The 41,160-nt window shown below is 73.6% G+C and carries 42 protein-coding genes; 21 read left to right on the forward strand and 21 right to left on the reverse strand.

What is annotated here, in order from left to right:
- Positions 1–90 precede the first annotated feature (90 nt).
- On the reverse strand, positions 91–2,640 hold the full coding sequence (hrpB, locus tag AC07A4_RS34995) for an ATP-dependent helicase HrpB (RefSeq protein WP_478606783.1): 2,550 nt from the start codon (positions 2,638–2,640) through the stop codon (positions 91–93).
- A gap of 52 nt (positions 2,641–2,692) precedes the next feature.
- Positions 2,693–3,442: a class I SAM-dependent methyltransferase gene (locus tag AC07A4_RS35000; protein ID WP_478606786.1), complete on the reverse strand. Its 750-nt coding sequence runs from the start codon at positions 3,440–3,442 to the stop codon at positions 2,693–2,695.
- A 452-nt stretch (positions 3,443–3,894) separates the two neighbouring features.
- Between AC07A4_RS35000 and rpsA the strand changes: the two genes are divergently transcribed.
- Positions 3,895–5,400, forward strand: a complete 1,506-nt coding sequence (gene rpsA / locus AC07A4_RS35005) for a 30S ribosomal protein S1 (RefSeq protein WP_478606788.1) — start codon at positions 3,895–3,897, stop codon at positions 5,398–5,400.
- 125 nt (positions 5,401–5,525) lie between these two features.
- Here rpsA and AC07A4_RS35010 read toward each other — a convergent pair whose 3' ends face one another.
- Positions 5,526–6,491, reverse strand: coding sequence for a right-handed parallel beta-helix repeat-containing protein (locus tag AC07A4_RS35010; RefSeq protein WP_478606791.1), 966 nt, complete (start codon positions 6,489–6,491; stop codon positions 5,526–5,528).
- Positions 6,492–6,807: 316 nt separating this feature from the next.
- Between AC07A4_RS35010 and AC07A4_RS35015 the strand changes: the two genes are divergently transcribed.
- The 4 genes from AC07A4_RS35015 (at position 6,808) to AC07A4_RS35030 (ending at position 9,232) form a co-directional block, all read left to right on the forward strand.
- Positions 6,808–7,746, forward strand: a complete 939-nt coding sequence (locus AC07A4_RS35015) for a PAC2 family protein (RefSeq protein ID WP_478606794.1) — start codon at positions 6,808–6,810, stop codon at positions 7,744–7,746.
- 23 nt (positions 7,747–7,769) lie between these two features.
- Positions 7,770–8,372, forward strand: a complete 603-nt coding sequence (gene coaE / locus AC07A4_RS35020) for a dephospho-CoA kinase (RefSeq protein WP_478606797.1) — start codon at positions 7,770–7,772, stop codon at positions 8,370–8,372.
- A gap of 28 nt (positions 8,373–8,400) precedes the next feature.
- On the forward strand, positions 8,401–8,781 hold the full coding sequence (locus AC07A4_RS35025; RefSeq protein ID WP_478606799.1) for a DUF3592 domain-containing protein: 381 nt from the start codon (positions 8,401–8,403) through the stop codon (positions 8,779–8,781).
- A 70-nt stretch (positions 8,782–8,851) separates the two neighbouring features.
- Positions 8,852–9,232 (forward strand): tetratricopeptide repeat protein, encoded by a 381-nt coding sequence (locus AC07A4_RS35030; RefSeq protein WP_478606802.1) that lies wholly within the window; start codon positions 8,852–8,854, stop codon positions 9,230–9,232.
- 31 nt (positions 9,233–9,263) lie between these two features.
- On the opposite strand, the gene AC07A4_RS35035 is transcribed toward AC07A4_RS35030, so the two are convergent.
- A complete protein-coding gene (locus tag AC07A4_RS35035; RefSeq protein ID WP_478606804.1) occupies positions 9,264–9,521 on the reverse strand; it encodes a DUF6343 family protein in 258 nt (85 codons plus the stop codon).
- 130 nt (positions 9,522–9,651) lie between these two features.
- Between AC07A4_RS35035 and AC07A4_RS35040 the strand changes: the two genes are divergently transcribed.
- The gene (locus AC07A4_RS35040; protein WP_478607321.1) at positions 9,652–10,608 is read left to right on the forward strand and encodes an acyltransferase domain-containing protein; all 957 of its coding nucleotides are present in this window, start codon (positions 9,652–9,654) and stop codon (positions 10,606–10,608) included.
- A gap of 32 nt (positions 10,609–10,640) precedes the next feature.
- Here AC07A4_RS35040 and AC07A4_RS35045 read toward each other — a convergent pair whose 3' ends face one another.
- The gene (locus tag AC07A4_RS35045; RefSeq protein ID WP_478606807.1) at positions 10,641–11,093 is read right to left on the reverse strand and encodes an RNA-binding S4 domain-containing protein; all 453 of its coding nucleotides are present in this window, start codon (positions 11,091–11,093) and stop codon (positions 10,641–10,643) included.
- 126 nt (positions 11,094–11,219) lie between these two features.
- On the opposite strand from AC07A4_RS35045, the gene AC07A4_RS35050 reads away from it, so the two are divergent.
- The 3 genes from AC07A4_RS35050 (at position 11,220) to AC07A4_RS35060 (ending at position 15,206) form a co-directional block, all read left to right on the forward strand.
- On the forward strand, positions 11,220–12,587 hold the full coding sequence (locus AC07A4_RS35050) for a M20/M25/M40 family metallo-hydrolase (protein ID WP_478606809.1): 1,368 nt from the start codon (positions 11,220–11,222) through the stop codon (positions 12,585–12,587).
- On the forward strand, positions 12,584–14,104 hold the full coding sequence (locus AC07A4_RS35055) for a YfcC family protein (protein WP_478606811.1): 1,521 nt from the start codon (positions 12,584–12,586) through the stop codon (positions 14,102–14,104). The genes AC07A4_RS35050 and AC07A4_RS35055 overlap by 4 nt, the downstream gene beginning before the upstream one ends.
- A gap of 136 nt (positions 14,105–14,240) precedes the next feature.
- The gene (locus AC07A4_RS35060; RefSeq protein WP_478607324.1) at positions 14,241–15,206 is read left to right on the forward strand and encodes a glycoside hydrolase family 6 protein; all 966 of its coding nucleotides are present in this window, start codon (positions 14,241–14,243) and stop codon (positions 15,204–15,206) included.
- A gap of 7 nt (positions 15,207–15,213) precedes the next feature.
- Here the strand turns inward: AC07A4_RS35060 and AC07A4_RS35065 are convergent, their stop codons facing one another.
- From AC07A4_RS35065 to AC07A4_RS35085, 5 genes are all read right to left on the reverse strand, one after another.
- Complete coding sequence (locus tag AC07A4_RS35065) at positions 15,214–15,657, reverse strand: N-acetyltransferase family protein (RefSeq protein ID WP_478606813.1); 444 nt, start codon at positions 15,655–15,657, stop codon at positions 15,214–15,216.
- Positions 15,654–16,064 carry a RidA family protein gene (locus AC07A4_RS35070; protein ID WP_478606816.1) on the reverse strand — a complete coding sequence of 137 codons (411 nt, stop codon included), beginning with the start codon at positions 16,062–16,064 and terminating at the stop codon, positions 15,654–15,656. The genes AC07A4_RS35065 and AC07A4_RS35070 overlap by 4 nt, the downstream gene beginning before the upstream one ends.
- A gap of 87 nt (positions 16,065–16,151) precedes the next feature.
- Positions 16,152–17,192 (reverse strand): TolB family protein, encoded by a 1,041-nt coding sequence (locus AC07A4_RS35075; RefSeq protein WP_478606819.1) that lies wholly within the window; start codon positions 17,190–17,192, stop codon positions 16,152–16,154.
- Complete coding sequence (locus AC07A4_RS35080; protein ID WP_478606822.1) at positions 17,189–18,466, reverse strand: MFS transporter; 1,278 nt, start codon at positions 18,464–18,466, stop codon at positions 17,189–17,191. Before AC07A4_RS35080 ends, AC07A4_RS35075 begins: the two co-directional genes overlap by 4 nt.
- A gap of 21 nt (positions 18,467–18,487) precedes the next feature.
- The gene (locus tag AC07A4_RS35085; RefSeq protein ID WP_478606825.1) at positions 18,488–19,450 is read right to left on the reverse strand and encodes a metallophosphoesterase family protein; all 963 of its coding nucleotides are present in this window, start codon (positions 19,448–19,450) and stop codon (positions 18,488–18,490) included.
- Positions 19,451–19,707: 257 nt separating this feature from the next.
- Between AC07A4_RS35085 and AC07A4_RS35090 the strand changes: the two genes are divergently transcribed.
- Complete coding sequence (locus AC07A4_RS35090; RefSeq protein WP_478606828.1) at positions 19,708–20,121, forward strand: hypothetical protein; 414 nt, start codon at positions 19,708–19,710, stop codon at positions 20,119–20,121.
- Between the two features lie 100 nt (positions 20,122–20,221).
- Here AC07A4_RS35090 and AC07A4_RS35095 read toward each other — a convergent pair whose 3' ends face one another.
- Positions 20,222–20,689, reverse strand: a complete 468-nt coding sequence (locus tag AC07A4_RS35095) for a DUF3574 domain-containing protein (RefSeq protein ID WP_478606831.1) — start codon at positions 20,687–20,689, stop codon at positions 20,222–20,224.
- A gap of 293 nt (positions 20,690–20,982) precedes the next feature.
- On the opposite strand from AC07A4_RS35095, the gene AC07A4_RS35100 reads away from it, so the two are divergent.
- Positions 20,983–21,999, forward strand: coding sequence for a phosphatidylinositol-specific phospholipase C domain-containing protein (locus AC07A4_RS35100; protein WP_478607327.1), 1,017 nt, complete (start codon positions 20,983–20,985; stop codon positions 21,997–21,999).
- Between the two features lie 13 nt (positions 22,000–22,012).
- On the opposite strand, the gene AC07A4_RS35105 is transcribed toward AC07A4_RS35100, so the two are convergent.
- A complete protein-coding gene (locus AC07A4_RS35105) occupies positions 22,013–22,978 on the reverse strand; it encodes an endonuclease/exonuclease/phosphatase family protein (protein WP_478606833.1) in 966 nt (321 codons plus the stop codon).
- 121 nt (positions 22,979–23,099) lie between these two features.
- Between AC07A4_RS35105 and AC07A4_RS35110 the strand changes: the two genes are divergently transcribed.
- The 4 genes from AC07A4_RS35110 to AC07A4_RS35125 all read left to right on the forward strand — a co-directional run bounded on the left by AC07A4_RS35110 (position 23,100) and on the right by AC07A4_RS35125 (position 27,039).
- On the forward strand, positions 23,100–24,461 hold the full coding sequence (locus AC07A4_RS35110) for an amidohydrolase (RefSeq protein WP_478606835.1): 1,362 nt from the start codon (positions 23,100–23,102) through the stop codon (positions 24,459–24,461).
- A 63-nt stretch (positions 24,462–24,524) separates the two neighbouring features.
- Positions 24,525–25,760 carry a cytochrome P450 family protein gene (locus AC07A4_RS35115; protein WP_478606837.1) on the forward strand — a complete coding sequence of 412 codons (1,236 nt, stop codon included), beginning with the start codon at positions 24,525–24,527 and terminating at the stop codon, positions 25,758–25,760.
- A 114-nt stretch (positions 25,761–25,874) separates the two neighbouring features.
- Positions 25,875–26,630: a DUF899 domain-containing protein gene (locus AC07A4_RS35120; RefSeq protein WP_478606839.1), complete on the forward strand. Its 756-nt coding sequence runs from the start codon at positions 25,875–25,877 to the stop codon at positions 26,628–26,630.
- A gap of 208 nt (positions 26,631–26,838) precedes the next feature.
- Complete coding sequence (locus AC07A4_RS35125; protein ID WP_478607330.1) at positions 26,839–27,039, forward strand: hypothetical protein; 201 nt, start codon at positions 26,839–26,841, stop codon at positions 27,037–27,039.
- A 12-nt stretch (positions 27,040–27,051) separates the two neighbouring features.
- Here the strand turns inward: AC07A4_RS35125 and AC07A4_RS35130 are convergent, their stop codons facing one another.
- Together AC07A4_RS35130 and AC07A4_RS35135 are read right to left on the reverse strand one after the other, a co-directional pair.
- A complete protein-coding gene (locus AC07A4_RS35130; RefSeq protein ID WP_478606841.1) occupies positions 27,052–27,420 on the reverse strand; it encodes a hypothetical protein in 369 nt (122 codons plus the stop codon).
- Positions 27,421–27,647: 227 nt separating this feature from the next.
- Complete coding sequence (locus tag AC07A4_RS35135; RefSeq protein WP_478606843.1) at positions 27,648–28,229, reverse strand: ATP-binding protein; 582 nt, start codon at positions 28,227–28,229, stop codon at positions 27,648–27,650.
- Positions 28,230–28,436: 207 nt separating this feature from the next.
- On the opposite strand from AC07A4_RS35135, the gene AC07A4_RS35140 reads away from it, so the two are divergent.
- The 3 genes from AC07A4_RS35140 to AC07A4_RS35150 all read left to right on the forward strand — a co-directional run bounded on the left by AC07A4_RS35140 (position 28,437) and on the right by AC07A4_RS35150 (position 30,778).
- Entirely contained in the window at positions 28,437–29,297 is an 861-nt protein-coding gene (locus tag AC07A4_RS35140; protein ID WP_478606846.1) for a helix-turn-helix domain-containing protein, read from the forward strand.
- Positions 29,298–29,396: 99 nt separating this feature from the next.
- Positions 29,397–29,612: a DUF397 domain-containing protein gene (locus AC07A4_RS35145; RefSeq protein ID WP_478607333.1), complete on the forward strand. Its 216-nt coding sequence runs from the start codon at positions 29,397–29,399 to the stop codon at positions 29,610–29,612.
- A gap of 248 nt (positions 29,613–29,860) precedes the next feature.
- Positions 29,861–30,778, forward strand: a complete 918-nt coding sequence (locus AC07A4_RS35150; protein ID WP_478606848.1) for an SAM-dependent methyltransferase — start codon at positions 29,861–29,863, stop codon at positions 30,776–30,778.
- Positions 30,779–30,903: 125 nt separating this feature from the next.
- On the opposite strand, the gene AC07A4_RS35155 is transcribed toward AC07A4_RS35150, so the two are convergent.
- From AC07A4_RS35155 to AC07A4_RS35165, 3 genes are all read right to left on the reverse strand, one after another.
- Positions 30,904–32,391 (reverse strand): glutamate synthase subunit beta, encoded by a 1,488-nt coding sequence (locus AC07A4_RS35155; protein ID WP_478606850.1) that lies wholly within the window; start codon positions 32,389–32,391, stop codon positions 30,904–30,906.
- 204 nt (positions 32,392–32,595) lie between these two features.
- Positions 32,596–33,075 (reverse strand): anthrone oxygenase family protein, encoded by a 480-nt coding sequence (locus AC07A4_RS35160; protein ID WP_478606852.1) that lies wholly within the window; start codon positions 33,073–33,075, stop codon positions 32,596–32,598.
- 591 nt (positions 33,076–33,666) lie between these two features.
- Positions 33,667–34,365, reverse strand: a complete 699-nt coding sequence (locus AC07A4_RS35165; RefSeq protein WP_478606854.1) for a DUF2293 domain-containing protein — start codon at positions 34,363–34,365, stop codon at positions 33,667–33,669.
- Between the two features lie 202 nt (positions 34,366–34,567).
- Between AC07A4_RS35165 and AC07A4_RS35170 the strand changes: the two genes are divergently transcribed.
- Positions 34,568–35,200 (forward strand): nucleoside/nucleotide kinase family protein, encoded by a 633-nt coding sequence (locus AC07A4_RS35170; protein ID WP_478606856.1) that lies wholly within the window; start codon positions 34,568–34,570, stop codon positions 35,198–35,200.
- Between the two features lie 134 nt (positions 35,201–35,334).
- On the forward strand, positions 35,335–35,754 hold the full coding sequence (locus tag AC07A4_RS35175; protein ID WP_478606858.1) for a CBS domain-containing protein: 420 nt from the start codon (positions 35,335–35,337) through the stop codon (positions 35,752–35,754).
- Between the two features lie 37 nt (positions 35,755–35,791).
- Here the strand turns inward: AC07A4_RS35175 and AC07A4_RS35180 are convergent, their stop codons facing one another.
- The 3 genes from AC07A4_RS35180 to AC07A4_RS35190 all read right to left on the reverse strand — a co-directional run bounded on the left by AC07A4_RS35180 (position 35,792) and on the right by AC07A4_RS35190 (position 38,989).
- Positions 35,792–36,928 (reverse strand): magnesium and cobalt transport protein CorA, encoded by a 1,137-nt coding sequence (locus AC07A4_RS35180; RefSeq protein WP_478607336.1) that lies wholly within the window; start codon positions 36,926–36,928, stop codon positions 35,792–35,794.
- Positions 36,929–37,118: 190 nt separating this feature from the next.
- The gene (locus tag AC07A4_RS35185; RefSeq protein ID WP_478606860.1) at positions 37,119–38,072 is read right to left on the reverse strand and encodes a carbohydrate kinase family protein; all 954 of its coding nucleotides are present in this window, start codon (positions 38,070–38,072) and stop codon (positions 37,119–37,121) included.
- Positions 38,057–38,989 (reverse strand): pseudouridine-5'-phosphate glycosidase, encoded by a 933-nt coding sequence (locus tag AC07A4_RS35190; RefSeq protein ID WP_478606862.1) that lies wholly within the window; start codon positions 38,987–38,989, stop codon positions 38,057–38,059. Before AC07A4_RS35190 ends, AC07A4_RS35185 begins: the two co-directional genes overlap by 16 nt.
- Positions 38,990–39,081: 92 nt before the next feature.
- On the opposite strand from AC07A4_RS35190, the gene AC07A4_RS35195 reads away from it, so the two are divergent.
- Entirely contained in the window at positions 39,082–39,450 is a 369-nt protein-coding gene (locus AC07A4_RS35195; protein WP_478606864.1) for a cupin domain-containing protein, read from the forward strand.
- Here the strand turns inward: AC07A4_RS35195 and AC07A4_RS35200 are convergent.
- Positions 39,434–40,714, reverse strand: a complete 1,281-nt coding sequence (locus AC07A4_RS35200; protein WP_478607338.1) for an MFS transporter — start codon at positions 40,712–40,714, stop codon at positions 39,434–39,436. The genes AC07A4_RS35195 and AC07A4_RS35200 overlap by 17 nt on opposite strands.
- Positions 40,715–41,160: the final 446 nt, after the last annotated feature.

Raw genomic sequence — 41,160 nt, forward strand, 5'->3', positions numbered from 1 at the left:
CACCAGGTACGACAAGACCGCCCAGTCCTACACAGCAGCCGTCACCCTCGCATCACTCCTGATGTGGGCGTGACACTTTGACGACAACTCCTAGGCCTCGCGGGCCTGCCGTGCCTTGGTGTGCCGGGTCGGCGCGGCCGTCGCCGGATCCTCGGGCCACGGGTGCTTGGGATAGCGGCCGCGCAGCTCCGCGCGCACCGAGCGGTAGCCGTCGCGCCAGAACGACGCCAGGTCGGCGGTGACGGCCGCCGGGCGTCCCGCGGGCGACAGCAGATGGACGAGCAGCGGCACCCCCGCCACCCGGGGCGTGTCGTCGAGCCCGAACATCTCCTGCACCTTCACGGCCAGAACCGGCCGCTCCGGATCGGTGTAGTCCACCCGGATCCGGGAGCCGCTGGGCACCTCCACGCGCTCCGGCGCGAGCGCGTCCAGGCGGGCCGCCTCGCCGCCCGCCCACGGCAGGAGCCGCGTCAGCGCCTGCCCGGCCTCGATCCGGGCCAGGTCCGCGCGGCGCCGGGCCCGGCCGAGCTCCGGTTCCAGCCAGGCGTCGGGAGCGGCGAGCAGCGCCGCGTCGGACACGTCGGGCCACGGCTCGCCCAGGTGCAGCCGCAGGAACGCGAGCCGGTCCCGCAGCGCGGCGGCGTCCCTGCTCCAGCGCAACAGCGCCACCCCCTCCCGCCTCAGGCCGTCGAGCAGCGCTTCCCGTACGAGCCGGGGGTCGGGGTTCCGCAGCGGGCGCACCGCGAGCTCCACCGCGCCGAGCCGCTCCACGTGCCGGGCGACCACGTCCCCCTCCGCCCAGGCGACCTCGTCGCCCTCCGTGTGCAGGGCGGAGGCGGCGGCGCGCGCGGTGTCCTCGTCGACGACCGCGCCGAGCCGCACGCGCGCGTGCCCCGCGCCGATGGGCCTGTCGGCCACCGCGACGGCCACCCAGGGCGCCCCGCCGAGCCCGGACCCCGGCCCCGCCTCGGCCCGGGTGCCGCCCGCCATCAGATACGTCCCGTCCGCCGCGCGCCGTGCCACCCGCTCGGGGAAGGCGAGGGCGGCCACGAGCCCGACGGCGGCGTCGTCTCCGGTGCCCGCCGCCGGGGCGCCGGGGCCTTCGGAAGCGGCCTGTGCCGCCGAGGTCAGGCGCCGTACCTCCGCCCGCCAGCGCGCCCCGTACCCGTCGTCGCCGCGCCGCGCGCCGCGCAGGGCCGCCGCCAGGTCGTCCCCGTACTCCCGGGGCGGCTCCTCGCTCAGGAGCGCGACGGCCTCCGCGGCCCGCCGCGGGCCGATCCGCGGCGCGGCGTCCAGGAGGGCCCGCGCGAGCCGCGGATGCACGCCCACCCGGGACAGGCGAAGGCCCCGCTCCGTCGCCCGGCCCGTGCCCGCGTCCACCGCCCCGACGGCCGTCAGGACCTCGCGCGCGGCCGCCATGGCGCCGCCGGGCGGCGGGTCGAGCAGCGCGAGCCCACTGGCGCCGGGGTCGCCCCAGCAGGCCGCCTGGAGGGCGAACGCCGTCAGGTCGGCGACCTTGATCTCGGGGGCGGGGAAGCGGGGCAGGCGCGCGTCCTCCGCCTGTGCCCAGCACCGGTACACCGCGCCCGGCGCCTCACGCCCCGCACGTCCCGCCCGCTGCCGCCCCGCCGCCTGCGAGGCCCGTACCGTCGTCAGGGAGCTCAGGCCCCGCGCGTGGTCCACGCGCGGCTCCCGCGCGAGACCGGCGTCGACCACGACCCGCACCCCCGGAACCGTCAGGGACGACTCGGCCACCGCCGTCGCCAGGACCACGCGCCGCCGCTCGCCGCCCGCGAGGACCGCGTCCTGCACCTCGGCCGGGGCGCGCCCGTGCACCTGGAGGACCTCGACGTCCGCCAGGCCGGACAGCTGCCCGGCCACGCGGCCGATCTCGCCGACGCCCGGCAGGAAGCACAGCACGTCGCCCGCGCGCTCCCGCAGCGCCCGCCGCACCACCGCCGCGACGTGGCTGAGCAGCGCGGGGTCCACGCGCAGGCCGTGGGGCGGCCGCACCGGCGCCGTCGGCGGCGCCCACACCACCTCCACGGGGTGCGCGACGCCCGCGGCCTCCACCACCGGGGCGTTCCCGAGGACCCGGGCCCAGCCCTCCGCGTCCGTCGTCGCGGACGCCGCGACCAGCTTCAGCTCCGGGCGCAGCGCTTCGCGCACGTCGATCAGGAAGGCCGCCACGGTGTCCGCGTCCAGGTGCCGCTCGTGGCACTCGTCGAGGATGACGACGTCCACGCCCGCGAGCTCCTGGTCGCGCTGGAGGCGCTGGAGCAGGACGCCGGTCGTGACGACCTCCACGCGCGTGTGCGGGCCCACCACGCGCTCGCCGCGCACCGTGTAGCCGACGGTCCCGCCGGCCTTCTCGCCGAGCAGCCACGCCATCCGCCGTGCGGCGGCGCGGGCCGCGATGCGCCGGGGCTCGGCGACGACCACGCGGCGTACCGGACCGCCACCGCCGGTGAGGCCCGCGAGGGCCAGCGGCACCAGGGTGGTCTTGCCCGTGCCGGGCGGCGCGCACAGCACGGCGGCGCCCGGCCCCTCAAGGGCGGCGCGCAGCGCGGGCAGCGCCTCGCGCACGGGCAGGTTCAGGGCGGCGTCACGGATCGCGCCGCCAGCGTCGTCACGGATCACGCCCCCAGTGTCGTACGGGCGCGGCGGCCGCCCGCCGCGCCCCCGGGAAACGTCAGTCCCGCTCGCACAGGAAGATCGCGGTTCCCGGGATCAGGTTCCCGCGCAGCGGGGACCAGCCGCCCCACTCCTGGGTGTTCCACGCGGGCCACTCCGGCTCCACCAGGTCCACCAGGCGCAGGCCGCTCGCGACGACGTCCCGGACCCGGTCGCCGAGCGTGCGGTGGTGCTCGACGTACACGGCCCGGCCGGTGTCGTCCTGCTCGACGTACGGGGTGCGGTCGAAGTACGAGGCGGCGACCGAGAGGCCCTCGGGGCCCGGCTCGTCGGGGAAGGCCCAGCGGATCGGGTGCGTCACGGAGAACACGAACCGGCCGCCGGGGCGCAGCACCCGGCGCACCTCGCGCAGCACCCGCACCGGGTCTGCCACGAACGGCAGCGCCCCGTAGGCGGAGCAGGCCAGGTCGAAGGAGCCGTCCGCGAAGGGCAGCGCGCCCGCGTCCGCCTCCACCAGCGGCACCCGGCCCCCGTCGATCCGCAGCGCGTGCTGGAGCTGGCGGTGGGACAGGTCGAGGGCCACGGGCCGCGCGCCCTGTCCGGCCAGCCAGCGCGAGCACTGGGCCGCGCCCGCGCCGATCTCCAGGACGTCCTTGCCCTTGAGGTCCTCGGCCGGGCCGAGCAGCTCCGCCTCGACCTCGTCCAGGCCCTCGGGGCCCCACACGAAGCGGTCGTCGCCGAGGAAGGTGCCGTGCTCGACCTGGTAGTCGTCGGCGTTCCTGTCCCACCAGCCACGATTGGCGCGCACACTCTCAGTGACATCGGCGTCACGTCGGGTGGCCTCGGGTTCGGGTGCGTGCGGCTCTTGGATGGTCGGCTCCCTCGTCGGTACTGTGCGAAGCCCTGTCCGGGCCGCCGTCCGAAGGCGTCGCGGCAGAGCGCGCTGCGGCCCTTGTGGCCTCATGTAACTGGTTTTGTGCCGGGTATGCGGCGATCCGCCCCGGGTGTGCGCCTTCGCGCATTGACCCTGTCGGACAGCCCCCGTATGCTACAAGTTGCGCTGCGAGCTTGCGTTCCTCAGACATAGCAGGCTGCGCTCGCGTCTGTTGTATGTCCCCTCGGTTATCGAGGCGCTTCCGTCTCCTTCGGGAACCCCGGAATCCAGCGCCTCCTGAGCTGTCCGGCCTTCGGCAGAGCGAAACGGGCTCCGGCGTAAGCAGTACCTACGACTTCAATGTCCGTACCGGAGCCCTTTCCCACATGACGAGCAGCACCGAGACCACCGCCACCACCCCGCAGGTTGCGGTCAACGACATCGGTAACGAGGAAGCCTTCCTCGCCGCGATCGACGAGACGATCAAGTACTTCAACGACGGCGACATCGTCGACGGCGTCATCGTGAAGGTCGACCGGGACGAGGTCCTGCTCGACATCGGTTACAAGACCGAAGGCGTCATCCCGAGCCGCGAGCTCTCCATCAAGCACGACGTCGACCCGAACGAGGTCGTCGCCGTCGGTGACGAGATCGAGGCCCTTGTTCTCCAGAAGGAGGACAAGGAAGGTCGCCTGATCCTCTCGAAGAAGCGCGCCCAGTACGAGCGTGCCTGGGGCACCATCGAGAAGATCAAGGAAGAAGACGGGATCGTCACCGGTACCGTCATCGAGGTCGTCAAGGGTGGTCTCATCCTCGACATCGGCCTCCGTGGCTTCCTGCCGGCTTCCCTCGTCGAGATGCGCCGCGTCCGCGACCTCCAGCCCTACGTGGGCAAGGAGCTCGAGGCCAAGATCATCGAGCTGGACAAGAACCGCAACAACGTGGTCCTGTCCCGCCGTGCCTGGCTCGAGCAGACCCAGAGCGAGGTCCGCCAGACCTTCCTCACGACCCTGCAGAAGGGCCAGGTCCGCTCCGGCGTCGTTTCCTCGATCGTCAACTTCGGTGCGTTCGTGGACCTCGGCGGCGTCGACGGTCTCGTCCACGTCTCCGAGCTCTCCTGGAAGCACATCGACCACCCCTCCGAGGTCGTCGAGGTCGGCCAGGAGGTCACGGTCGAGGTCCTGGACGTCGACATGGACCGCGAGCGCGTCTCCCTGTCGCTCAAGGCGACCCAGGAAGACCCGTGGCAGCAGTTCGCCCGCACCCACCAGATCGGCCAGGTCGTGCCCGGCAAGGTCACGAAGCTGGTTCCGTTCGGTGCGTTCGTCCGCGTGGACGAGGGCATCGAGGGTCTGGTCCACATCTCCGAGCTGGCCGAGCGCCACGTGGAGATCCCGGAGCAGGTCGTCCAGGTCAACGACGAGATCTTCGTCAAGGTCATCGACATCGACCTCGAGCGTCGCCGGATCTCGCTGTCCCTGAAGCAGGCCAACGAGTCCTTCGGTGCCGACCCGGCGTCGGTCGAGTTCGACCCGACCCTGTACGGCATGGCCGCGTCCTACGACGACCAGGGCAACTACATCTACCCCGAGGGCTTCGACCCGGAGACCAACGACTGGCTGGAGGGCTTCGACGCCCAGCGCGAGGCGTGGGAGACCCAGTACGCCGAGGCGCAGACGCGCTTCGAGCAGCACCAGGCCCAGGTCATCAAGTCCCGCGAGGCCGACGCCCAGGCGGCGGCCGAGGGCGGCGACGCCGCGGCTGCGGCTCCGGCCGCGTCCGGTGGCGGCGGCGGTTCGTACTCCTCCGAGGGTGCGGACACCTCTGGCGCGCTGGCTTCGGACGAGGCGCTCGCCGCGCTTCGCGAGAAGCTCGCGGGTGGCCAGAGCTGAGCTCCTAGCTACCGCTAGCTGAAACGGCGGGCCGCACCCCGACTGGGGTGCGGCCCGCCGTGCGTTTTCCGTCCGCGGGCCGTGGGGGTTGGGCGGGCGGTTCCCCGCGCCCCTTCGGGGCGCTGTTACGGGGTGACCGGAACGTTCGTCAGGCCCTTGCCGCCCCGCACCGTGTTGCTCGCGTGGACCGTCGTCCGACAGGACCCGCTCTGGTTCGTCACGTTGATCGCCAGCTGCTTGTCGCCCGTGGCGCCCGTCAGGTCCGAGGTGTTGCCGCGGAAGACCGTGCCGCAGCCCCAGCCGGACTGCTGGGTGTGCGTCTCGAAGCCGTTGTTCGTGGTGTTCTTGCCGGTGTTGCCCTCGATGACGTAGCCGTTGCCCTTCACGTCGACCCATGAGTCGTCGTAGTTGTTGCCCGTCAGGCCCCTGCCGTCGAAGGTGTTGCCCACGACCCGGCCGCCCTTCGTGCCCTCCTTGAGGTCGATGGCCTCACCGCCGACGTCCGGGCCGATGACGTTGTTCAGGATCTGTACGTTGTCACTCCGGTCGGAGAGGGTGTTCGCGGAGCCCACGTAGATGCCCTCGCCCATGCCCCGGTCGTCGTTGCCGGTGTCGTGGATCCGCGAGTTCTTGATGACGCCGTCGGGGCTCGTCTTGCGGAAGTGCACGCCTTCCATGTCCAGGCCGTGGACTGTCACGCCGTCCACCACCACCCCGCGGGCGGAGTCGATCATGATGCCCTTCTGGCCGCCGGTGACGGTGACGCCCTTGACCGTCCAGTACGAGGCGCCGTTGAGGTGCAGGCCGTAGCCGCCGCCCGCTTTGAGGACGGCCTTCGAGGAGCCGGTGAGGGTGATCCGGGAGCCGGAGCCCGCGGCGATCGTGGTCGTGAAGTTCCCGGAGTACGTGCCGTCGGCGAGGTGGATCGTGTCGCCCGGGGACGCCGAGCCGAGGGCCGCCTTCAGCTCGGCGGCCGTCGAGACCTCGATGGTGTCGGCGGGCGCCGTCGCGGAGGCGGGCGCGGTCAGGGCGAGACCGCCCGCCGTGGTGAGGGCGGCCAGTACGGGGACGAGCAGGGAGCGCGTGCGCATGGGGGGATCCCTTCCGTCGGAGCTAAGGCGGTTCTCGTACATGAATATGAGACGTCATGGTGAACAGCTTGCTGAACCGAGACGGTAGAGGTGGGGCATGTGCGCGTCAAGGTCTGGACCGGGGGTCACGCGAACGCGGCGGTAAGGGCGAGTGGATGGTGTGAACTCGCCGTCGTGCCACGGCAGTTCATGGATGAGAACGCGGTGGCGGGGTGCGCGGGCGGCGGCCCGGCCGGTCCTGTGAATCGGGCGCGGCGGGGAATGCCCGTCCTCCAGGGGGCGTTCTGCTCTATGAACACGAGGAGGAGCGGTCACTGTGCTAGATCCGCAGGGTTTGTACGCGTGGGAGCCGAAGGGGCTCGCGGTCGTCGACATGGCGCTCGCCCAGGAGTCGGCCGGCCTTGTCATGCTCTACCACTTCGACGGCTACATCGACGCGGGCGAGACCGGCGACCAGGTCGTCGAGCGGCTCGTCGACAGCCTCCCCGGGCAGGTCGTGGCCCGCTTCGACCACGACCGGCTCGTCGACTACCGGGCCCGGCGCCCGCTGCTGACCTTCCGCCGCGACCAGTGGAGCTCGTACGAGGAGCCCACCTTGGACGTGCGGCTGCTCCAGGACGCCACCGGCGCGCCCTTCCTTCTGCTCTCCGGGCCCGAGCCGGACATCGAGTGGGAGCGCTTCGCCGCGGCCGTCAAGGAGATCGTCGAACGGCTCGGCGTGCGCCTCTCGGTGAACTTCCACGGCATCCCCATGGGCGTCCCGCACACGCGCCCCGTCGGCCTGACCCCGCACGGCAACCGCACCGACCTGGTGCCCGGCCACGCCAGCCCCTTCGACGAGGCCCAGGTGCCGGGCAGCGCGGAGGCCCTGGTCGAGTACCGCCTCTCGGCGGCCGGGCACGACGTGCTCGGCGTCGCCGCCCACGTCCCGCACTACGTGGCGCGCTCCTCGTACCCGGACGCGGCCCTGACCGTCCTGGAGGCCATCACCGCCGCCACCGGCCTGGTGCTGCCCGGCGTGGCCCACACGCTGCGCACCGAGGCCCACCGCACCCAGACCGAGATCGACCGCCAGATCCAGGAGGGCGACGAGGAACTCGTCGCGCTCGTCCAGGGACTTGAGCACCAGTACGACGCCGCGGCGGGCGCCGAGTCGCGGGGCAACATGCTCGCCGAGCCCGTGGAGATCCCGTCCGCGGACGAGATCGGCCGTGAATTCGAGCGCTTCCTCGCGGAGCGGGAAGGCGACGGCTGAGGGCAGGGCCTAAGCTGCCGGTCATGCTGAAGGTGGGTTTGACCGGCGGTATCGGCGCCGGCAAGAGCGAGGTGTCCCGGCTGCTCGTCGCGGCCGGGGCCGTCCTGATCGACGCCGACCGCATCGCGCGGGACGTGGTGGAGCCCGGTACGGACGGGCTCGCCCGGATCGTCGAGACCTTCGGCGAGGACGTCCTCGCCGCGGACGGCTCCCTGGACCGGCCGAAGCTCGGCGCGATCGTCTTCGCCGACGCCGGGAAGCTGGCCGCCCTCAACGCGATCGTGCACCCGCTCGTCGGCGCGCGCTCGGCCGACCTTGAGCGGGCCGCGGCCCCCGACGCCGTCGTCGTGCACGACGTGCCGCTGCTCACCGAGAACGGCCTCGCGCCGCTGTACGACCTCGTGATCGTCGTCGACACGAGCCCCGAGACCCAGCTCGACCGCCTGGTAGGCCAGCGCGGCATGAGCGAGGACGACGCGCGCGCCCGCATGGCCGCCCAGGCCACCCGCGAGAAGCGGCTCGCGATCGCCGACATCGTGATCGACAACGACGGACCGCTCACGGACCTCACCGACCGGGTCGCCGCCGTCTGGCGGGACCTGGAGGAACGGGCGCGGACGGCCTAGGCGCGCGGGCGCGGGGAGGGGCGGCACTGTGGTCGTACTGGCGGCGTTCACCGCTCTGGGCGGACTCGTCGCGCTGCTCGCGGGCGCGTACGGGCTGCAGCACACCCGGCGCATCACCGAGGCGGGGCAGCTCGCGGAGGCGCTCGTGAAGGCGGTGCGGCCGGGGGCCGACCGGCCGACGCTGCAGTTCGAGACGGCGGACGGGCAGGTCGTGGAGATCGTCTCCCCGGTGCCGGCGAACCGGCGGCGGCCCCTGCCCGCGGGGGAGCGGGTCCGGATCGCGTACGACGCGCAGGACCCCCGGGAGGTCGTCGTGCTCGGCGCCGAGCGGCGCGGCATCGACTGGTGGTTCGTGGGGGCGGGCGCGGCGCTCGTGGTGGTGGGGCTCGCGCTGGCGCTGACCGGGTGAGGGGGCCTCGGGCGGAATACCCGGGATCTCCATGTGTGTTGACCCAGGGAGTGAGGGAAGGAGTTCTGTCGTGCCCGAAAGCAGCCCTGAGAGTCACGTCATCGACTTCCGCGCGGCGGAGCACCTGCTGGCCGCGCGGGACCCGCGAGGCGCGGTGAAGCTGCTCGACGCGGTCATCGCCGCGCACCCGGAGAACACGGCGGCGCGGCTGCTGCGGGCCCGCGCGTTCTTCGCGTCCGCGCAACTGCGGGCCGCCGAGCTGGAGTTCAGCATCGTCCTGGAGCGCGAGCCGGACAACGCGTTCGCGCACTTCGCGCTCGCCCGCACCTATGAGCGCGCCCGGCGGCCCGACCAGGCCCGGCGCCACTTCAGACTCGCGGCGGCGCTCGACCCGCAGCCCGAGTACCTGGCGGCGGCCCGTTTCGACGACACGGGCGCCGACGGCGCGTGAGCACCCGCCCCCTCGCGGCATCCCGGGGCGCTCAGCCCTTCGGCGGCTCGTACGGGGGCACGTCGCGGCCCGGCTGGTAGTGCGGGCCCTGACGGATGTGGCGCACGACAAGGGCCATGTCCACGATGACCACGAGCCACAGCACGGCGCACGCCGCGGCCCAGGTGGGGCGCCCGGCGAGCGCGAACGCGACCGTGCCGAAGGTGGCCCAGACCAAGCCCCATACGCTGAACCAGAAGCGCATGCGCAAGGGACTCCGTGCCGTCACCGGTTCACTGCCTGTGCGCATCGGACGTCATCTCCTCCTTCCAGGGTCCACCCGGCGCGGGCGGAGCGGAAGGGGCGACCGAGGGGTGGGTGGGGCCGTGCTGGACGTGCTGCGGGCCGCGGCGGAGAGTGACGAGGGGCTCGCCGCGTGGCTGCAGGACCTGGAAGACGCGAGCGAGGCGGGCGACGGGCCCGTGGAGGTGGTCCTGCCGGACGCCGACGCGCTGGCGGAGATCCTCCTGGACCTGGCGGTGCCCCACGAGGACATCAACGCGCTCGTCGCCCTGCGCGCGCGGGTCCAGGACCACGACGACACGCGCCTCCTCCTCGAGCGGTGCGTCGCCGCGCTCGTACGGGACCTCGGGGAGCCGGGGAAGCAGCCCCGGATGCCGGTCCTGCCCGAAGAGCTCGGCGAACTCGGCAGCTGCTTCTACGTGTACGTGTTCGTCGCCGCGCTGCCCCACGTCCGCGCCCACCACCGCCGTCACGGCATACCCGAGGCGACGGCGCGGCGCACCCTCGCCGATCTCGGCCGGCACCTGGCGGTGCACCGCAGGGGGCACGGCGCCCGGGGCGTGCCGGTGCCGGGCTGGAACGCGCTGCACTTCCGGGGCGAGCTCTACCAGTTGGGGCGGTTGCAGTTCCAGCGCGCCCGGCTCGGCGCGCGCATGGGCGAGGCCCTGGCCCGCGCCGGGCTCCCGCTCGGCGCCGGGGCCCCGTCTTTAAGCCTGCACGTCCCCGACTTCCACGGCCCGCTGTCGCCCGAGGCGTGCGACCGCTCGGTGGCGCTCGCCCGCGAGTTCTTCCCGCGGCACTACCCCGACGAGCGCTACGAGGTCGTGGTGTGCCACTCGTGGCTGCTCGACCCGCAGCTGCGGCGGTACCTGCCCGCGGACTCCAACATCGCGCGCTTCCAGGACCGCTTCCGGCAGGCCACGACGTACGGCGACGAGGAGCCCGACGACACCGTCCCGATCGGCTTCGTCTTCGGCGACCGGGACCTGCCGGTGGCCGGCCTTCCGCGCCGCACCCGGGTGGAGCGGGCGGTCGTCGACCATCTGCGGGCGGGCGGGCACTGGTACGTGGGGCACGGCTGGTTCCCGCTGTAGTGCCGCCGTGCCCGCGGCCGCCGGGGAGGGCCCTAGTGGCCCTCGGGCTCGTCCTCCAGCGCTTGCCGGGCCGCTGCCGCGAGGCCTGGCAGGCCCCGCAGCCGCTCGAGCTCGCGCCGGTCGCGCTTCGTGGGGCGCCCGGTGCCGCGGTCGCGGATCCCGGCGGGGGCCGTCGCCTCGCGCGGCGGCGGGGGCGGACTGTTGTCCACGTAGCACTCGACGGCGACCGGCGCGCCGACCCGCTTGCGGATGACGCGCTTGACGACGACGATCCGCTCGCGGCCCCCGGCCTGCCGCAGCCGCACCTCGTCGCCGGGCTTCACCGCGTGCGCGGGCTTCACGCGCTCCCCGTTGACCCGCACATGGCCGCCCTTGCAGGCCGCGGAGCCCATCGAGCGGCTCTTGACCAGGCGTACCGACCAGATCCAGCTGTCGACGCGCACGGCAGCGCCCGTCGCGTCCCCTCCCGCAGTCTCCGAAGCCATGCTCCGACCTTAATGCGGCATCCGCGCGGGCACGCCGGACGCCCGGCGAGCCGTCCGGAATCCGCGCGCCACCACGGCCGATAATTCGGGCCTATTACGGCAAACCACGCACAAGAGGTGCTGCCCATGACGCCCGAAGAGCTCGCCACCACGGTCGACGGCCTGATGGACGGCTTGCGCGCCGACCTCGTACGGCTCGCCTCGATCCCGTCCGTCGCCTTCCCCGGGTACCCGGCCGGGCCCGTGGAGGAGGCCCACGACCTGGTCGCCGGGCTGCTGCGGGACGCCGGAGTGCCCACCGTCGAACGCGTGGAGCTGCCCGGCACCGCCCCGGTCGTCTACGGGGAGATCCCGCCGCCGGACCCGGCGGCCCCCACCGTCCTGCTCTACGGCCACTACGACGTGCAGCCGCCCGGCGACGAGGCGCTCTGGAAGTCGCCGCCGTTCGAGCCCACGCCGATCGGGGACGGCGGCGCGCTGCGGGCCCGCGGCATCGCCGACGACAAGTCCAACGTCATCGCCCACCTGGGCATGCTCCGCGCCTACCGGGGCCGACCGCCCGTCGGCGTGAAGATCGTCGTCGAGGGGCAGGAGGAGTACGGCAGCGACTTCGACGGCTATCCGCCGACCGACCCCGAGCGCTTCGCCTGCGACGCCATGGTGATCGCCGACCTCGGCAACCTGCGCCCCGGCACCCCGACCCTCACCACCGGACTGCGCGGCGCCGCCGAGGTCGTCGTCGAGGTCCGCACCCTCGACGAGCCGCGCCACAGCGGCGAGTTCGGCGGTGCCGCGCCCGACGCGCTGCTCGTCCTGCTCAAGGCCCTCGCCACCCTCCACGACGTCCACGGCGACGTCGCCGTGGAGGGGCTGCGCCGCGAGGAGTGGACCGGGACCTCTTACACGGAAGAGGAGTTCCGCGACCTCGCGGGCGTCCGCGACGGCGTGCCGCTCATCGGCAGCGGCGGCCTCGGCGAGCGGCTGTGGAGCGGGCCCGCGATCACCGTGATCGGCCTGGACGCGCCCGGCGTCGAGCACGCCGCGTCGGCGGTCGTACCGCACGCCCGCGCCAAGCTGAACCTGCGCTTCCACCCCCGGCAGGACCCGCGGGAGGCCCGCGACGCGCTGGTGGCGCACCTGCGCTCGCTCAGACCCTTCGGCGTCCCGCTGACCGTGACCCCCGGCGACACGGGACCCGGCTACGAGGCCACCACCGGCGGCCCCGCCTACCGCGCCGCGCTCGCCGCCCTCAAGGAGGCCTGGGGGAAGGACGCCTCGTACGTGGCGACGGGCGGGTCGATCCCGCTGGTCAACGGGCTCGCCCAGGCCGCGCCCGGCGCGGAGGTGCTGCTGTTCGGCGCGCAGGACAGCATGTGCAACCTGCACGCCCCCAACGAGCGCGTGCTGCTCTCCGAACTGCGCAACACCGTCGTGGCCATGGGCGCCTTCGTACGGGAGTACGCGGCCGGCTTCCAGGGCGGGGGCCGGTCATGAGCGCCGCCGCACCCGGCACCGAAGAGCCGCCCACCAAACGGAAGTTCACCTTCCCCAGCGCGCTGACCGTCCTGGCCGTGGTCACCGTCGCGGTGTGGCTGCTCGCGTTCCTGATCCCCTCGGGCGCCTACGACCGCAACGACAAGGGCGCCCCGGTCCAGGGCAGCTACCACCGCGTCCCCGGCGAGCAGTCCTTCACCGACCGCCTCAACGACCTGTTCCTCGCGCCGGTCAACGGTCTGTACGGCATCCAGGACACCGCGTCCGGGCAGGTCGGCCCGGATCTGTCCGGGGACCTGTACGGCAGCGCGGGGGTGTTCCTGTTCGTCCTCGCGATCGGCGCGTTCATCACCGTCGTGTTCGCCACCGGGGCCCTCGACCGGGGCATCGGCCGCCTCGCCCACCGGCTGCGCGAGCGCGGCGCGCTGCTCATCGCGGGCGTCATGGTGGTCTTCTCCGTGCTCGGCACGGTCGAGGGCTTCGCGGAGGAGACGCTCGGCTTCTACGGCCTGATCGTGCCGCTGATGCTGGCGCTCGGCTACGACCGCATGACCGCCGTCGGCGCGATCATCCTGGGCGCGGGCGTCGGGGTGCTGTGCTCGACGGTCAACCCGTTCGCCACGGGCGTGGCCTCCTCGGCGGCGGACATCTCGCTGGGCGACGGGATCGTGCTGCGGTTCGCGATGTGGGTGGTGCTCACCGGGGTGACGGTCCTGTACGTCATCCGGTACGCGCGGCGCGTCCAGCGGGACCCGGAGCGTTCCCTCAGCGGCTTCCTGCCGGGCGACCGGGAGCAGACGGCCGCCGACACGGGCGAGGTGCCCGAGCTGACCGGGCTGCACAAGGTGCTCCTCGGCGTGGTCGCCCTGGTCTTCGCCTTCATGATCTTCTCGGTGGTGCCCTGGTCCAGCGCGCTCACCGGCGACGCGGACGCCAAGCCGTACGGCTTCGAACTGGGCTGGTCCTTCCCGCAGCTCGCGGCCCTGTTCCTGTGCGCGGCGGTGCTCGTGGGCCTGGTCGCGCGGATGGGGGAGCAGAAGCTCAGCGCCACCGTGATCCAGGGAGCCGCCGACTTCATCTCGCCGGCGCTGGTGATCGTGCTGGCCCGTGGCGTCACGGTCATCATGAACAACTCGCAGGTCACCGACACGGTGCTGCACTCTATCGAGGGCGTGGTCAAGGGCACGTCGTCCGGGGTGTTCGCGGTGATCGTGTTCGTGGTGAACCTGCCGCTCGCCTTCCTCATCCCCTCCACGTCCGGGCACGCCACGCTCGCCATGCCGATCCTCGCGCCGCTCGCCGACTTCGCCGGGGTGTCCCGGTCGGTCGTGGTGACGGCGTGGGCGGCGGCCAGCGGGTGGATGAACCTGTGGGTCCCGACGACGGCGGTGACGATCGGCGGGGTGGCGCTGGCGAAGGTCGGCTACGACCGGTATCTGCGGTTCGTGTGGCCGCTGCTCGTGATCCTGTTCGTGCTGATCTGCGGGTTCGTGGTGATGGGGGCGGCGGTGACGTGACCGGGGGTGTTCCCCTAACCCGCCCCGTCCCGAGCCGGGGGCTTCGCCCCCTGGACCCCCCTCATCGCCGCTTCGCGGCTCGTCCTCAAACGCCGGACGGGCTTGAACCCCCGAACGTTCGGAGCCTTCGTTGTCCCTGACAGCTCGTCTTCGCCGTGTCGTCCTCGGCGCGCTCGCCCTCGGCCTGCTCGCCTCCGTTCCCGCGTCCGCCTCCGGCGGCCGGGACGGCGGGGTCTCGTTCTGGGTGAACCCGGACTCCGGGGCGGCCCGGCAGGCCGCCGCGTGGAGTCGGCAGGGGCGGTTCGCGGACGCCTGGGCCATGGCGCGGATCGCGGTGCGGCCGCAGGCCGAGTGGCTGCCCAGGGACGCGCCGGGGCCCATGGTGCGCTCGGTCGTGGAGCGGGCGGCCGCCGCGGGGCGGACCGCCGTGCTCGTCACGTACTTCATTCCGGACCGCGACTGCGGCCTGTACTCGGCGGGCGGCGCGCGGGACGCGGTGCACTACCGGCGCTGGATCGACGAGTTCGCCGCCGGGCTCGGCGCGCACGCGGCGTACGTGATCGTCGAGCCGGACGCCGTCGCGCAGACGGTGGCGGGCTGCCTGGGGGCCGACACCGACGAGCGGTACGCGCTCCTCGCGTACGCCGTGGCCCGGCTGAAGCGGCAGGCGGGCGCCAAGGTGTACCTCGACGCGGGCAACGCCACCTGGATTCCGCAGGTGGGGCGGCTGGTGACGCCGCTGCGGCGCGCGGGCGTCGACCGGGCCGACGGCTTCGCCCTGAACGTGTCCAACTTCCACACCAACGAGGTGAGCGCGGAGTACGGGCACAGCCTGGTGCGGGCGCTCGGCGGCGGCCCCCGCTTCGTCATCGACACCAGCCGCAACGGCAACGGCCCGTACCCGGGCGCCATGCCCTGGTGCAACCCGCCCGGCCGCGCCCTCGGCACCGCGCCCACGACGCGCACCGGCGACGCTGCCGTCGACGCCTATCTGTGGATCAAGCGGCCGGGCGAGTCGGACGGCACCTGCAGGGGCGGGCCCGAAGCCGGTGAGTTCTGGCCGTCGTACGCGCTCGAACTGGCCCGTGCGGCACGGCTGTGATGGGGCGTCACGGCCGCCAGGAGTAGCGCACGTCCGGCTCGCCCTCCTCGTTGTCGCCGTCCGTCCACTGGACGGCGACGAAGCCGTGCCGTTCGTAGAAACGCCGGGCCGGGGCGTTGACCTGGAACGTCCAGAGGGACAACCCGTCCGGGGCGCGCTCCTTGGCCAGGGCGACGAAGCGGTCGCCGACGCCGCGGCCGCGCCAGTCGGGCGCAAGGTAGAGCTGGCCGAGTTCGGCGCCGTCCAGGACCATCATGCCGACCACCGCGCCGGCCGCCCGCGCCACCCAGGTGCTGCCGCGCTCCAGGACCACGTGCCGGAAGTACTCCCGCACCTCGTCGTCGCCGTGGGCCCGGCGCACGGTCGGCAGGGCCGCGTCGTAGGAGCGCAGGTACACCTCGGCGACGGCGGGGCCCTCCGCCGCCGTGGCCGGGCCCAGGGTGACCGTCACGCGTCGGGCACCACGGCGGTGACGGTGATCTCCACGAGCTGGCCGGGATAGCCGAGGACCGGCACGCCGAGGAGCGTCGAGGGGTGCGGCTGAGGCGTGAGCAGCCCCGAGGCGCGCACGACCTCCCAGGCCTCGGTCAGCACGCTCGGCTCGTCCGCGACGACGTACACGCTGCTCGAGACGACCCGGGTCAGATCGCTGCCGACGGCGCGCAGGGCCTCGTCGAGGTTGGCGATGACCTGGCGCGTCTGCGCCGTCACATCCCCCTCCCCGATCAGCTTGCCCGTCGCGTCGAGCGGCACGGAACCGGCCATGAACGCGAGCCGCGTCCCGGCTTCGACGACGGTGGCGTGGGCGTATCCGGGGGGCGGGAAGAGGGACGGGACGATGTGGGAGTGGGTGGTCATGGGGGCATCGTGCGTGCCCGGCCGCCGTCGCCGCATCCGGTTTTCGCGCGGGGCGTACGGGGTCCCGGCGCACCGCCGCGGGCTTCCTCAGCGCACCGCCGCCGGTGAACTCCCGCCCGGCACCCGCAGGTTCGGCCGTCCGGAGCCGTCGGCCGGTACCGTCCAGATGTCCTGCTTGCGGCCCTCGCGGCCCGGCAGGGCGTACGCCAGGGTGCCGTCGTCGAGCCAGGCGGCCTGGTCGTCGACGTTGCGGTGCTCCGCGAGCGGGTGCTCGCGCATCGTGCGCAGGTCAAGGACGTACAGGCGCCACGGGTCCGACGTGCCCTTCCGTACCCGCTTCTTGAAGGCGACGCGGGTGTTGTCCGGCGACAGGGAAGGGCACTCGACGTTCTCGCGCACGGCGCGCGCGGCCCACTTCCGCAGGTCGCCGCGGACCAGGTAGGTCTTGCCCTTCGTGGAGACGGTGGCGTAGAAGCGGTTGTCGTCGCGGGCGAAGGTGACGCCCCAGTAGTTGACGTCGGGGGAGTGGTGGCGGCGGCCGTCGAGGGTGAGGGGGATCTCCTCCATGTTCTTGATCAGGTAGCCGGTGCGGGTGTCCAGGATCGAGGTGCGCGTGGAGAAGGACGAGGTGCCGCCCGCGTACGAGTCGCCGGTGGTGAACATCGTCCACGACAGCATCCGGCCGGACGCCGACACGCGCGCCCGGTTGGGGATGCCGGGCAGGGCGATGCGCCGCTTCTCGCGCAGGCGCCGGTCGAGGACGACGGCGTACGCCTTGGGCGGGATGCCGGGGCGGCGAAGGAGGCACAGGCCCGTGCCCCCGGCGGCGTAGAAGCGCTCGCAGGTCGGGCCGCCGGTGGTGCGCCGGGCCTCGCCGGTGACGGGCAGGCGGGCGACGCGGCCCGCGCCCGCCCCGGTCGAGCGGAAGTACAGCTTGCCCCGGTCGAGGGCGAACTCGGAGGTCGAGGCGATGGGTTGGGCGTCGTGGGCGGCGCGCACGGTGTAGGTGACGGCCACGGTGGCGAGGACGGCACCGGCCGTGGCGACGGCGGCCACGCGCAGCCGGGTGGACATCTTCAGGGGGCGGTCGGAGAGCCGGGAGCGCGGCGAGGAGGGTGCCATGGTCATGCCGTCCTTTGCGGGGTGTCCCCGGGCGGGCGCCGGGTGGGGCGGGGCAGCAGCGCGGCCGCGCCCCCGATCGCGAGCAGGAGCGCGAGGGCCGCGCAGGTCAGGGCGGTGTCGACGCCCCACAGGGTCCACGCCGCGCCGAACCCGGCGGCGGCGAGCAGCCTGCTGAGCGCCTGTCCTGTCTGCACCACGGCCATGCCGCTGGCGCGCTGCTCCTGCGGCACGTAGGGGGCGACGAGGGCCATCAGGACGCCGTCGGTGGCGGCGTAGAACACGCCGAGCGCGAGCAGCGTCCCGATGAGCAGGGGCCGTCCGCCGGTGGGCAGGAGCAGCAGGGCGTAGGCGGCCAGGAGCGCGGCGTGCCCCGCGAGGAAGGGCCCGCGCCGCCCGAACCGGTCGGCGAGCCGCCCGGCGGGCACGGCGAGGAGCAGATACACCGCGGCCGTGCCGAGCGGGAGCAGCGGGAACCAGCTCTCCGCGAAGTCCAGGCGCCGCTGGAGCAGCAGGTACAGGAAGGCGTCGCCGACGGTGGCGGCACCGAGCAGCGCGGCGGCGCCGCACACCCGCCGGAAGGCGGAGTGGCGAAGGAGGGCGAGGGCGGAGCGCGTGGCCGCGCGCCCGCGCCCGGGCGCGCGCTCCGGCCGTGGGCGCTCGGCGGTGGGGACGAACGCGACGAGCAGCAGCACCCCGAAGAGCCCGAAGCAGAAGCTGACGACGAACACCGCGTCGTAGGCGTCCGCCGTGACCCACAGCAGCGCGAACGCCGCGAGCGGGCCGAGCAGGGCGCCCGTGGTGTCCATCGCCCGGTGCACGCCGAAGGCGCGGCCGAGCTGGTCGGGCGGGCTGTGCAGGGAGATCAGCGCGTCGCGCGGCGCGGTCCGCACGCCCTTGCCGAGGCGGTCCGCCGCGAGCGCGGTGCCGATCCCGGCGGCGCTGGTGCCCGCGAGCAGCAGCCCGAGCCGGGACAGGGCGGACAGCAGATAGCCGGACCCGGCGACGGCCTTGTGCCGTCCGCCCCGGTCGGCGGCGTACCCGCCGAGCAGCCGCACGACGGCGGTCACGCCGTTGTAGAGGCCGTCGAGGAAGCCGAACTGCAGCGGGGAGAGGCCGAGGCCGAGGACGAAGTACAGGGGCAGCACCGCGGCGACCATCTCCGAGGAGATGTCCGTGACGAGGCTGACCACGCCGAGCGCGAGGACGGGCCCGGTGACGCGGCCGCGCGCGCGGCGCCCCTGGGCGGTCGTGGCGACCGCGTCGGTGGTGGCCAGATACATGGGCGGGAACCCGGTCCGGCGTCAGCGGCAGGAGTACGAGGGGCTGCTGTCCTTCGTGGCCCCGTCGGTCCCGACGAGCTTCCACGAGAACCCGTTGTCCGCGAAGTCGAACTGCACCACGCCGTAGGTGTTGGTGATGCGCTTCTGGCTGTTGGGCTGCACTTCCTCGATCTTGTACGGGTTGGCGCCGCCGGTGCCCGCGACGACCTCGACGATCCCGTTCGCGTCGGCGTCACCGTCGGTGTCCTGCGGCGCGAACCGCTCGTAGTGGTGGTCGTGCCCGCCGAGCACGAGCTCCGTCTTCGCGCCCTCCAGGAGCTTCCACACGGGCCTGCTGACGGGGTTGTTGCCGTGCTCGCCGGAGGAGAACAGCGGGTGGTGGAAGTAGGCGGCCACGCACTTCTTGCCGTTGGCGGCGAGGTCCCGCTTGAGCCAGTCGAGCTGCGCCCGGTCGTCGAAGCTGTTGGAGTCGAGGGCGATGAAGTGCCAGTTGCCCTGGTCGAAGCTGTAGTAGCTCTTGCCGTCGGGGTAGGCGACGGAGCCGAAGTAGGACTTGTATCCCTTGAGCGCCCCCGCCGGGTCGTACGTCTCGTGGTTGCCCGGCACCGGGCGCGTCTTGTTCTTGAAGGCGCCCCAGGTGGTCGCGTAGTACTTCTGGAAGTCCTTCAGGCGGGCGTCGTCGTACTGGTTGTCGCCCATCGTCATCACGAAGTCCGGGTTGAGCCGCTGCACCAGCGCCGCGGTCTTGGGGTGCGCGCACTTGCTGTCGCTCTTGGTGCACTGCTCGGCGATGTCCCCGACGGCGACGGCGGAGAACGCGGCCCGGCCGATCCCGTCGTTCTCGGCGGCGCCCGCGGGCGACCAGAGCAGCAGTCCGCCGGTGGCGGCGAGGGCGGTGGCGGCGGCCGCGGGGATCGTCCAACGCGCCCGTGAGCGGCGGGACGTCCCGGTGGAGGGCAGCGCGGAGCGAAGGGTTCGCGACATGTCGGTCTCCTGGGGTGGGGGGTGGGAGGGCCGTTCCAGGGAATGGTGGCGAGCCGACATGAGCGCGTCAATATCACGGACGAGGAATTGTTAGGAAAGTTTCCTACTGGAAGCGTGACGCGGTGGCTGCCCCTTCAACGCGCCCTGATCCGGCTACCGTTGAGGGGCGCGGCGACGGGCGTTGCGGGGTGTGGCGAGGACGTGACGGGTCGCGGCGACGGTGGTGAACCCTTCCGAGGCGCGACGCAGGAGGCCCGATGGACGCGGAGGTGGCCGCCCTCGTGACAGCCGGGGCCACGGCCCTGGTCGAGGCGATGGTGGGGGACGGCTGGAGCGCCGCGCGGGCGCGGGCCGCGGCCTTCTTCGGGAGGCGGCGCGGCGGTGACGAGGACGCCGTGGGCGGTGAACTGGACGTGACGCGCGACGAGTTGCTCGCCGCCAGGGACGCGGGCGACGCCGACGCCGAGGCCGACGTCCTTGCCGCCTGGCGCGGCCGGATGCGGCGCGCGCTGCGGGCCGACCCGGAGGCGGCCGCGGAACTGCGGCTGCTCCTCGCGGAGCTGGGGCACGAGGAGGGCGAAGGCCGGGGCGGCGGCGTCGCGTACAACACCATCAGCGGCGGGGTGCAGCACGGGGACGTCGTGCAGGCCCACACCGTGAACCGGAAGTAGACCGGAGCGAACCGGAAGCAGACCGGAGCCGGGCCGGGGGCGGGCCGGGGGCGGCGACGGTGCCGGGGCGGGCGCCCCGGCACCGATGGCCCCGGGCGGCTCAGAAGTCCACGCGCGCCCGGTCGTCCAGGCGTCCCACGGAGTCCTGCTTGAACTTCTTCTCGTAGTCGGAGCGGATCTCCTCGATGAGCTTGTCGCTCTTCTTCGCCTCGGTCGTCGGGTAGAGCAGGATCAGCTCGTAGGAGCGCTCGCGCTCGATCTTGCCGTTGCTGTCCTTCCACTGGCCGCGGCCCTGCTGGATGGTCAGGCCGTTGGGGAAGCCGGGCGTGACCTCGGTGTCGATGAACTTCATGAACTGCTTGTCCGTCACGTCCGGGCCGCCGTCGGGGCGTTCGGTGCCGAAGAAGAGGCGGGTCTCCACGAAGGGCTTGCCGCGGGGCGCGGAGGCGGGCGCCCCCGGCTTGTCGCTGTCCAGGGCGGCGTACGCCGTCGGCGCGCCGATCGCGAGGACCGCGGCCGAGGCGGCCAGGGCCAGACGGGGGCCGGTGAGCGTGAGGGTGAGGGCCATGGGTGGTGGGGTCGCCTTTCGGTGCGGGTGTCAGCGCAGCTGCTGGTGCTGGTGCTGGTGCTGGTGCTGGTTCCGGTGCTGGTTCCGGTGCTGGTTCCGGTTCCGGCGGGCGACCACGGTAGAGGACCCGGAGCCCGCCCGGCGGCAGTGGCACGTCGAGTGGCCGTAAGTCGCTGGCTTCCGTCAGGCCACCCGCATCACGTACCTTGCCCAGGACTTGACGTACGGTAAGCAACAGAACGGGTGGGGCAGCAGTGCTGAAGGTGATACGCGGGGCCGTGGCGGGCTGTGTGATGGTGGGCGGCGCGATGACGGGGGCGCTCGTCGCCACCCCGGCGGCGGCCGCGCCCCAGAACGCCACGGACGGCTCCTCGTACGGCGCCACCACCGGCGTCGGCGTCCACAACGCGTATGAGAAGACGAAGTACCCGTACTTCGCGGACGCCCTCGACTCCGGCGCCGGGATGCTCGAACTCGACGTGTGGACCAACGTCTTCGGCGGCGGCTGGCGCGTCTCGCACAGCAACCCGGTCGGCAACGACAACAACTGCGCCAACGCGCAGCGGCCCGAGGAACTGCGCACCAAGGCCCGTGACCAGCGCCTGGACGGCTGCCTCGCGGACATGAAGGCGTGGCACGACGCCCACCCCGGGCACCGCCCGGTGCTCATCAAGGTCGAGATGAAGGACGGCTTCCAGGCGAAGAACGGGCGCGGGCCCGCCGACCTGGACGCGCTCCTCAAGGCCAAGCTCGGCGACGCCCTGTACCGGCCCGGAGACCTCGCGACCGGCGGCGCCACCCTCGACGCGGCCGTCCAGGCCAAGGGCTGGCCCAGCAGGTCCGCGCTCGCGGGGAAGTTCGTCGTCGAGCTGATCCCCGGCACCGTCGAGCAGAACAACCCCCTCGACACCCTGTGGACCGACCGCGAGTACGCCACCCATCTGAGGGACCTGGCCGCTGCGGGCAGGCTCGGGGACGCGGCCGCCTTCCCCGCCGTCCTCGGCGCCGCGCCCGGCGACCCGCGCACCCGGTACGCCGACGCCTCCCTCCGGCCGTGGTTCGTGCTGTTCGACGGCGACGCCTCGGTGTACGCGGGCGGCTCCGTCGACACCAAGTGGTACGCCGACCGGGGCTACCTGGTCGCGATGACCGACGCCCACAAGGTGCCGCCCGCCATCGACGGCACCCGGCCGACCGAGGCCCAGGCCCGCGACCGGGTCGCCCTGCTCGCGGGACGCCACGCCAGCGTCGTCTCGGCGGACTGGTCGCCCCTGCCGCAGGTGCTCTCGACGGTGCTGCCGCGCGGCTAGCCCAGTCGGGGCTTCAGGGGCTGAACCGCACCCACACCGGCGCGTGGTCCGAGCCCGCCGCGCCCCGCCGCGCGGCCGGGTCCGGGCCCACCGACGGCAGGTCGAGCGCCCCGGAGGCGTCCGGGAGCCCCGTGCCCGCCGCGCCGCCGGACGTGACGCGGCGCAGCAGCCGGTGGCTCAGGAGCACATGGTCGATCAGCTCCCTGCGGCCGGAGTTGACGCGGGAGAAGCGGCGCTCGGGCGGGATCAGCGGGGCCACGTTCCACAGCCGCGCCGCGTCGCCCCGGTCGGGCACCGAGTGGCCCGGCGTGCCGAGCTCGGAGCCGGGCGGGCCGAGCAGCAGCTGCGTCGTGGCGGCGGCGACCTCGTCGTTGAGGTCGCCGAGCACCGCCACGTCCCGCAGCCTGCCGTCCCCGCCGAGGAGTTCGTCCGCGAGGGCCCGCAGCGTCGCCGCCTCCGCCGTGCGCCGGTAGAGCGCGTACGCCCCGACGCGGGCCCGCTCGCCCTCGTCCCGCGGCTGGAAGCGCCCGCCCGGGTAGCTCAGGAGCTTCGACTTCAGATGGCAGACGGCGGCGTCGACGACGATCGCGCGGCTGGCGATCCGCACCGCGAACAGGCCCCGGCCCGTCGCCCGGACCTGCCGCCCCGCGTCGTCGCCCTGCACCGGCCGCAGCGGCGGCGGGAACGCCTCCACGTCGGCGAGCACCTCCGGCTCCAGACGGCTCAGGAACCCGACGCGGATGCCCCGGTCGTCGGCGTGCCGGGACACCGCCGTGTGCCAGGTGCCCTCAAGGAGACCGGCCAGGTCGTCCAGGGCCGCCGGGTCGCCGACCTCCTGCACGCCGAGCAGGCTCGGGCCGAGCGCGCCGACCGTCGCCGCGAGCGCGGACAGCTTCGCCTCGTACGCCGCCTTGTCCTTCGGGCCGAACGGACCGCCGGGCCGGTAGAGGTTCTCCAGGTTCCAGGTGCCGAGGAGCATGCCGGGCTCCTTCCGTGCTCGGGGCGGCGGCGCGGGGCGGCCGGTCCAGGCCAGCGTGCCCGCGGAATCCGCGCGTCGGCAGGGCCCGCGCGCCGATGCGCGCGCGACGTACCGTGAACGCATGACCGCCACCGACGCACCCGTCCCCGCCGACCTCGTCATCAGTGGCTGCACGGCCCTCGTGCACGACGCGGCGGAGCGGATCGGCTTCGCCGAGGACGCCGCGATCGTCGTACGGGACGGAGTGATCACCGAGGTGACCACCGCGGCCGCCGCCCGGGACCTTCCGGCCGTCGAACGCCTCGACGGGCGCGGCCAGGCGGCCCTTCCCGGCCTGATCAACTGCCATACGCACGCGCCGATGGTGGCCCTGCGCGGCATCGCCGAGGACGTGCCCGTGGAGGAGTGGTTCAACGACTACGTGTGGCCCATCGAGTCCAACCTCAGCGCGCGCGACGTGGAACTCGGCGCCCGGCTCGCCTGCGCGGAGCTGATCCGCGGCGGCGTCACCACCTTCGCCGACCACTACTTCGCCATGGACACCGTCGCCGACGTCGTCGCGGAGAGCGGCCTGCGCGCCCTCCTCGGCCAGGCGTACTTCTCCTCGCAGGGCCCCGAGGGCCGACAGGCGTCCCTCGACTTCGCGCTGCGCCGCGCTGGCGCCGCCGACGGCAGGATCACCACCTGCCTGGCCCCGCACGCCCCGTACACCGTCGACGAGGGCGACCTGGCCGCGACCGCCGAACTCGCCCGCGAGCACGGCCTGCCGGTGCATCTGCACGCCGCCGAGTCCCGCGCCCAGACCGAGCACAGTCTCGCCCGGCACGGCGCCACGCCCCTCGAGATCCTGCGCCGCACCGGCCTGCTCGACGTGGACGTGCTCATCGCCCACGGCACCGGCATCGTCGAGGGCGACGCCGCCGCGCTGCGCGCCGCCACCGGCCGCGTCGCCGTCGCCAGCGCCCCGCGCACCTATCTGCGGTTCGCCTGGGACACCACCCCGGTGCGGATGCTCGCGGACCTGGGCGTCGACGTCGGCCTCGCCACCGACGGCGCCGCCTCCAACAGCTCCCTCGACGTGTGGGAGTCCATGGCGCTCACCGCGCTCATCCAGAAGTCCGCCACCGGCGACCCCCGCTGGCTGACGTCCCGCCAGGCCCTGCACCACGCCACGCTGCAGAGCGCCCGCGCGGTCGGCATCGGCGAGGGCATCGGCTCCCTCGCGCCGGGCCGCCGCGCCGACATCGTCCTGGTCGACCTCACCGGACCCCACACCCAGCCCGTGCACGACCTCGCCGCCACGCTCGTGCACAGCGCCCGCGCAGGCGACGTGACGACGACGATCGTCGACGGCGAGATCCTGATGCGCGACCGCGAGCTGCTCACCGTCGACGTCGCCGCGGTGGCGGGCGAGCTGGCCGAGCGGCTGCCCGCCCTCGTCGAGCGCGGACACGGCAGGAGGGTCCAGGAGTACGACGCCTGAGGGCCCGCCCGCGGGCCAGGGCACCTGACGGCCCGCCGGGCCGCACTCCTTAGGGTGAACCCCATGGCGACACCCGCGACACCCGCGACTCCCGAACCGCTCGACGGCAGCGACGACATCGACCGCCTCGTGGACGACCCGTACGGCACCTACGCGCGGCTGCGCGAGAGCGCGCCCGTGCGCCGTGTCACCGGGACCGACGGCAACGCCGCCTGGCTCGTCACCCGCTACGCCGACGTCCGCGAGGCCCTCGCCGACCCGCGCCTGTCCCTGGACAAGTCGCACGCCCTGCCCGGGAACTACCGGGGCTTCGCGCTGCCGCCCGCGCTCGACGCCAACCTCCTGAACATGGACCCGCCGGACCACGGCCGCATCCGCCGCCTGGTCACCAAGGCGTTCACGCCCGGCCGTACCGAGCGGCTGCGCGAGCCCGTCCGCCGCACCGCCGACGCGCTCCTCGACGCCCTCGCGGACACCGTCAGGGACCAGGGCAGCGCCGACCTCGTCGCCGCCTACGCGGCCCCGCTGCCCATCACCGTCATCAGCGATCTGCTCGGCGTCCCCGCCACGCACCGGCGGGACCTCAGGGCCTGGACCGACGCGCTCGTCGCCCCCGACCCCGAGCGGCCCCACCTCGCCAAGGAGGCGGTCGCCGGGCTGCTCGGCCACTTCACCTCGCTCATCGCGCACAAGCGCGAGACGCCCGGGGACGACCTGCTCTCCGACCTGATCGCGGTGCGGGACGAGGGCGACGGCGGCCGCCTCAGCGAGGACGAGCTGCTGTCGCTCGCCTTCCTGATCCTCTTCGCCGGGTACGAGAACGTGGTGCAGCTCATCGGCAACGCCGTCCTCGCCCTGCTGCGCGACCCCGGGCAGCTCGCCGCGGTGCGCGCGGACCCGGCCCTGCTGCCCGGCGCCGTCGAGGAGTTCATGCGGCACGAGGGCCCGGTGCTGCTCGCCATCCGCCGCTTCCCCCTGGAAGACGTCACGATCGGCGGCGTCCGCGTCCCCCGGGGCGAGACCGTGCTGCTCTCCCTCGGCTCCGCGGGCCGCGACCCGGACCGCTTCGCCGACCCCGACCGCCTCGACCTCACCCGCGACGCGAGCGGCCACCTCGCGCTCGGCCACGGCATCCACCACTGCCTGGGCGCCCCGCTCGCCCGCCTGGAGACGACGACGGCGCTCGCCGCGCTCATCGAGCGCTTCCCCGGCCTCGCGCTCGCCGTACCGGAGGAACAGCTGCGCCGACGCCCCTCGATGCGGGCCCGTGGCCTGCTGGAACTCCCGGTCGTGTGCTGACGTACCGCCATGTTCCGAGGAATTTCCAGAAATCCCGCGCGCGGCCGATGAGTTCCGGCGGCGCCCACGGTCCACCCTCCTGAGAACCGTGGACCGGATCCGGAGGAATGCGCCATGGGACTTCCGCACATCGTCGCGCGCGAGGAGTGGCAGGCCGCCCGTGAGGAGCTGCTCGCCAAGGAGAAGGCCGCCACGCGCGCCCGCGACGCGCTGAACGCCGAGCGGCGCGGGCTGCCGATGGTGGAGGTCGACAAGGAGTACGTCTTCGACGGCGCCGACGGCAAGGCCTCCCTGCTCGACCTGTTCGCGGGCCGCGCCCAGCTCATCGTCCACCACTTCATGTTCGCCCCCGAGTGGGACGCGGGCTGCCGCGGCTGCGCGGCGTTCCTCGACCAGATCGGCCACCTCGCCCATCTGCGGGCCCGCGGCACGACGTTCGTGGCCGCATCGCGCGCCCCCTTCACCCGCGTCCTGCCGTTCAAGGCCCGCATGGGCTGGGTGGTGCCCTGGTACGCGACGTGCGGGGCGGAGTTCAACCGCGACTTCGCCGCGACGCGCCCCGACGCCGAAGGACGCCTCCTGGACCGCCCTGGCCTCAGCTGCTTCCTGCGCGACGGCGACCGCGTCTTCCACACGTACTCGACGTTCGACCGTGGCCTCGACGGCATCGGCTCCACCACCAGCCTGCTCGACCTCACCGCGCTCGGCCGCCAGGAGGAGTGGGAGGAGCCCAAAGGCCGCGCCTCGGAGCTCGGCGCGCCCGCGGGCGGCACCCGGCTGCGCTACCACGACGAGTACGACGCGCACGACGAGTGGGGCACGTACGAGTCGTTCGAGTCGTACGGGACGCGGGGGCGGTACGGGTACTGAGCCGCCCGGCACCGGGGCGGGCCGGGCCGCGCGGGGAATGCTCCCGAACGGCCCCGACTCCGTGTCTATTAGGTCACGTTGTGAGTCCTTCGGGGTGCGGCGCGCGTTCTCCTCAGTGCAGAGTCGTCGCTCTGCACGGATCGCACCAGCCGCACTGAGCCGTACGACGAGTCGCACGCTCAGTCACACACGGGGGATCGAGAACATGATGAACGGACGAGTGGTGCTTGAGCGCTTTCCCGCGGGCGGGCCCCGGGGGTCGTGGCCCGCGGAGGAGTTCGCGCGGGACCGGCGCAGCGAGGGGCAGCGTGCCGAGGTCGTGATGGACCTGGCGACCGACGCTTTCCTGGTGATCGTGCGCGAGCAGCCGGAGGCGTCCGCGCCGCAGGACGCGCGCGCCGCCGCCTGAGCGGAGCCGTCCTCAGGCGCGGACGGCTCCGGCCCGCCCGGTGACGGCACCGGAGAGCTGGCACAGGGCCACGTACAGGGGAATGGGCGGCGTATAGGGGACGGTGCCCTGAGGCCGGTGCACGAGGACGGGTTCCCGCGCCGGGTCCGGAAGGACCGCACCCGGTGAGTAGAGCGTGGACGGCGGCCACGGCAGGTCCTCGTCGGACTCGGCGGGCACGATCCACCACCACCGGGGGCCGTCCTCGTACACACATCCCACACGGGGCAGCCGCTCCAGGAGTCGTGGGCCGAACTCCGCGGGCGTCGCGACGGCGTCGCAGCCGAGCGGCTGCCCCATTCCGGCGGGGACGGCGAGCCGTGTCACTGGCTGCACACTCACGGCTCGCCGTCCGACCGCCCGCTCCCGCTCTCGCGAGAGCCGTACCAAGGTGTCAAGGCCGAACAGTCGCGCTGTCCCCGTGCTCACATATCCCCCGACCGCTTCACTGTCGCACTCGCATCCCCGTCACGTCGGCCTAAAGGCCGTCGGTCACGCGCTGGTCCTTCTCCTGGTCAGCGCCGCCGGTCAGGCCCCTGCCGTGGCCGTTCGACGGCGTCCTCGGCGCACTAGCCGAAGTTGTCCAAATCCGTACGGGGACCGTCGCCGGGGGCGGCGCCGATGCCGCCGCCCCCGAAATCCCCGCCGAACTCCTCGTCGAGGGCGGCGCAGGACGCCGCCCCCGGCGATATCGGCAGCTCCGCCCACACCGAAAGGCCGGCTCCGGAATCCTGGACACCCCATGCGTTGCTCACGGCGCTCACGAGAAGCAACCCCCTCCCGTGCTCCTCGTCAGGCCCTCGCAGGCCGGTCGGGCGCGGAACCCCCGGTCCGCGGCCCTCGTCGCGTATGGCTATCCGCAGGGTGTCGGCTTCCGTGCGGATCTCGCAGACGACGGTCCGGCTAGCGGTGTGCACGATGGCGTTGGTGACCAGCTCCGATACGACGAGCGCCGCGGTGTCGCAGGCGTCGTCGCCGACCGCGAGGGAACCGAGCCGGTCGCGCGTCAGCCGCCTGGCGCGCGCCACGGAACTCGGCTGCGCGGCCAGGGTGAAGGTGACGCGGGAATCGGCGGCCGCCGTCCGGACCTTGGCACGGGCGCCAAGTCGGGGCTCGGTGGCTTCAGTTCCTAACGATGCGGGCGGAGTCACGCTCTCCACTATCGCCCCGGCGCGAACACCTTGGCAAGAGCCACTCTGAAAAGTGCACAGTGACATGTTCCTTTGAGACGTCCCATGGCACACTTCTCGCAACGCCTCACCATGCGGCGTGAGTTGGCGCGTCGCGTGATTACGTACAGTAACGCGAAGTGGCAAAAAGCGATGCAGAGAGTGACGCGTAGTGGGTGGAGGTAAGTCGTGAGCGAACCGCGGTCGGCGCCGACCGTCGGACAGGTCGTTCTCGGTCGCCGCCTGCAGGACCTGCGTGAGCGAGCGGGCCTCAAGCGTGACGAGGCCGCGCGCGTGCTGCGCGTGGCCGCGGCCACCGTGCGCCGCATGGAGACCGCCGAGGTCGCGCTGAAGATCCCGTATCTCCAGCTGCTCCTGAAGGCGTACGGCGTCCCGGAGGAAGAGGCCGACGCGTTCGTCACGCTCGCCGAGGAGGCGAACAAGCCGGGCTGGTGGCAGCGCTTCCACGACATCCTGCCGGGCTGGTTCAGCATGTACGTCAGCCTGGAGGGTGCCGCGAGCCTCATCAGGTCGTACGAACCGCACTTCATGCCCGGACTGCTGCAGACCGAGGACTACGCGCGTGGTGTGCTCCTGTCCGGGGCGATCGGCCAGACCCGTCCCGAGGACATCGAGCGCTACGTCGCCCTGCGCATGGAGCGCCAGACGCTGCTCAGCCGCGAGGACGCGCCGCGCCTGTGGGTCGTGATGGACGAGACGGCCCTGCGCCGACCCGTCGGCGGGCCCGAAGTGATGCGCGCGCAGATCGACCGGTTGCTTGAGGCCACCGAGATGCCGCATGTGACGTTGCAGGTCGCGCCGTTCGCGGCGGGCCCGCACCCGGGCACGTTCGGGCCGTTCGTGCTCTTCCGCTTCGCCATGGCGGAGCTGCCGGACATGGTCTACAGCGAGTACCTCACCGGTGCCGTCTATCTGGACGCGCGATCCGAGGTGGCGACGCATCTGGAGGTCATGGACCGCATGGCGGCCCAGGCCGCGACCGCACAACGCACGAAGGAAATCCTCCGGGATGTCCGCAAGGAGCTGTGAATGGACCGAGATCGACACCGTGCGGGCACCGGCCCCGCGTCACGGGCCGACACCCGCGCCGATTCCCGGCCCCCCGGGTCCTCCCGGATCTACAACGGCATGCCCGCCCGCGAACTCGGCAGCGAGGGCTGGCACAAGCCGTGGAGCGGCGGCAACGGCGGCAACTGCCTGGAGGCGATGAAGCTGGCCGACGGCCGGGTCGCCGTCCGCCAGTCCTCCGACCCCGACGGGCCCGCGCTGATCTACACGGACGGCGAGATCCGGGCGTTCATACAGGGAGCGAAGGCGGGGGAAGCGGACTTCTTGCTTTCGTGACGCGCGTAGCCCGGGGGCCGGGGGCTGCCGGAAGGGCATCGGTCGCCGCCGGGCGCCGCCGGGTGGCGGTGGATGTGTCACTGGGCGGCGCGGAAATGGCGCGAATCGTACGCTGCCGGGGTGTGCTTGCGGGCCCGGGCGCGCGGACCCGGGCTCGCGGACCCGGGCTCGCGGGCCCGCGGTGATCGACGTTGCTCAGACCTACGTTCCTACGTTCCTACGTTTCCGAACGGGCGAGGGGGCCACAGATGACCGGGACCGGGATCGGGATTGGGGCCGGGGCGGATGGCGAAGGGGCGGCGGAGGCCGCCGCGTCGCCCGCCATCGACACCAGCAAGCCGCATCCGGCACGGATGTACGACTGGTGGCTCGGCGGCAAGGACAACTACCCGGTCGACGAGGAGATGGGACGGCAACTCGTCGCGATGGACCCCCGGATCCCCGCGATCGCGCGGGCCAACCGGGCGTTCATGCGGCGCGCGGCACGGTGGCTCGCGACGAACGGGGTCCGCCAGTTCCTCGACATCGGCTCGGGCATCCCGACCGAGCCGAACCTGCACCAGATCGTCCAGGGCGTCGCGCCCGACGCGCGCGTCGTCTACTGCGACAACGACCCCATCGTGCTCGCCCACGCGGGCGCCCTGCTGCGGTCGACACCCCGGGGTGCCACCGCGTACATCCAGGCCGACGTCCGGGAGCCGGACGCCATCCTGGAGCAGGCCCGCGCGACCCTCGACTTCAGTGAGCCGGTGGCCCTCTCCCTCATCGCCCTGCTCCACTTCGTCCCCGACGGGGACGGCCCTTACGCGCTGGTCGACCGGCTCATGTCCGCGCTTCCGCCCGGCAGTCGGCTGATGCTGTCGCACGGCACGGGCGAGTTCACCCCCGACCGGGCGAAGGCCGCGGGCGATCTGTACGCCGCGCGCGCCCTCACCCTCGCCCTGCGCGACCGCGCGCAGGTCACCCGCTTCTTCGACGGCCTGACGCTCGCTCCTCCCGGGGTGACGGTGGTCGACGCGTGGCGTCCCGAAGTGGGTGAGCTGGGTGAGCTGGGTGAGCTGGGTGAGCTGGGCGAACCGGGTGAGCCGGGTGAGCTGGGTGAGCCGGTCGAGGCCGTGGGGGAGGGGCCGGTGCCGATGTTTGGTGGGGTGGCGCGGAAGGGGTGATGTGGGGTGGGGCGGGTCCTGCGGGGTGGTGGGCCGGGCCCAGCGGGGCGGTCGGCCGGGTCCTGCGGAGTGGTGGGCCGGGTCCTGCGGGGGTGGTGCGCCGGGTCCTGCGGGGGCGCGGGGCGTCACCCGGTCAGGGGGCGGTCCATGGCCGTCACCGGTGACGGCAGCCGGGTGGAGCCCATGAGCCAGCGGTCCACGGCCGCCGCGGCCGAGCGGCCCTCCGCGATCGCCCACACCACCAGGGACTGCCCCCGCCCGGCGTCCCCGGCGACGAACACGCCCGGCACGTCCGTCGCGAACGCCTCGTCACGCGCGACGGCACCGCCCGGAGTCAGGGACACCCCCAGCTCCCCGGCCGCGCCGCCCGCCACCTCTGGCCCCTGGAACCCCAGCGCGAGCAGCACCAGATCCGCGCGCAGCACCCGCTCCGCGCCGGGCACCGCCCGCCGTCGCTCGTCCACCCCCGACAGGTGGACGGCCCGCACCCGCCCCGAGGCGTCCCCGGCGAACCGCAGCGTCGCCGCCGCGAAAAGCCGCGCGTCCGCGTCCGGCCGCTGACCGCACCCCAGCTCGCCCGCCTCCTCGTGCGCGGGCGACACCCGGTGCACACGGGGGTAGGTGGGCCAGGGCTCGACCGCCTCGTCCCGCTCCGCGCCCGGCAGCGGACGGATGTCCACCTGCGTCACCGAGGCCGCGCCCTCCCGCACCGCCGTGCCCAGGCAGTCCGCGCCGGTGTCACCGCCGCCCACGATCACCACGTGCTTCCCTGCCGCCGACAGCGGCGAGACCTTCAGGTCCCCCTCGCCGACGCGGTTGGCCAGCGGCAGATACTCCATCGCCTGCCTGACCCCGCGCAGCTCCCGCCCCGGAACCCGCAGTTCGCGCCAGGCCGTGGCCCCCACCGCGAGGACGAGCGCGTCGTGCCGCGCCCGCAACGCCGCCGCGTCGACGTCCCGCCCGACGCACGTCGACGTACGGAACCTCGTCCCCTCGGCCCGCAGTTGCGCGAGGCGCCGCTCCAGGTGGCGCTTCTCCATCTTGAACGCCGGGATGCCGTACCGCAGCAGGCCGCCCGGCCGGTCGTCGCGCTCGTACACCACCACGGTGTGCCCCGCCCGGGTCAGCTGCTGCGCCGCCGCCAGGCCCGCGGGGCCGGAGCCGATGACGCCCACGCTCTTCCCGCTCAGCCGCTCCGGCGGCCGCGGCGACGCCAGACCGTCCGCCCAGAGGCGGTCGGCGATGGCCGCCTCGACGTTCTTGATCGTCACCGCGGGCTGGTTGATCGCGAGGACACAGCCCGCCTCGCACGGGGCCGGGCACAGCCGCCCGGTGAACTCGGGGAAGTTGTTCGTGGCGTGCAGCCGCTCGGCCGCCGCGTGCCAGTCGGCCCGCGAGACCAGGTCGTTCCACTCGGGGATCAGGTTCCCCAGCGGACACGCCTCGTGGCAGAACGGAACCCCGCAGTCCATGCACCGGTCCGCCTGCCGCTCCACGAGGGGCAGCAGCGCCCCCGGAACGTACACCTCGTCCCAGTCCTCGACCCGCTCGCCCACCGCCCGCCGCGGCCACTCCTCGCGCGGCACCCTGAGAAACCCCTTGGGGTCGGCCATGGCCGTCTCCCTACACCGGTACGCGTCTTTCGTCACGGTACGTCCCGGAGACGGAACGGGCATGCGGACGGGCCCACGCCGGGGTGGGCGGCGCGCGGACGCTGTCGGGTGGCAGGTGGCAGGTGGCAGGTGTCGGGTGTCGGGTGTCGGGTGTCGGGTGTCCGACGTTAGGTGTCAGGTGTCGTCAGGTGTCGTCAGGTGTCGTCAGGTGAGGCCGAGGATGAAGGACGCCGTGGCGGCGGTGGCCGCGCCCGTGCGGACGTGGTTCCACCAGGTCCATTCCTTCACATACGTACGCCAGTACGCCGCCCCGCTCGCCGACTCCTCGTCCACCTTCGCCAGCGCGTCGTTGCGCGGCACGTTCGCGGCCACGGTCACGCCGAAGCAGCCGACCAGATACAGCGCCGAGCCGAGCAGCAGCTCAACCGTGCCCTCGTCGGGCCACAGCACGAACGTGACCACGGCGAGCACCGCGCACAAGCCCGTCGCCCCCATGAACACGGCCATGAACCCCGGGGTGAGCGCCGTGACGTTGATCGCCTTCATGGCGGCGATGCCTTGGGCCGGCGGCAGCGCGGCCAGGCCCTTCATCACGAAGGTGGAGAAGCCGATGAACACGCCCGCCACCAGGCCGCACGCGATCGCGCCGAGGACGGTGAGCACGAAGTAGGGTCCGTCGATCATGGCAACTCCCTGGGTGGGTCCGGCCTTGGACAAGGTTCCCTCTGCGGGACCGGACCTCGGACGGTCGGCGCGCCGCGCAAGATCTTGCACGGTGTGGTGTGTCTACGACAAGTCAAACGCTCCGACGCGCCCCTCGGCCATACGCGGTCCCCGCACCACCATGCGCCAGCCTCTCCCTCCCCCGGCTGCCGCCAGGGCTCCCGGGGGCCTCGCCTCCCTTCTCCGCCGCTCCGCGCCGGTCTCCCACCCGCCCACCCGTGACTCGGCGGTGCCGGGTGGCCGTCCGCCCTGCGCCGCTCCGCGGCGCCTCCCGCCCGGCTGCCGCCGGTGCCCCGGCAGCGTCGCCCGCCTTCTCCGCCGCTCCGCGCCGGTCTCCCACCCACCCACCCGTGACTCGGCGGTATCCGGTGGCCGCCCTTTCGTGGCTCGGTGGTGCTGGGTGGCCGCCCCTCCGTGACTCGGTGGTGCCGGGTGACCGTCCGCCCGTGACTCGGCGGTGCCAGGTGGCCACCCGCCCATGATCGGTGGTGCCAGGTGGTCGCCCCCCACGACCCGCCGCCGCCCCCTATCCGTTCGCGTCACCCCCTCCCCTCACCTTCCCCTCCACCCCCTAACCTTCCCCTCCACCACCCCCGCGATCCGGCGCCGCGCCTCGGCCCGGGGGACTCCGCGCATCAGGAGGGCGTCGTACTCCGTGTCGTCGTGGCGGACCGCCGCGATCACGGCCGCCGTCACCGCGGTCGGGGTGAGTGCCCGGCCCGCCGCGCTGCGGCCCACGCGGCCGCTGCCGCGGACGGAGGCGTGGGCGGCGATGCGGTGGGCCCGTCCCTGCGGACACCTGGGGAAGAGCCGCAGGATCGCGTCGGCGAACGCCGCCGTGAACCTCTCGTCCCGCGCCGCCCGCCGCACGGCGTCCCGCGCGCGCCGCCGGGCCCGCGCCTCCGCGTCCGCGAGGCACCGCTCCTCGGCCCGGGCCAGCGCCGCCTCCTCAACCAGCACGCCTTGCCGTTCGTACCGGCTCTTGCGCCGGTTGAAGCGGACGACCACCGCCGACAGCGCGCTGTCCTCCCGCGACCGCCTGGTCAACGCGGTGTCGCCGCGCGGCAGATACACGAGGTGCCCGAGGTCGGCGCAGTCCAGGCAGTACGGCTGGCCCTCCTCCAGGGCCAGCAGCGTCAGCGGCCCCGCCCGGCACCGCGCGCACCGCTTGCGCTTCAGGGGCTGGAACACCACAAGCCCCGCGCCGGAGGAGGGAGTCGAGGGGAGGGACGAGGCGAGGGGAGCAGTCATGCGCGGTTCCTTCCCGCTGGGCCGCGCCCCCTACGCGCACGGCGTCCGACCTCGCCCGCACCCCGGCCCACCCCCGGGCCAAGGCCTCGCCTGCCCGCACCGCGGCCCACCCGCCCGGGCCAAGGCCCGCCCCGCCCCGGCCGCACTCCGGATCACCCCGCCCGGCGAAGCCGCCCGCACCCCCGGGCGGCATCATGGCCCCGTGCGACTCGAAGCGATCACTTGGGAACGGCTCACGGACGCGCTCGCCGAGCGGCTCTTGGAGCTGGTCCCGGCGGACGGCGGTGCCTGGCCGCGCGTGGCCTTCGACGGGGCGCCCGCGGCACGGCCCGGTGAACTCGCGGCGGGCGTCGCCGAGGCGCTGCGCGTGCGCGGGCGGTCCGCGCTCGTCGTCGGCACGCACGGGTTCCTGCGGCCCGCCTCCCTGCGGTTCGAGTACGGCCATGAGGACGTCGAGGCCTACTACAGCGGCTGGTTCGACACGGGTGCCCTGTGGCGCGAGGTCTTCGGACCGCTGGAGGCGGGCGGCACTGGCCGGGTCCTGCCCGACCTGTGGGACCCGGAGACCGACCGCGCGACCCGCAGCCCTTACGTCCCCCTCCCGCACGGCGGCATGGTGCTGCTGCACGGTCCCTTCCTGCTGGGTCATTGGTTCCCCTTCGATCTGACGGTGCACGTACGGCTGTCGCCCGCCGCCCTGCGGCGGCGCACGGGGGCGGAGGAGCGGTGGACGATCCCGGCCTTCGAGCGGTACGAGGCCGAACACGACCCGGCGGCGACGGCGGATGTCGTCGTACGGGCCGACGACCCCCGGCATCCGGCGTGGAGCGGCTGACCCGCCGCGCGTACCGCTCCGCGAGGGCACGGTGCCGTGCGGGTGCGGCCCCGCGAGGGCACGGAGACAATGAGTGCACCGGGACTAGCGGTGCCCCCGCGCCGCGCCGGTCGTCCGGCACCGGGAGGTACCCCATGACCACCGCCGGAGACATCATGCACCGCGGTGCCCAGTGGATCCCCGCTCACGAGACCCTGGACCGCGCGGCGCAGCTGATGCGCCAGCTCGACGTCGGCGCGCTGCCGATCAGCGACGCGAACGAGCGGCTGTGCGGCATCCTCACCGACCGCGACATCGTCGTCCGCTGCGTGGCGATGGGGCACGACCCGGCCAAGGTCACCGCGGGTGAGCTCGCCCAGGGCACCCCGCGCTGGATCGCCTCCGACGCCGGTGTGGACGCCGTCCTGGAGGAGATGCAGGGCCACCAGATCCGCCGACTGCCGGTGATCGAGAACAAGCGTCTCGTCGGCATGATCAGCGAAGCCGACCTCGCCAAGCACCTCACCGAGGAGCAGCTCGCGGGTTGGTGCGAGAGCGTCTACGCCAAGGGCTGACCGGCCCGGCGCGGAACCAGCACGGTCAACTCCCGCCTCACAGCCAGCCGTTGCGCCGGAACCCCCGGTACAGCAAGAGGCATGTCGTGACGATCACCCCCATGATCAGTGCGTAGCCGTACTGCCAGCGCAGTTCGGGCATGTGGTCGAAGTTCATGCCGTATATCCCGCAGACCATCGTCGGCACGGCCACCATGGCGGCCCAGGCCGTGATCTTCCGTGTGTCCTCGTTCTGCGCGACGGTCACCTGGGCGAGGTGGGCCTGCAGGATGGAGTTCAGCAGTTCGTCGAAGGCCGCTATCTGTTCGGTGACCCGCTTCAGGTGGTCGTCCACGTCCCGGAAGTACGCCTGTATCTCGGGGGCGACGACGCGCATCGGTTTGGTGGCGAGCACCTGGAGCGGTCGGCCGAGGGGCACCACCGCCCGCTTCAGCTCGAGCAGTTCGCGTTTGAGCTGGTAGATGCGGCCCGGGTCGGCGGTGCGCGCGCCGGTGGGGGCGAACACCTCCGACTCGACCTGGTCGATGTCGGCCTGCACCGAGTCGGTCACGTGGAGGTAGTCGTCGACGACCTGGTCCGCGATCGCGTGCAGCACCGCCGCCGGTCCCTGCGCGAGCTGCTCGGGCATTGACTCCAGCTCTTCGCGCAGCGGCCCCAGGGAGCCGTGCCTGCCGTGCCGCACGGTGATCACGAAGTCGCGGCCGACGAACACCATGATCTCGCCGGTGTCCACGACCTCGCTGGTCGCGGTCAGTTCGGCGTGCTCGACGTAGCAGACCGTCTTGAACACGGCGAACAGCGTCTGGTCATAGCGCTCGACCTTCGGGCGCTGGTGGGCGTGCACCGCGTCCTCGACCGCCAGCGGATGCAGGTCGAACAGCTCGGCGATGCCCGCGAACTCGCGCTCCGTGGGCTCGTGCAACCCGAGCCACACGAACCCGTCGGCGTCCTTGCGGACCCGGGTCACGGCCTCCACGAGGTCACCCTCGCGGGTCGAGGTCTGGCGCACCCCCTTGCGGTACGTCACGCACTTCACCACCGAGGAGCCCAGCGGGGAGCGGGCGGGGTGGCTCAGGTCGACGCGTGGGCTGCGCCGGGTCAGGCCCGCGACCCTTCGCAGACCGCGGACGGTCCGCAGGTTTCCGACCTTGCGGAGGTTCCCCACCTTCCGCAAGTTGACCCCCATCGACATGTGTCGCTCCTCGCGCTGGACTTGATGAGCAAGTCTGCCAGCCAGAGCCGACAACGCGTTTGACCCTGTGGGAACGGAAGATTCCAGTCCGAACCTGTGCGACTCGGATGCCTTTCACCGGCCCGGCGCACCTGCCCCGGCGCGGCCGCGCTGACGCGGTCGGCACACGCCGTCACCGCCGCTCCCGCGGCGGCACCGGAGGCACGGGCCGTGCCCCCACCCGCGACACCGCCAGCGCCCCGGCCCGGCAGCCCTCGGCCACCGCCTGCCCCAGCTCCGCCCCCGCCATCCGCGACGCGACGAACGCCCCGGTGAACGCGTCGCCCGCGCCCGTGGAGTCCCGCGCCCGTGCCGGTCGTGCGGCTACCCGTACGCGCACGTCCCCGTCCGTGGCCGCCAGCGCGCCCGCGCCGCCCAACGTGACCACCACTTCGGGGAAGCGGCGGCTCAGCGCCTCCGCCGCGGCCTCCGCCTCCCGCAGGCCGGTGAGGAGCTCCGCCTCGTCGCGGCTCGGCAGCAGTACGTCCACGCCGGCCACGCCCGCCAGGAAGCGGTCCACGCCGTGCCGCGCCAGGAACCCCGACGACGCCGGATCCACGCTCACGGTCACGTCCCGCGCCCGCGCGGCGTCCAGCGCCGCCCGCGCCACCGCCCGGCTCGGTTCGGCGAAGAACAAGTAGCCCGACAGGTGCAGCCAGCCCACGCCGTCGAGCAGCGACGGCGTCCAGTCGCCGGGTGCGAGCCGCAGTGACGCGCCGCTGTCCGTGAGGAATGTGCGCTCCGCCGCGCCGCCCGCGTCCACCAGGCTGATGACGGTGCCGGTCGGGGCGCCGGGGTCGACGACGAGATGGGGATGCACCGCCGACCGGACGAGCAGGTCCTCGTGCCACGCCGCCGCGTCGGCGCCGACCCGCCCCAGGAACCGTACGTCCGCGTGGCCCCAGTGGGCCGCCCAGCACGCGACGTTGGCGCCCGCGCCGCCCGCCACCGTACGGATCGCGGCCGCCGTGTCGGTGCCGGGCGCGAGGGGCGTACGGTGCCGGGCGACGATGTCGGTGACGATGTCCCCGACCACCAGCAGACCCGGAGCCCGGCCCCGCCCCGGGACGGTCACCCCCGCGCCCACGCGGCCGCGACCCGCGCGGCGAGCCGAACGTTTCCGCGCACCGCCGCGAGATTCGCCTCCAGGGACGCTCCGTCGGTGTGCCGCACCAAGTAGTCCAGGAGGAACGGCGTCACCGCCTGCCCTGTCACCCCCTGCGCGTCGCACTCCCGTAGCGCCTGGTCGAGTACGCGCGTGTGGAGCGCGGGATCCAGCTGTTCCGCCTCCGGTACGGGGTTCGCGACGACGAGCGCGGACTCCGGCCCGGCCAGCGCGTCCTGCGCCCGCATCACGTCGGCCACCTCGTCCGGCGTGCGCAAGGTCCAGTCCACGGGGTGGCCCGAGTCCGCGAGGTAGAAGCCGGGGAAGCGTTCCGTCGCGTATCCGGCCACCGCCACGCCCAGTGTCTCCAGGCGCTGGAGCGTCGCCGCCACGTCCAGGATCGACTTGACGCCCGCGCACACCACGGTGATCCGGGTCCGTGCGAGCAGCCCCAGGTCGGCGGACTCGTCCTGGGTCACCGTCCACTCCCGGTGCACCCCGCCGAGCCCGCCGGTCGCGAACACGCGCACGCCCGCACGCGCGGCGAGCAGCGCCGTCGCCGACACCGTGGTCGCCCCGCTCGCCCCCGTGGCGACGGCGAGCGGCAGATCGCGGTGGCCCAGCTTGCGGATGGTCTCCCGCTCGGAAAGCCCGGTGCCCCCGGCGTGTCCGGCGATCCGCTCCAACTGCTCCTTGTCGAGGCCTACGTGGGGGCGCCCGTCCAGGACGGCGATCGTCGCGGGGACGGCGCCCTCATCTCGTACCACCTGCTCCAACTCGCGTGCCACGTGCAGATTGCGCGGACGCGGCAGCCCGTGCGCGATGATCGTGGACTCCAGGGCCACGACCGGCCGCCGTCGCGCGAGAGCTGTCTGTACCTCGTCGGACACCACCACCACGGATCCGCCTCCTGCCCATCGGGTCTCCTTGAGTTCCTGGGTTCATCCCTGGCGGGCGGGGCCCGGCGGCAAACCCATTAGGGTGACCGGCCATGACCACGAATGATCAGACCGCCGCCTCCTTCGCCGTGCACATCCCGGACGTCGAACTGGAGGAAGAGCCGCTCGACCCGGGGCAGATCGTGTCCGGTGACCCCGTGGTCACCGGCAAGGTCCTGTGGGAGTCAGCCGACGGCAAGCAGCTGCGGGGCATCTGGCAGATCACGCCGGGCGTGGTGACCGACACCGAGGCCAACGAGCTCTTCGTGGTCGTCAGCGGCCGCGCGACCATCGAGGTGGAGGGCGGCGACGTGATCGAGGTCGGCCCCGGCGACGCGGCCGTCCTGCGCGAGGGCGACCGCACGACGTGGACCGTGCACGAGACGCTGCGCAAGGCCTACCACATCACGCTGAGCGCCTAGCGTCCCGCGGCGCCCGCGTGAACAGGGCCAGGGCGGCCAGCGGAAGCAGCAGGAGCGCCGCCGAGAGGTTGAGCCAGCCGTAGCTCGCCCGCGCGACGACGAGGCCCGCGATCGCCCCGCCGACGCCCGCCGCCGTGTTCATCGTCAGGTCCGACAGGCCCTGGGCGGCGGCGCGGGCCGCCTGCGGCACGGAGTCGGTGAGCAGCGCGGAGCCGGACACCAGGCCCGCCGACCAGCCGAGGCCGAGCAGGAACAGGCCCGCGGCCGTCTGCGCGTGGCTGCCGCGCGCCGTGCCCGCGAGCAGGGCCGAGACGGCGAGCAGGCCCACGCAGAGGCCGATCACGCTGAGCCGTCCGAGCCGGTCGGCGAGGCGCCCCATCACCGGTGAGAACGCGTACATGCCCGCGATGTGCCCGCTGATGACCAGGCCGATCAGGTCGATGCTCGCCCCGTGGTGCCCGAGGTCGACCGGTGTCATCGACATGATCGAGACCATGGCGGTGTGCGCGACGGCGACCGTCACCAGGGCGAGCCGGGCCCGCCCCGACGCGGCGACGGCGGCGAACCCGGCCCGCAGCGACCGCCCCGCGGCCGATGAGTCCGCGGCGGGATCGAGGCGGCGGGCGGTGAGCAGCGGATCGGGGCGCAGCAGCGCCGCCACGAGGACCGCCGAGATCAGGAACACCCCGGCCGCCCAGACGAACGCCCCCGACGCCTTCGGGATGCCGAGCCCGGCCACGCTGCGGCCCGCGGGCGCCGCGATGTTGGGGCCGAGGACCGCGCCGATGGTCGTGGCCCAGACGACGTTGGAGATCGCCCGGGCCCGGGCCGTCGGCTCGGCCAGGTCGGCGGCCGCGAACCGGGCCTGGAGGTTCGCCGAGGACGCCGCGCCGAACCCGGCCATGCCCACGAGCAGCAGCGGGAAGCTCCCGACGGTCGCGGCCACCACGACGAGCGCGGCGCCGAGCGTCCCGATCAGATACGCGAGGACGAGGCCGGGGCGACGGCCCCGCGCGGTCATCAGCGCGGCCAGCGGCACCGACAGGACAGCGGTCCCGGCGACCGTCGCCGTGGGCGCGAGCCCCGACAGGGACTCGCTGCCGCTGACGTCCTTGGCGAGCACGGCGGCGAGCGCGATGCCGGTGGCCACTCCGAGCCCGCCGAGTATCTGGCTCGCGACGAGGACGGCGGTCACGCGCCGCCGCAGCGCGGGCAGGTCCTCGACGGTGACGGGCGCGGCGGCCGCCCGCTCGGTCGCGGTCATCGGCCGCGCGCCGGGCGGGAGCGCGGCCACCAGCCGGGACGGGCCGACCCGCCTGGAGCGGCTGCCCAGGGCCGGGGAGGAGAGGGTATGAGCGATGTGGTCACCGGCGAAGTGTGCCACCGGACCGCACTGTGCGGGACATGACAGTCGGGTCCGGGCGGTCAGCCACGCCGACGCTCAAGCCCCCGGCCAGCCGCTCCCGGTTCCGCTTCGCGGCACCCCGCCCGGGCCAGCCGTTCCCGGACGCACCGCTTCCGGTCCCGTCCCACCAAGCCCTGCCTCGACCGGCCGACCGCTCCCGCTCCTGGCTCGTCGCTACTGGTTCCGGTCTGCCGCGTACGGTCTTGGTCCGCCGGGCTCCGTTTCAGCCGACCCGCCGTTCCTGCTCCCGGTTCGCTGTTCCCGCTGCTGGCTCGTCGCTTTCGGTTCCGGTCTGCCGCGTACGG

Source organism: Streptomyces sp. NPDC043996 (assembly GCF_056435225.1).

What these genes read in the sequence shown, in the direction of transcription:
- AC07A4_RS35075 (WP_478606819.1), bottom strand. Translation starts at nt 17,192, where the DNA reads ATGACCATGGCACCCTCCTCGCCGCGCTCCCGGCTCTCCGACCGCCCC.
- AC07A4_RS35195 (WP_478606864.1), top strand. Translation starts at nt 39,082, where the DNA reads ATGACCACGAATGATCAGACCGCCGCCTCCTTCGCCGTGCACATCCCG.
- AC07A4_RS35115 (WP_478606837.1), top strand. Translation starts at nt 24,525, where the DNA reads ATGGCGACACCCGCGACACCCGCGACTCCCGAACCGCTCGACGGCAGC.
- AC07A4_RS35200 (WP_478607338.1), bottom strand. Translation starts at nt 40,714, where the DNA reads ATGACCGCGACCGAGCGGGCGGCCGCCGCGCCCGTCACCGTCGAGGAC.
- coaE (WP_478606797.1), top strand. Translation starts at nt 7,770, where the DNA reads ATGCTGAAGGTGGGTTTGACCGGCGGTATCGGCGCCGGCAAGAGCGAG.
- AC07A4_RS35035 (WP_478606804.1), bottom strand. Translation starts at nt 9,521, where the DNA reads ATGCGCACAGGCAGTGAACCGGTGACGGCACGGAGTCCCTTGCGCATG.
- AC07A4_RS35165 (WP_478606854.1), bottom strand. Translation starts at nt 34,365, where the DNA reads ATGACTGCTCCCCTCGCCTCGTCCCTCCCCTCGACTCCCTCCTCCGGC.
- AC07A4_RS35105 (WP_478606833.1), bottom strand. Translation starts at nt 22,978, where the DNA reads ATGCTCCTCGGCACCTGGAACCTGGAGAACCTCTACCGGCCCGGCGGT.
- AC07A4_RS35010 (WP_478606791.1), bottom strand. Translation starts at nt 6,491, where the DNA reads ATGCGCACGCGCTCCCTGCTCGTCCCCGTACTGGCCGCCCTCACCACG.
- AC07A4_RS35150 (WP_478606848.1), top strand. Translation starts at nt 29,861, where the DNA reads ATGACCGGGACCGGGATCGGGATTGGGGCCGGGGCGGATGGCGAAGGG.
- AC07A4_RS35120 (WP_478606839.1), top strand. Translation starts at nt 25,875, where the DNA reads ATGGGACTTCCGCACATCGTCGCGCGCGAGGAGTGGCAGGCCGCCCGT.
- rpsA (WP_478606788.1), top strand. Translation starts at nt 3,895, where the DNA reads ATGACGAGCAGCACCGAGACCACCGCCACCACCCCGCAGGTTGCGGTC.
- AC07A4_RS35045 (WP_478606807.1), bottom strand. Translation starts at nt 11,093, where the DNA reads ATGGCTTCGGAGACTGCGGGAGGGGACGCGACGGGCGCTGCCGTGCGC.
- AC07A4_RS35085 (WP_478606825.1), bottom strand. Translation starts at nt 19,450, where the DNA reads ATGTCGCGAACCCTTCGCTCCGCGCTGCCCTCCACCGGGACGTCCCGC.
- AC07A4_RS35090 (WP_478606828.1), top strand. Translation starts at nt 19,708, where the DNA reads ATGGACGCGGAGGTGGCCGCCCTCGTGACAGCCGGGGCCACGGCCCTG.
- AC07A4_RS35080 (WP_478606822.1), bottom strand. Translation starts at nt 18,466, where the DNA reads ATGTATCTGGCCACCACCGACGCGGTCGCCACGACCGCCCAGGGGCGC.
- AC07A4_RS35070 (WP_478606816.1), bottom strand. Translation starts at nt 16,064, where the DNA reads ATGACCACCCACTCCCACATCGTCCCGTCCCTCTTCCCGCCCCCCGGA.
- AC07A4_RS35095 (WP_478606831.1), bottom strand. Translation starts at nt 20,689, where the DNA reads ATGGCCCTCACCCTCACGCTCACCGGCCCCCGTCTGGCCCTGGCCGCC.
- AC07A4_RS35050 (WP_478606809.1), top strand. Translation starts at nt 11,220, where the DNA reads ATGACGCCCGAAGAGCTCGCCACCACGGTCGACGGCCTGATGGACGGC.
- AC07A4_RS35110 (WP_478606835.1), top strand. Translation starts at nt 23,100, where the DNA reads ATGACCGCCACCGACGCACCCGTCCCCGCCGACCTCGTCATCAGTGGC.
- AC07A4_RS35145 (WP_478607333.1), top strand. Translation starts at nt 29,397, where the DNA reads ATGCCCGCCCGCGAACTCGGCAGCGAGGGCTGGCACAAGCCGTGGAGC.
- AC07A4_RS35125 (WP_478607330.1), top strand. Translation starts at nt 26,839, where the DNA reads ATGAACGGACGAGTGGTGCTTGAGCGCTTTCCCGCGGGCGGGCCCCGG.
- AC07A4_RS35160 (WP_478606852.1), bottom strand. Translation starts at nt 33,075, where the DNA reads ATGATCGACGGACCCTACTTCGTGCTCACCGTCCTCGGCGCGATCGCG.
- AC07A4_RS35055 (WP_478606811.1), top strand. Translation starts at nt 12,584, where the DNA reads ATGAGCGCCGCCGCACCCGGCACCGAAGAGCCGCCCACCAAACGGAAG.
- AC07A4_RS35155 (WP_478606850.1), bottom strand. Translation starts at nt 32,391, where the DNA reads ATGGCCGACCCCAAGGGGTTTCTCAGGGTGCCGCGCGAGGAGTGGCCG.
- AC07A4_RS35175 (WP_478606858.1), top strand. Translation starts at nt 35,335, where the DNA reads ATGACCACCGCCGGAGACATCATGCACCGCGGTGCCCAGTGGATCCCC.
- AC07A4_RS35100 (WP_478607327.1), top strand. Translation starts at nt 20,983, where the DNA reads ATGGTGGGCGGCGCGATGACGGGGGCGCTCGTCGCCACCCCGGCGGCG.